Source organism: Shewanella sp. SG44-2, from assembly GCF_014164215.1.
Classification (GTDB): Bacteria; Pseudomonadota; Gammaproteobacteria; order Enterobacterales; family Shewanellaceae; genus Shewanella; species Shewanella frigidimarina.
This window is the reverse complement of record NZ_JACJEU010000008.1, coordinates 115,343-173,013: the sequence shown is the minus strand read 5'-3', so window position 1 is coordinate 173,013 and position 57,671 is coordinate 115,343. Positions and strand designations below refer to the sequence as shown.

Annotated in this window: 45 protein-coding genes and 1 tRNA gene (2 of these 46 running past the window's edge); 15 read left to right on the top strand and 31 right to left on the bottom strand. The window is 40.3% G+C overall.

The features are described from left to right. The 5 genes from proX to H5181_RS08895 all read right to left on the bottom strand — a co-directional run. Positions 1–245, bottom strand: the 5' portion of a protein-coding gene (gene proX, locus H5181_RS08915; protein ID WP_182750828.1) for a glycine betaine/L-proline ABC transporter substrate-binding protein ProX. The gene continues 790 nt to the left of window position 1, outside the view; only the first 245 of its 1,035 coding nucleotides appear in the window; the start codon lies at positions 243–245; the stop codon falls past the left edge of the window. Beyond that, a complete protein-coding gene (locus tag H5181_RS08910) occupies positions 242–1,093 on the bottom strand; it encodes a proline/glycine betaine ABC transporter permease (RefSeq protein WP_102037801.1) in 852 nt (283 codons plus the stop codon). The genes proX and H5181_RS08910 overlap by 4 nt, the downstream gene beginning before the upstream one ends. A gap of 26 nt (positions 1,094–1,119) precedes the next feature. After that, on the bottom strand, positions 1,120–2,346 hold the full coding sequence (proV, locus tag H5181_RS08905; protein WP_182750827.1) for a glycine betaine/L-proline ABC transporter ATP-binding protein ProV: 1,227 nt from the start codon (positions 2,344–2,346) through the stop codon (positions 1,120–1,122). Between the two features lie 451 nt (positions 2,347–2,797). After that, entirely contained in the window at positions 2,798–3,115 is a 318-nt protein-coding gene (locus tag H5181_RS08900; RefSeq protein WP_182750826.1) for a chaperone modulator CbpM, read from the bottom strand. Between the two features lie 2 nt (positions 3,116–3,117). Then, complete coding sequence (locus H5181_RS08895; protein ID WP_102037576.1) at positions 3,118–4,089, bottom strand: DnaJ C-terminal domain-containing protein; 972 nt, start codon at positions 4,087–4,089, stop codon at positions 3,118–3,120. Positions 4,090–4,674: 585 nt separating this feature from the next. Here H5181_RS08895 and H5181_RS08890 point away from each other — a divergent pair. From H5181_RS08890 to H5181_RS08870, 5 genes are all read left to right on the top strand, one after another. After that, entirely contained in the window at positions 4,675–5,973 is a 1,299-nt protein-coding gene (locus H5181_RS08890; RefSeq protein WP_182750825.1) for an efflux RND transporter periplasmic adaptor subunit, read from the top strand. Between the two features lie 5 nt (positions 5,974–5,978). Beyond that, positions 5,979–6,692 (top strand): ABC transporter ATP-binding protein, encoded by a 714-nt coding sequence (locus tag H5181_RS08885; protein ID WP_243638333.1) that lies wholly within the window; start codon positions 5,979–5,981, stop codon positions 6,690–6,692. After that, the gene (locus H5181_RS08880; RefSeq protein WP_182750824.1) at positions 6,692–7,897 is read left to right on the top strand and encodes an ABC transporter permease; all 1,206 of its coding nucleotides are present in this window, start codon (positions 6,692–6,694) and stop codon (positions 7,895–7,897) included. Before H5181_RS08885 ends, H5181_RS08880 begins: the two co-directional genes overlap by 1 nt. A gap of 451 nt (positions 7,898–8,348) precedes the next feature. Beyond that, entirely contained in the window at positions 8,349–10,226 is a 1,878-nt protein-coding gene (locus tag H5181_RS08875; RefSeq protein WP_123778279.1) for a DUF294 nucleotidyltransferase-like domain-containing protein, read from the top strand. Positions 10,227–10,236: 10 nt separating this feature from the next. Next, positions 10,237–10,953 (top strand): 3'-5' exonuclease, encoded by a 717-nt coding sequence (locus H5181_RS08870; RefSeq protein WP_102037455.1) that lies wholly within the window; start codon positions 10,237–10,239, stop codon positions 10,951–10,953. 117 nt (positions 10,954–11,070) lie between these two features. On the opposite strand, the gene H5181_RS08865 is transcribed toward H5181_RS08870, so the two are convergent. The 4 genes from H5181_RS08865 to H5181_RS08850 form a co-directional block, all read right to left on the bottom strand. After that, a complete protein-coding gene (locus H5181_RS08865; protein ID WP_011637275.1) occupies positions 11,071–12,651 on the bottom strand; it encodes a BCCT family transporter in 1,581 nt (526 codons plus the stop codon). A gap of 739 nt (positions 12,652–13,390) precedes the next feature. Then, positions 13,391–14,935, bottom strand: a complete 1,545-nt coding sequence (locus tag H5181_RS08860) for a methyl-accepting chemotaxis protein (protein ID WP_182750823.1) — start codon at positions 14,933–14,935, stop codon at positions 13,391–13,393. A 683-nt stretch (positions 14,936–15,618) separates the two neighbouring features. Beyond that, a complete protein-coding gene (locus H5181_RS08855) occupies positions 15,619–17,301 on the bottom strand; it encodes an AarF/ABC1/UbiB kinase family protein (protein WP_182750822.1) in 1,683 nt (560 codons plus the stop codon). A gap of 7 nt (positions 17,302–17,308) precedes the next feature. Beyond that, positions 17,309–17,986, bottom strand: coding sequence for a DUF6781 family protein (locus tag H5181_RS08850; protein ID WP_182750821.1), 678 nt, complete (start codon positions 17,984–17,986; stop codon positions 17,309–17,311). 817 nt (positions 17,987–18,803) lie between these two features. Between H5181_RS08850 and H5181_RS08845 the strand changes: the two genes are divergently transcribed. Further along, a protein-coding gene (locus H5181_RS08845; protein ID WP_404948499.1) for an IS3 family transposase occupies positions 18,804–19,945 on the top strand; the annotation gives its coding sequence in 2 pieces (ribosomal slippage) (positions 18,804–19,053 and positions 19,053–19,945; 1,143 coding nt in all). A 961-nt stretch (positions 19,946–20,906) separates the two neighbouring features. Here H5181_RS08845 and H5181_RS08840 read toward each other — a convergent pair. The 6 genes from H5181_RS08840 to H5181_RS08815 all read right to left on the bottom strand — a co-directional run bounded on the left by H5181_RS08840 (position 20,907) and on the right by H5181_RS08815 (position 30,260). After that, positions 20,907–21,662, bottom strand: a complete 756-nt coding sequence (locus H5181_RS08840; protein WP_182750819.1) for a hypothetical protein — start codon at positions 21,660–21,662, stop codon at positions 20,907–20,909. A 432-nt stretch (positions 21,663–22,094) separates the two neighbouring features. Continuing rightward, entirely contained in the window at positions 22,095–24,260 is a 2,166-nt protein-coding gene (locus tag H5181_RS08835; RefSeq protein WP_182750818.1) for a peptidase domain-containing ABC transporter, read from the bottom strand. Beyond that, entirely contained in the window at positions 24,260–25,516 is a 1,257-nt protein-coding gene (locus tag H5181_RS08830; protein WP_259397010.1) for an HlyD family secretion protein, read from the bottom strand. The genes H5181_RS08835 and H5181_RS08830 overlap by 1 nt, the downstream gene beginning before the upstream one ends. A gap of 1,162 nt (positions 25,517–26,678) precedes the next feature. Next, entirely contained in the window at positions 26,679–28,406 is a 1,728-nt protein-coding gene (locus tag H5181_RS08825) for a hypothetical protein (protein ID WP_182750817.1), read from the bottom strand. A gap of 4 nt (positions 28,407–28,410) precedes the next feature. Beyond that, positions 28,411–29,562, bottom strand: coding sequence for a site-specific integrase (locus tag H5181_RS08820; protein WP_182750816.1), 1,152 nt, complete (start codon positions 29,560–29,562; stop codon positions 28,411–28,413). A gap of 218 nt (positions 29,563–29,780) precedes the next feature. After that, positions 29,781–30,260, bottom strand: coding sequence for a hypothetical protein (locus H5181_RS08815; RefSeq protein ID WP_182680885.1), 480 nt, complete (start codon positions 30,258–30,260; stop codon positions 29,781–29,783). Between the two features lie 127 nt (positions 30,261–30,387). On the opposite strand from H5181_RS08815, the gene H5181_RS08810 reads away from it, so the two are divergent. Continuing rightward, a complete protein-coding gene (locus H5181_RS08810; protein ID WP_182680886.1) occupies positions 30,388–30,639 on the top strand; it encodes a helix-turn-helix domain-containing protein in 252 nt (83 codons plus the stop codon). A gap of 129 nt (positions 30,640–30,768) precedes the next feature. Here the strand turns inward: H5181_RS08810 and H5181_RS08805 are convergent, their stop codons facing one another. The 6 genes from H5181_RS08805 to H5181_RS08780 all read right to left on the bottom strand — a co-directional run bounded on the left by H5181_RS08805 (position 30,769) and on the right by H5181_RS08780 (position 35,649). After that, entirely contained in the window at positions 30,769–31,179 is a 411-nt protein-coding gene (locus tag H5181_RS08805; RefSeq protein ID WP_182750815.1) for an antitoxin Xre/MbcA/ParS toxin-binding domain-containing protein, read from the bottom strand. A 189-nt stretch (positions 31,180–31,368) separates the two neighbouring features. After that, complete coding sequence (locus H5181_RS08800) at positions 31,369–31,731, bottom strand: transcriptional regulator (protein ID WP_259397009.1); 363 nt, start codon at positions 31,729–31,731, stop codon at positions 31,369–31,371. A gap of 240 nt (positions 31,732–31,971) precedes the next feature. Continuing rightward, on the bottom strand, positions 31,972–32,919 hold the full coding sequence (locus H5181_RS08795; RefSeq protein ID WP_182750814.1) for a retron St85 family RNA-directed DNA polymerase: 948 nt from the start codon (positions 32,917–32,919) through the stop codon (positions 31,972–31,974). Further along, the gene (locus H5181_RS08790; RefSeq protein WP_182750813.1) at positions 32,916–33,887 is read right to left on the bottom strand and encodes a retron St85 family effector protein; all 972 of its coding nucleotides are present in this window, start codon (positions 33,885–33,887) and stop codon (positions 32,916–32,918) included. Before H5181_RS08790 ends, H5181_RS08795 begins: the two co-directional genes overlap by 4 nt. Positions 33,888–34,140: 253 nt before the next feature. Further along, positions 34,141–35,472 (bottom strand): tyrosine-type recombinase/integrase, encoded by a 1,332-nt coding sequence (locus tag H5181_RS08785; RefSeq protein WP_182750812.1) that lies wholly within the window; start codon positions 35,470–35,472, stop codon positions 34,141–34,143. An 87-nt stretch (positions 35,473–35,559) separates the two neighbouring features. After that, positions 35,560–35,649: transfer RNA gene (locus H5181_RS08780), tRNA-Ser, on the bottom strand. 339 nt (positions 35,650–35,988) lie between these two features. Here H5181_RS08780 and punR point away from each other — a divergent pair. From punR to H5181_RS08750, 6 genes are all read left to right on the top strand, one after another. Continuing rightward, the gene (gene punR, locus H5181_RS08775) at positions 35,989–36,891 is read left to right on the top strand and encodes a DNA-binding transcriptional activator PunR (protein WP_182750811.1); all 903 of its coding nucleotides are present in this window, start codon (positions 35,989–35,991) and stop codon (positions 36,889–36,891) included. Positions 36,892–37,108: 217 nt separating this feature from the next. Further along, positions 37,109–37,768 (top strand): Bax inhibitor-1/YccA family protein, encoded by a 660-nt coding sequence (locus H5181_RS08770; protein WP_182750810.1) that lies wholly within the window; start codon positions 37,109–37,111, stop codon positions 37,766–37,768. Between the two features lie 65 nt (positions 37,769–37,833). Next, positions 37,834–38,223, top strand: coding sequence for a sulfurtransferase complex subunit TusD (gene tusD / locus H5181_RS08765; protein ID WP_182750809.1), 390 nt, complete (start codon positions 37,834–37,836; stop codon positions 38,221–38,223). Positions 38,224–38,242: 19 nt separating this feature from the next. Further along, the gene (tusC, locus tag H5181_RS08760; RefSeq protein WP_182750808.1) at positions 38,243–38,599 is read left to right on the top strand and encodes a sulfurtransferase complex subunit TusC; all 357 of its coding nucleotides are present in this window, start codon (positions 38,243–38,245) and stop codon (positions 38,597–38,599) included. Further along, positions 38,596–38,904: a sulfurtransferase complex subunit TusB gene (gene tusB, locus H5181_RS08755; RefSeq protein ID WP_182750807.1), complete on the top strand. Its 309-nt coding sequence runs from the start codon at positions 38,596–38,598 to the stop codon at positions 38,902–38,904. The genes tusC and tusB overlap by 4 nt, the downstream gene beginning before the upstream one ends. Further along, the gene (locus H5181_RS08750) at positions 38,898–39,236 is read left to right on the top strand and encodes a TusE/DsrC/DsvC family sulfur relay protein (protein WP_182750806.1); all 339 of its coding nucleotides are present in this window, start codon (positions 38,898–38,900) and stop codon (positions 39,234–39,236) included. Before tusB ends, H5181_RS08750 begins: the two co-directional genes overlap by 7 nt. Positions 39,237–39,749: 513 nt before the next feature. Here the strand turns inward: H5181_RS08750 and serS are convergent. From serS to lrp, 6 genes are all read right to left on the bottom strand, one after another. Next, positions 39,750–41,036 (bottom strand): serine--tRNA ligase, encoded by a 1,287-nt coding sequence (gene serS / locus H5181_RS08745; RefSeq protein ID WP_182750805.1) that lies wholly within the window; start codon positions 41,034–41,036, stop codon positions 39,750–39,752. An 18-nt stretch (positions 41,037–41,054) separates the two neighbouring features. Further along, positions 41,055–41,429 carry a fluoride efflux transporter CrcB gene (gene crcB, locus H5181_RS08740; RefSeq protein WP_102037154.1) on the bottom strand — a complete coding sequence of 125 codons (375 nt, stop codon included), beginning with the start codon at positions 41,427–41,429 and terminating at the stop codon, positions 41,055–41,057. After that, on the bottom strand, positions 41,422–42,753 hold the full coding sequence (locus tag H5181_RS08735; protein WP_123883485.1) for a replication-associated recombination protein A: 1,332 nt from the start codon (positions 42,751–42,753) through the stop codon (positions 41,422–41,424). The genes crcB and H5181_RS08735 overlap by 8 nt, the downstream gene beginning before the upstream one ends. Before the next feature lie 8 nt (positions 42,754–42,761). After that, on the bottom strand, positions 42,762–43,406 hold the full coding sequence (gene lolA, locus H5181_RS08730) for an outer membrane lipoprotein chaperone LolA (RefSeq protein WP_182750804.1): 645 nt from the start codon (positions 43,404–43,406) through the stop codon (positions 42,762–42,764). A gap of 2 nt (positions 43,407–43,408) precedes the next feature. Further along, entirely contained in the window at positions 43,409–46,051 is a 2,643-nt protein-coding gene (locus H5181_RS08725; protein ID WP_182750803.1) for a DNA translocase FtsK, read from the bottom strand. Between the two features lie 273 nt (positions 46,052–46,324). Further along, entirely contained in the window at positions 46,325–46,822 is a 498-nt protein-coding gene (lrp, locus tag H5181_RS08720; protein ID WP_011637260.1) for a leucine-responsive transcriptional regulator Lrp, read from the bottom strand. A gap of 182 nt (positions 46,823–47,004) precedes the next feature. On the opposite strand from lrp, the gene ald reads away from it, so the two are divergent. Next, the gene (ald, locus tag H5181_RS08715; protein WP_059746705.1) at positions 47,005–48,120 is read left to right on the top strand and encodes an alanine dehydrogenase; all 1,116 of its coding nucleotides are present in this window, start codon (positions 47,005–47,007) and stop codon (positions 48,118–48,120) included. A gap of 123 nt (positions 48,121–48,243) precedes the next feature. Here the strand turns inward: ald and H5181_RS08710 are convergent, their stop codons facing one another. The 4 genes from H5181_RS08710 to H5181_RS08695 all read right to left on the bottom strand — a co-directional run bounded on the left by H5181_RS08710 (position 48,244) and on the right by H5181_RS08695 (position 55,311). Continuing rightward, on the bottom strand, positions 48,244–50,502 hold the full coding sequence (locus H5181_RS08710) for an EAL domain-containing protein (protein WP_182750802.1): 2,259 nt from the start codon (positions 50,500–50,502) through the stop codon (positions 48,244–48,246). Between the two features lie 225 nt (positions 50,503–50,727). After that, entirely contained in the window at positions 50,728–51,942 is a 1,215-nt protein-coding gene (locus H5181_RS08705; RefSeq protein WP_182750801.1) for an RsmB/NOP family class I SAM-dependent RNA methyltransferase, read from the bottom strand. A gap of 302 nt (positions 51,943–52,244) precedes the next feature. Then, the gene (locus H5181_RS08700; protein ID WP_182750800.1) at positions 52,245–53,510 is read right to left on the bottom strand and encodes a sugar MFS transporter; all 1,266 of its coding nucleotides are present in this window, start codon (positions 53,508–53,510) and stop codon (positions 52,245–52,247) included. A 166-nt stretch (positions 53,511–53,676) separates the two neighbouring features. Then, entirely contained in the window at positions 53,677–55,311 is a 1,635-nt protein-coding gene (locus tag H5181_RS08695; RefSeq protein ID WP_182750799.1) for an alpha-glucosidase family protein, read from the bottom strand. Positions 55,312–55,814: 503 nt separating this feature from the next. Between H5181_RS08695 and H5181_RS08690 the strand changes: the two genes are divergently transcribed. Beyond that, positions 55,815–57,671 carry the 5' portion of a TonB-dependent receptor gene (locus H5181_RS08690; protein ID WP_182750798.1) on the top strand. The gene runs 864 nt beyond the window's last position, so 1,857 of the gene's 2,721 nt are visible here — the first part of the coding sequence; the start codon lies at positions 55,815–55,817; the stop codon falls past the right edge of the window.

The window sequence follows — 57,671 nt, the reverse complement described above, 5'->3', positions numbered from 1 at the left end:
TCACCGAGAGTGACAGTTTTGTAAAAAATGGGATTGACCAGAGTTTTGGGCTTTTCAACATCATACCCCAAAGTCTCAAGACCTCGTCGTACAAGCGCTTCCTGAAAAAAACCGGTGTCCCATGTCGCTCGAGCTGGTTTAACGGTTATGCCTTCTCCTGGCTTGAGAGTATCAGCAAGTGCTACTGACCCCGTCATTGTGATTGCAGCTAAAGCTGCTCCCAGTATTACTTTTTTAAGTATCATTTTACGTCCTTATTTTTTGGGGTTGCCATTGATTGGGTGATTCTATCTAAAATGATTGCTAATAAAACAATCGCAAGACCGCCAACCGTGGCCAAACCAATATCAAGTGTATTTAAGCCCAGAACGACAGGTGCCCCGAGGCCTCCTGCGCCAATCATTGCGGCGATAACCACCATGGAGAGCGACATCATGATGGTCTGATTAAGGCCAGCCATGATGGTCGGAAGAGCAAGTGGTATCTGAACTTTAAGTAAAACCTGCGAGCTTGTTGCCCCAAAGGCGAGCGCAGCCTCGACTAACTCTGGGTGTACCTGCCTGATACCGAGACTGGTTAATCTAACCAACGGTGGCAGGGCAAAAATGATGGTTGCAAGAACACCTGCTGTGTTGCCAATTGAAAAAAGCATCACAATAGGTACCAAATAGACAAAGGCTGGCGTTGTCTGCATCGCATCCAAAATGGGTCGGAGAATGTTATTAACACGATCACTGCGTCCAGCCCATATACCAAATGGCACTCCAACAACAGTACAGAACACAACAGATGAAAATACCATGGCGAGGGTTATCATGGTTTCAGACCAGAAACCAAGCAGACCAATGAGAATCAACGATGCAAGCGTAAAACCAGCAAGTTTGAAACCTGACACCCGCCAAGCAATGACGCCAAACAGTGCGATAACAAGTAGAGGTGGAGTTGCCAGAAGTCCATCTGACACACTTGATAAAATGAAGTCTACGGGCCATTTTATCATCTGAAAAAACCATCGATACCCTTCTACCAACCAGTCAACAAGGCTTGTGATCCATGCATCTAAGGGAATAACTCTTTCATCAAAACTTAACATAATATAAAACTCCTGAAGCTAGTATTCTAAGATGCTGACTGCTCAAAATAAGTCCCCTTTTCTGCACGGTTTAAGGTACGAAGAAACAGATTTTTAGAAACAACTCCGCGATATCTATTTTCTGAGTTTACAACTGGAATAGGCCAAGAATGAGATGCTACCAAAGATAAAATGTCCTGAAGGCTATCGGTTTCCTGAACCGATTTGGCTTCTGTAAGGAAAGCATGCTCAAGTTTGCTGGTACCATTCCCCTGGTCAATAGCGTCGCGCAGAGAATCAGAAGAAACAACACCCAAATAACGATGTTCTGAGTCGAGTACATAGGCAAATTCGCGATCTTTCATACTCAACATTTCTAATGTGGCTCGTGGGCTACCTGCTTTAGTATGCCAAACGACCGTTGGCTGGCTATCGCGGGCAATGTCCCCTGCGGAGATAACACCGGTTGGATCCACACCACGGAAAAATGCGCGAACATAATCGTCAGCGGGATTTTGCAGAATCTCTTCTGGCGTCCCCACTTGAATAACTCGGCCGCCCTGCATGATGGCAATTCGGTCGCCAATACGTAATGCTTCGTCTAAATCATGGGAGATAAATATGATGGTGCGCTCATGACGGTCTTGCAGTTTCAACAGTTCATCCTGCATTTCTGTCTTAATAAGAGGATCAAGCGCCGAAAATGCCTCATCCATGAGCAAGATATCAGGATCAACCGCTAAGCCTCGCGCCAATCCCACTCGCTGCTGCATACCACCACTTAACTCATTGGGATATGCATTCTCCAAGCCTTCAAGTCCGACTTGTTTTAAGGCATCTAGAGCTCGCTCTTCACGCTGTTTCTTATCCATGCCATCAAGCTCGAGGCCAAAAGCTGCATTTTCTAACACTGTCTGATGAGGCATAAGAGCGAAAGACTGAAAGACCATACTGGTTTTGCTTCTGCGAAACCTTACCAGCTCATCCTTATTCATTTTGAGGATATTTTGACCATCAACTAACACCTCTCCAGATGTTGGTTCAATGAGCCTGTTTAGCATTCTTACTAGAGTTGATTTTCCCGAGCCAGACAGACCCATCACGACAAAAATTTCACCTTTGTTTACGGTAAAACTTGCACCTTGTACTGCAACTGTAAGCCCTGTCTGTTCGTAAATTTCTTCTTTGCTTTTCCCTTGTTCAAGTAATTTCACTCCCTTGCGAGGCTCAGAACCAAAAACCTTATATAGGTTTTTTATTACTATTTTTTCCATAATATTTTCCATGACGCTCTTTTACGCCGTTCTGCTTTTTTGTACTAACGCTACATAAAAAGCACGTGAATAAATTCTGCGCTGTTAAATATTTACCACACACTTTCGCGATATATTTTATACACTAGTCCCTAAACGCTCATCATGTCAATGTTAGTGTTTTCATAAATACAGATAAATCATTGAATTTAATTGTAAAAATACAACAGATATTACCCTCAACTTTAACAAGGATAATATTACTGGTTTAGTAACCTATTCGGAGTGTTATTAGCGGTAAAGCGCTTTAATAAACCTTTATAAACGGCTTAACTAGCAATTTTTAAAATAGTAGTGGTTAATAAATAGCAGCCCTAGTTAGCGGTGCTTAAATAATTAGGCCAAGCTTTATTCGGCTACTGCCAATGAGAAGTATAGCTACCTCTAACATCCATTTGTCAGCGGCTTATAATTATACTTTAAACCGACTCAACTGCTGCTTTAGCATATGGACTTCATGATCTAACTGGTCTCTTTCATCGAGTAATTGTAAGATTAATGCAATGCCACTCCAATCGAGTGCCAGATCACGTTGAATGCGCGTGGCTTTTTTCACTTGATGTAAATTCTCGACACTAAAGCGCCATTGTTCTATCACCTCACCCTCCAGTGGCATGGCAATACTGTGCTCTACAAGTTCAAGTAGTAATGCTGAGCTGATATCACTGCACTCACACAGTTCATTGCTACTCAACCAACAATCTTGTTCGCTTATATTAATTTGCAGCATCGTTATTTACTCCAACTGGCACGTGGGTCGAATATATTTTTCTCTGCTAATTCAGTCCACAATTGTTTGCTTGCTTCATCTGGCGATGTCGGGACGACTATTTTGAGTACCGCAAATAAGTCCCCATGTACTTTTTTACTGAGTAAGCCTTTTCCTTTTATACGTAAACGCTGTCCTGACTGACTATTAGCAGGGATAGTCAGTTGAATATGACCGGTTAACGTGGGCAGTTTAAGCTTGGTACCCAGCACTGCTTCCCATGGCGCTACGGGTACAACAATACTTAAATCTCGACCATCAACATCAAACATGGGATGAGGTACAAAACGAATTTGTAAGTACAGATCACCGTTATCTGCCTTGGTCGGTCCCGGACCGCCCTGTCCTTTCAAGCGAATACGTTCACCATTAACAACGCCAGCAGGAATTTTAACTTTTAACGATTTAGGTTGCTCAACGATACGACCGCTAGGATCCCGTTGTTGTAAGGTAAACTCGACTGGCTTTAGAGTATCGACCAATGTTTCTTCAAGAAACATCGGAAACTCAATTTCAATGTCTTGGCCTTTTTGAGGCTGAGTTTGGCGCTGTCTATGTTGGCTACCTTGTTCAAAACCTCCGCGGCTGGAGCCAAAAATTGAACTAAAAAAGTCTGAAAACTCTTGATCTGTTTGTGGATCGCTTTGCTGTTGTCCCCAGGTTTGCCCTGCACCATTCGCTGCGCCTTGATTGGCATAACGATTTTGGGTTCTATTAAGGTGATGATGACGTAATTCGTCATATTCAGCACGCTTTTTAGTGTTATGTAACACTTCATAGGCTTCACCTATTTCTTTGAATTTCGCCTCTGCATCTGGATGTTTACTCACGTCAGGATGATACTGCACGGCAAGTTTTTTATAAGCGACTTTAACCGCTTTATCATTCGCTTTAGGATCGATGCCTAATACAGTGTAATAGTCTTTAAAATTCATTTTATCCCCTCACAAAAAGCAAGTTTGCAACGGATCATTAGACAACTTTGAACCCATCTACATTAACGAGTTTAGGCCCACAGACAAACAACACGCTTGATCTTGATCAACTCTATTACAGTATAGCGAGTTTAGTTAATGAGCATTACATGATGAAAAAAACATCTCTATTTTAAAAAACAGCAACAACATAACCCTATGAAATGGATTTATATCCAACACATTATACGTTTAGAGTTGTTCACAAAAAGTGCCCATATTGGTTAGCGATATTTAGCTAACTCAATGACACAAAAACAGTACTATCGTCTACGTTTGGTCACGATGTCACCTTACACAACAGCACGAAAAAACAGTGTCAGCAGCATAAACTCGGGGAATTAAAAATCAGCATTAGTGAAGAGTAAACTCATCATTGTGAGGGATTTACCTTGATATATCTCAACAAGTTGACTCAGATCACATTGCTGTTGCAGCTTAGTATTACACTTAATTTAAATGACACCTCAAGTGTGGCGTGTGCTATCGACTAACTTCACGTTCTCCAGCCTTGTATCGATGCTCAAATAATGAGAGGCCCATAATATGACATCAGATAAACAACAACCGACAACATCACACGATACAGATATTCGTCAAACGTTAGGACTCGATAAGTCTAGTGCAAAGCACAAGTTTGCGGGTAAATGGTTTTGGATTGTTGGGGGAATTGTTATTGTTATCATTGTAGTATGGCAAATATTCACTAACGGCCAATCGCAAACTATTCACTATAAAACGGCCAATGCCAACCGTGGATTATTGAGTATAACGGTTACCGCTACTGGCACGCTCGAACCCGTCAATCAGGTTGAAGTGGGCTCAGAAATTTCTGGCACAATTAAAACAGTATTGGTCGATTTTAATGATTACGTTAAAAAGGACCAAGTACTTGCGCGCATGGATACAGATCAATTGCAGGCCAAGGTAAACCAAGCTAAAGCATCTCTTGACTGGGCAAAAGCGCAGGTTAAACAAGTTGAAGCGACCATTATCGAAACCAAAAACAGCTTAAGTCGTTCCCGAGAACTCGCTAAAACTGGCATGTGTTCAGTACAAGAATGTGAAGCATCACAAGCGACATATGATCGCACTGTAGCCAATCTTGCAAGTGCTAAAGCCCAAGTCGTACAGTCGCAAGCAGCGCTTGATTCAGAGTTAACCACACTAGCAAAAGCCACCATACATTCACCGATTGATGGCATTGTGTTAATTCGTGATGTTGAACCAGGGCAGACCATGGCTGCCTCATTTCAAACACCGGTGATGTTTACCTTGGCGGAAAACCTCACTCAAATGGAATTACACGTAGACGTAGATGAAGCCGATGTTGGCCAGATTAGCGTGGGACAAGAGGCATTGTTTACTGTGGATGCTTATGCCAATCGAAATTTTCCAGCCAAAATTTCAGAGGTTCATTTTGCTTCTCAAACCGTTGATGGTGTGGTGACCTATGAAACCGTACTAATTGTCGATAATTCAGCCTTATTACTGCGTCCTGGGATGACGGCCACCGCGGATATTTTAGTTAAACAAGTATCCGATGCATTGCTGGTTCCCAATGCAGCCTTGCGTTTCAGCCCTCCAGAACAGGAGCAACAAGCCGCTAGCAGTGGCGGCTTAATGAGTAATTTACTGCCACGCCCCCCAAGCAGCTCACAACCTCAAGAACACGTAGTAAACAGCAACAAAAATCAACAACACATATGGACACTACGCGACAGCCAACCCATTTCCATAGAAGTCACCACCGGATCGAGTGATGGAATTAACACTGAAATCACTGCTGGCGACATTGAAACGGGCATGGCATTAATTATCGATACCATCAGTAACAAACAGTGAAGGATATGATGCAAAGCCAGCAACCCTCCCTGATTGAGCTCAGGGACGTCACCAAAGTTTATGGCTCAGGACAAGCAGAGATGCAGGCCTTGGGCGGAATAGATTTAACCATCGAGCGCGGCGAGTTTGTGGCGGTGATGGGGCCTAGTGGATCAGGGAAATCAACCTGCATGAATGTGCTAGGTTGCTTAGATACACCAACTGCAGGCAGTTATAGGTTTGATGGTATTGATGTTGGTTCGTTAACTCGCGATCAATTAGCATTACTAAGACGTAACTATCTCGGTTTTGTGTTTCAGGGATTCAATTTACTCAACAGAACATCAGCACTGGAAAATGTTGAATTACCACTCATCTATCGAGGCATGCCAGCTGCTGAGCGTCGTGAGCATGCATTGAATGCACTCAAAGTAGTAGGCCTTAACGGCTGGGAAGATCACACCCCGGGAGAATTATCTGGTGGCCAACAACAACGAGTAGCGATTGCCCGCGCGATTGTGACTCAGCCCTCGGTGTTATTAGCCGATGAACCCACGGGTAATTTAGATTCATCGCGCAGTCGAGAAATCATGGAACTGTTAAGCTCATTTAATCGCGACCAAGGCATCACCATCGTAATGGTGACTCATGAGCCAGACATGGCAGCATTTGCCAAACGCCAAATACACTTCCTCGATGGCTTAGTCGCTCATGATGCCAACAACCAAGGGCACAGCTGATGTTATGGAATGCTTTATTATTGGCTATGCGAGAAATTCGTCGCAATGTTATGCGGTCATTTCTTACGGTTTTGGGTATTGTCATTGGCGTAGCGGCGGTGATTATTATGGTCACTATTGGTGGCGGTGCAACACAACAGGTGACACAGCAAATTTCGAGCCTGGGCAGTAACCTGTTAATGGTCTCTCCTGGTCAGCGAATGGGAATGGGCCAGCGGTCCTCAGCATCGGCATTTCGTCTCGATGATGCTGAAGCTATCAGCAGAGAAATAAGCAACATCAGCGCAGTTGCTCCCTCCGCATCGCAGAGTGTTACCGTCGTTTTCGGCAATGAGAACTGGAGTACCAGTATTAGCGGTTCAACCAATCAACTTTTTGAAGCCGGAAACAGGGAATTTAAATCGGGGCGTCAGTTTGTCGAAAGTGAATTACGCGCAGGCAAGGCTGTTTGCATAATAGGTGAAACCGTTCGCAAGGAATTGTTTGGGGAACAAAACCCAATTGGACAAAAAATCCGCCTAGAAAAGCTGTCATGTGAAGTCATAGGGCTACTTAATTCCAAGGGGCAGTCAACAATGGGAATGGATCAGGACGATTTGGTGGTGATCCCGTTACGCACTTTTCAACGACGACTAGCGGGTAATCAGGATGTCAGACTGATCCAAATATCAGTTAAAGATGGCGTATCAACCCAGAAAGTAGAACAAGCTGTGACTGAATTGCTGCGTGAACGTCGCCATATATCAGCCAATGAAGATGATGACTTTTCGGTAATGGATCTAAAAGAAATCGCCAATATGCTAAGTGGTACAACACGAGTATTAACTATGCTACTGGGTGCCGTTGCTGCAGTGAGTTTACTGGTTGGCGGCATTGGCATTATGAACATCATGTTGGTGTCGGTCACTGAACGAACACGAGAAATCGGCATTCGCCTAGCCATTGGCGCACTTGAACGAGAAGTCCTATTACAGTTTCTGGTCGAAGCCATTGTGCTGTCTTCACTCGGCGGAATTGTCGGCATTATACTGGCATTGGCAGGCTCAGTTGCGCTAGCAAATTTAATACAAGTTCCGTTTGTATTCAACATGAGTATTGTGGTGGTATCGTTTCTATTCTCTGCAGCTGTAGGCGTCATCTTTGGGTATTTCCCTGCCCGTAAAGCCGCGCAACTAGATCCAATAGAAGCCCTGCGTCATGAATAGCCTTTATCCTCAACGCAAATTCGGTTTATTGTGCTTCTATGGTGCTAATTACGTCCCAATCAGCGCGAGATAAATCAACCGGTTATACTGGAATCTAGTTAATCACTTTAGATAACAACTCTAATGAACTCGAAGAGTGAATGTCACCTTTAATGTCAATAATCCACATTGTCATTTGTTTAAGCAAATTAACTCAATATCTGACCACACAGAAATGCTTTACGGACAATAGCAGAACAGCAGTGCTACTATGGCGAATAACCTAAATAGATTATCGTTTGCCTTGGTTACATCACTATCATTACCGGTTAATAAATGAAGGTAACTAATGGCCTCTGCGACAGCGATATATTCGACCACAATGTCGAACGTCCATATTGTCGTGTTTACTCGTATAATGCTAAATAGATATTAACAATTCTTTAGTCATCACAAACTAGCAGGTCTATTCATGACAGCCGAAGTGCTCGAAATTCAGAGCTTTATTGCTCAGTACGCCCCCTTTGATCAGCTTCCAGAACAAGTCTTAATTGACGTTGCCAAAAGTGTTGAGATTTCTTATTACCGTACAGACAGCATGATTGTTAACTTTAATGACAATATTAAAGAGCTGTATATGATCCGCAGCGGAGTCGTAGAGTTATATCGCCGTAAAGGTGAACTTTATAATCGTTTAGACCAAGGTCAGTTATTTGGGCAAATGGGCTTATTAACCAATAATAAAGTACGTTTCCCCGCTAAAGCAGTAAAAGATACGCTGGTTTACTGTATTCCTGAGTCTGTATTCAATGACTTATGCGAGAATTATGATGATTTTGCTGATTTCGTTGAAGCTGAGGATACCACCCGTTTAAAACAAGCGGTAAAGGGTAAAACCGATGATGCTAATGCACTAACCACCTCAAAAGTGAAAACCTTAGTTACCAGAGAGCCTGTGGTTCTATCTTGCCATAGCTCCATACAAGTGGTGGCCAAAATAATGGCCGAGCAAAACATTTCTGCGGTATTAATAAATGACCCTGATATAGATGATCAACAAGATAGCAGTTTTGTGGGTATTATTACCGAACATGATCTCTGCGCTAAAGTCATCGCTGCCGGAGTTAATGTAGATAATCCTATTTCACAAGTCATGTCGACCAGTTTAATATCGCTGGATCATAACGCATACATTTTTGAAGCGATGTTGCTTATGCTGCGCAATAATATTGATCATCTACCTATCTTAAAAAATAAAAAACCGATTGGTCTTATTGAAGTTGCGGATATCATTCGCTACGAATCACAAAATAGTTTGTTGTTTGTAAGCAGTATCTTCCAACAAAATAGTTGCGAAGATTTAGTGCTACTTTCTGCGCAGTTAAAAAACTGCTTCGTACGCATGGTTAATGAAGATGCCAATTCACACATGGTCGGACGGGCAATGTCTGAAATTGGTCGTAACTTTAAACAACGTTTGTTAGAACTAGCAGAAGAAAAATTCGGCCCACCGCCCGTCCCATACTGCTTTTTAGCACTGGGGTCGATGGCCCGTGATGAACAGCTGATGGTGACCGACCAAGATAATGCCATTATCCTTGATAACAGCTATAACGCTGCGTTACATGGTGAGTATTTTGCGAAGCTAGCAGATTTTGTTTGCGATGGTTTAGCCGCCTGCGGTTATAGTTACTGCACTGGTGATATTATGGCAAGCAACCCTGAATACCGTAAAACTCGTGCTCAATGGGAAGATTGTTTCGGTGATTGGATAGAAAATCCTAACCCGCAAGCTTTATTAAACTGCTCTATTTTCTTCGATCTTACTGGTGTGTATGGCCGAGTAAAATGGGCGGAGCAGCTAAATGCATTTATCTTAAGTAAGGCCAAGAAAAACAACCGTTTTCTAGCCTGTTTAGCTCACAATGCCCTCAACCGAAAACCACCACTTGGATTCTTTAAAGATTTTGTGATGGAAAAAGATGGTCGTCATAACAACTCTATTAATTTAAAACGTCGTGGTACCGCTCCATTAGCGGATTTGATCCGAGTACACGCCTTAGCAATCGGCTCGCAATCGCAAAACTCATTTGAACGTTTAGAAGATATTATCGACGCAGGCATTCTGCCAACATCAAAGGGCGAAGATTTACAACATGCTATGGAGCTTATCTCTCTGGTACGTTTACGTCATCAATCAACGGATATAGAGTCTGGGATTGAGCCTGATAATAATATTGAACCTGAAAGTATGTCAGATTTTGAAAGACGAAATCTTAAAGATGCCTTTTTAGTGTTAAGCAATGCGCAAAACTTTTTAAAATATCGCTACAGTTCGAACAAACTTTAAAGGTTAACTCATGACTAATTTCAGTAACCAGGCGATTTTAAACTGGCAAGCCTTTCTAGAATTAAAAGTGCAAAACAGTAAAGATAGACGCCTGCATGATTTCTATCATGCGGGAACTTATCACAATGAAACACCATTAAGTGATATTGAGTTTGTCGCATTGGATTTTGAAACAACTGGTTTAGATTCACAGAAAAACAGCATCATTAGTATTGGCTTAGTGCCATTTACCTTGCAGCGTATTTTCTGCCGTAAAGCAAAAAAATGGTATCTCAACCCTAAAGATAAATTACAAGAAGACTCTATTATTATTCACGGTATCACCCACTCTGATTTACAAGATGCGCCTGATTTACTATTGATTTTAGAGCAGCTTTTAAATGAATTAGCCGGTAAAGTCGTGGTAGTGCATTATCGTCATATTGAGCGTGATTTTCTTGATCACACTCTACGCATGTTGATTAATGAAGGCATTGTGTTTCCGGTTATCGATACCATGCAGATTGAGGCTAATGTACAACGAGAAAAATCGCAGGGAATATTTAATTTCTTTAAAAGAAAACGCACAGAATCAATTCGCCTTGCAAATAGTCGTGAACGTTATCATTTGCCCGCTTATGCCCCTCATGATGCGTTAACTGATGCCATAGCCACCGCAGAGTTATTGCAGGCTCAAATTAAATATCATTTTAGTCCCGACACTGCGATTAAAAATTTATGGTTATAAAGTTTAGCTGAACAGAAATATTGATGAAAAAAAAGCCGATGAATTAATCATCGGCTTTTTTGTTTGAATTATTAAGTCCTGAAATGTGTTTGCACTTTAAGGACTTAATTTCAACAATTAGCTTTTATTATGCTTTTCGGTACGCATACCCATCAACAAACTGACACACATAACCAATAGAATAATGGTAAAGGGTAATCCAGTTGAAATAGCACCCGCTTGAAGTGCTTCAATCGCCTGAGTACCACCAACCCAAAGTAATACAGCTGCAATAGCACCTTCTATTACAGCCCAAAAGATGCGTTGAGGGATCGGAGCATCAATTTTACCACCAGCAGTAATACTGTCGATAACTAGTGAGCCTGAATCCGAAGAAGTAATAAAGAAAACGAGCACCAATAGCACAGCCAACATTGATAACAGATTACCTAAAGGCAACGAATCAAACATTTGGAACATAGCTAGCGGAACTTCAGTTAATCCCTTACTGCCCAATGTACCCACATTATTGATAACTTGATCAATTGCGATACCACCAAATACAGACATCCATAAAATAGTGACTACGGTTGGCACAATCAATACAGTGGAAAGAAATTCACGTACTGTACGACCGCGTGATATACGAGCAATAAACATACCCACAAATGGTGACCATGAAATCCACCACGCCCAATAAAACACAGTCCAACCGTGCATCCAAGCTTCGTCTTCACGACCGATTGGATTACTCAATGGAATAATATTCTTTATATAACCCATTACCGTTGTTGGAATTGTACCCATTGAAACAGCAAAAGTAACAAGTGCTACAAAAATGAGTAAAGCAACAGCTAGTAACATATTGATATTACTAATGACTTTAACGCCGCCTTCAAGGCCGCGTACTACCGAGATAACAGCTAACAACGTCACTACTACAATAATAGTGATTTGTAGGGTTAAGCCGGCTTCAATGCCAAACACATGATGGAATCCAGCTGCAGCTTGTTGAGCACCTAAACCTAATGAGGTTGCGAGACCAAATAATGTGGCTAATACCGCGAAAATATCAATGATATGTCCAGGCCAGCCCCATGTGCGGTCACCCAATATAGGGTAAAAAGCCGAACGAATAGAAAGCGGCAAACCTTTGTTATAAGCAAAGAAAGCCATAGACAGCGCTACCACGCCATAAATTGACCAAGGATGTAATCCCCAATGGAACATTGTGGCACCAAGTGCAAGTTCTGCAGCTTCAGGTGTATTAGCAACCACATTCAATGGTGTTTCATACCAGCCGGTGTAATATGCTAAAGGTTCTGCAACGCCCCAAAACATCAAACCAATACCCATGCCTGCAGCAAAAAGCATTGCTATCCATGAAAGTCTTGAATAATCAGCTTTTGCATCATCTCCGCCTAAGCGAATTTTACCAAAAGGAGAAACGATTAATGCTAAGCAAAAAATCACAAAAATATTAGCAGACCACATAAAGAGACTGTCAAATGTGCCGATAATTTGCCATTTTAAGCCATCTAAAAACTCTTTTGATGTTGCCGGATCGATAATTAAGATTGCAATTAAAAAAGCAGCGATTAACCCTGCGCTTATCCCAAAAACGGCGTTATGAATATCAAAGCCCCATTTTTGGATGTTATCCTGTCCAACAGTATAATCGGTATTATCTATACTGTATTTGTCCTTATTTATCTTCATAAACCCTCGGTTAGAGCCGCCTTGCCCTATTGATTTGATACTCGATTGCATCTTAGATAAGGATTTTAACAAAATCGGAAGGTGATTTCAGTCTTATTTCATTATCAGGTTAATTTTAAAATATAAAACATATAAATAATCATATATTTAAATAACACAAGCTGCATTTTCACTTAACCGAACATGCACCGTTCATCAAATATCTGCAATATCTTTGCTCTTCCTCAGAAAATAGCCTCTTGCAGTAAAACATTAATGCCGTATAGGTGTCGTGTTTGTGTGATGTTTACATAAGCAATTACCGCTCATTCATCAATCACTCTGATCCACCTAACAGCACATCGTGGACATTCTGAGTTTATACAGCTTCGCCTAGAGGAAATTTCTGAGCCAATCTTGCTACCACTTTCACTACAATTTAGGCCTAAATTTAGACATCCTCAATATGTAGCCAAGCTACCTTTAACTCTTAATGAGTTAATAATAATGTTCTTATGGGTAATGAAAAAACGGTATGGTTAGGGCTGTTTCTCAAAGGTATTAATTTGACCTTATTTGAATTTTTATTTTTAAGCGGGGAATGCTCAATGTTATTGGCGCACAGCAACTAAATATAATTTTGGCTGCTGTGCATTAGGTCTTTAGTCAATGAATTAACAACATAATTCCAATGTGTAGATTTTTATTGGTTGCATGCACATAAAATAATAATCATGCGCCGGATAGCGCTAATTATTTATTACTCTTCTGCCTTGTAACCAATTCTAAACCCACCCCAATGCTTTCCATTAACGTAAATAGGTGCAGACAGATCATGCATCACTTCACCGGTATCACGCTTATAAGTTTGCAGTAAAAAAGTTTCGGTGTTGCTGCCGCATCGCTTGCCTGTTGGGTCATCAAAAATACGCTTGGTGCGATTACCTGCAAGGTCTTGTTCCCGATTTCCGGTTAAAGGCTTAGAAAATTTGAGATTATGGGTAGGGAAATAGCCTCTTACATCCACAGCTCCTGCATAAATAATATCTGCGTTATTTTTTAAAATGACCTCTTGAATGTTAGGTAAATTTGAGTCTGTAAAACGGTCAAAACCGGTGGTGAATTTTTGCGGGTCGGTTTTAGGGATTGGTTGGTAATTTGAGTCAAATAACTGTGCTTGTGTAAGTGAACCTTTTTCCAAAGCGTATTCAAAAATGGTTCCGACATCAGCCGCTGCATTAAGCGCGACATTAGCAATAACTGCGTGTTTATCCGATAAATCGAAACTCTGCAGATGACGAAAAATCTGTTCGGCAAAGCCACTGAGTTCAAGAACACGATCTGAAGCTTCTATTAAGTCGGTATCAACTTTGAGTATAGAGGCACCTATTCCTTCAATATTTGCACCAATACCATTGGTATTATCAACGGTTAACCCTACTGTTTGATCCATTTGCAGCATTTCGCTTGCTGCACCGGCCATACTTTCTTGGCTCGCTTGTGTGAGGATATAGATCTCATTCATGCGTTGAGAGAGCTTCCCCCCCATCTCACTCACTCGTTGCATTGCTTGTACTGATTGAATGCTATTCTCGCCAATTTCTGACAACAATGATTCGATACCTTGCGTTGCTTCAGCCGTTTTATGTGCCAGATTGCGAACTTCATCGGCTACCACGGCAAATCCTCTGCCTTGCTCACCGGCTCTGGCGGCTTCAATTGCAGCATTGAGGGCCAACATATTGGTTTGATCAGATAGTTGATTAATAGTGTCGGTAATACTGCTTATAGCATTAGCTTTATTTTTAAGTTCGATTAATAACACTGCCGTTGATTCAATCTCAGTAGACAGGATGCGTTGCTGTTCATCGACTTGTTTTATTTCTTTGGCGTAGCTGGAAGCTTGGGTATTTGCTTCTTCAACCAGTAAGCGTACTTGGGCGGATTGGCCTAGAAGTTGTTGAGCACCTTGCTCTAAATTACCTGCTCTTTCTGATATTTCTTGAACATGCTTAACTTGTAAACCCATTGCATGTGCTAGTTTTTCGATAAAAAATGACACTTCAGCCCCACCAATGGCAATCCGAGTGGCAGCTTTGCTAATACCACTAGCAACATGCTCATCTTGTTGAGGTGAGTCAAGGATTTCTGGGCTAGTTTCTTTTTTGTGGGTAAGCAGTAACGTGGCCACAGATGCGAGTGCGATCAACAATGCATACAGCCAAGGAGATAGAGTGAAATAACTCAGTAGCACAGTGATAGCAAATACCACTAAACCATTAATAAAAATTGTTCTATTTAGCATGAATACTCCAATCCTTTTTTATTCAGGTTAGCATTGTCTATGTCATTGTAGGCTATCGACTTTGGTCTATGGCTAAACTGTCATCTCAACCTAAGGCTTAAACCGTATTAATGACGCAATAGAGCCACAGCAAGAACTTGATATTGCATTTATTTGTGTACAAACCACGACATTAAGCATCAAGTGATCAACTCGAGCATTTTAGTGTAGTTTACAGATGCAACGATTCGACCAAAAATGCTGCTCTAATAGCAAAAGAAGTGCTAATGAACCGTTTTTTGTTATTAATCGAACACATGAATAACTTCACGGTTGACCGCAAAGAAATCCCTGGGAGTCATTCAGACAAAACCTCTTCACATTTGAGTTAAATAAAGTATTAGTTGCTACATCAATCGATGTAAAAGTGTAGTTGATGGATTTTTAACGTTAGGCGTTAAGCTGCATTGTGTATTTGTAACTTCTCGTCACTTTTTAACACTAAACGGTCTGATTTTTCAGGTTGTATGGGAAGGAATGATTATGTTTTATACTAATAAATAGAACTATTATTAATGTCGAGCAAAACAACCAAGGTAATATGAGTTATTACTATCGAAGTATATTGTTAATGCTTCACGCACTGTAAGTGCTGCATCAACATTTATGCACCCTCATGTGTATTATTGTTATAGGCAAAATTTCTACTTCCAGCGCCCACTTGACCAAATTGAGAATAATAACCAAATTCCACCGACGATAGCACTCAGAAATCCAAGTATGCCAAATAACGGCAAACCAAATAAAGTCGGGCCACCATCAACTGTCATCACGATAGACGACCCAATAATCATAGCCGCTACCACGTTACCTATTGCCACACGGCTAGCAGCACGATCAAGTTGATTACCAAATGCTTTTAGCCTTGTTACATCAACATGCAGTTGAAATCGACCACTACGGGCTGAACGTAAAAGTTGTTGCAAGTCTTGTGGTAATCCACTTAACAGTTCGCCAGTATCGACAATGGCTTGCCAACCTCTTTTGGCCAATGCGTCTGGTGCGTATCGGTCTACCATTAGCTGGTGTAATAATGGTTTGGCTTCAGTGACCATATTAAAGTCTGGGTCTAACTGCAGAGCTACACCTTCAAGTGCAATTAATGCTTTGATCAATATAATAATATCTGGTGGTAAGCTCAGACCATATTCTCTAAGCAGTGAGATCAGTTCAGTTAGCATCATGCTTAACTGGAAATTTTTTAACGAAACACCGTGATACTTATCAACAAATTCTTCTACTTCATATGTGAGATTTTCACAATTTATCGCAGGATTTCCAGCCCAATCCAGTAATACATCCACAACACGAGGAGCATCCAACTCAACCATGCTATGTAAAAGCTGTACCACTTGATGTCGGCGCTCGAAAGACAATCGTCCCACCATACCAAAATCAATAAATGCGATTCGATTATCTGGTAGATAAAAAATATTACCTTGATGTGGGTCTGCATGATAAAAACCGTCAATTAATATCATTTTCAACGCGGCTTGACCGCCATACTTAGCTAACAGTTTTCTATCTAAACCAGCCTTTTCGACTGCTTCAACATTTCGACCAGAAATACCATCAATAAACTGTTGCACATTGACGCGTTCGCTACACCAAGACCAATACACTTTAGGAATAACGATATTAGGGTTACTTTTAAAATTTTTGGCTACCCTTTGGGCATTGCGACACTCGGCCAATAAATCCAATTCTCGGCGTAGAGAATGGGTAAATTGACGTACCACCTCACGAGGCTTAAAACGGCGTAATGTCGGAGACTCTGACTCCATGATCTCTGCAATACGGGCAAGTAAACGTAAATCGGCTTCCATAACGGGCCTAATGCCTGGCCGGCGAACCTTAATAATCACTTCAGTACCATCATGTAGACGAGCTCGATGCACTTGGGCAATGGACGCAGCAGCAAAAGGTTTTGGATTAAATTCAGCAAAAGCTTGTTGCGGACTACATCCTAAGTCTTCGTGTAATTGTTTACAGATTAATTCGGATGATACCGCAGGCGCATGATTTTGTAATTTTTCAAATTCAGTCGTCCACTCTGGTGAAAATAGGTCTGAACGGGTAGCAAGAATTTGTCCTAATTTTATAAAGGTTGGCCCCATTTCAGCTAATGCATGACAAAACCTGACTGGTGACTCCAAACTGGTTATTTCCGCAGCATGCTTCCAATGCAATGCCTTACCTGCGACATTCAACATGTTAGCGAGGCCAAGCCTGCGCATTACATCGCCGAAGCCATAACGGATTAAGACCGAAGCAAGCTCATTCAGTCGACCAATATCTCGCGCTGTGCCTAACGTCTCCCAAAGCATGGTGCACCTATTTACTTTTATTTGGGGCTGGATTAGATGTTGATTTCTGATTCAATTTTTGTCCAAGCGCATCAAGAAAACCAGCTGCAGCATAAGCTAGGTTACTTGTTACTTTCGCAGCTGAATCGACTCCGGCGCTTACAGTGTCGCTTAACCTTTCACTGAATTGTTGGTTTAACAATGTTGCGATCTCAGTTGTTTTTTGACCAACTGCAGTGCCGCTTACCCGCCCATGACGAACCAAATCATTTAAGGTATCGGATACCGTCTCATTAGCCTTTTTTGCTACCTCTTTCAAAGTATCTAAAAACATAGCTTCAAGCTCACTAAGGTCATTAATGGCGCGATCTAAATCCTGCTTACTAAAGGTGTTAACATGCGAACTAGCTTCTTCAACGGCTAATTTGCATGCTTCGGCGGCAGAACATAAGGCATCGTCAAGTCCCGCAACAGCCTTCACTAACTTGTCTTGGCTATTGCGACCATGAGCACCTAAACCCGCGCCTTTAACCACGCGGCCTGCAATCTGAGTGATCTCATTGAGATCCAGTTTGCCTTCACTCAATGCTTTAAGAGTAATGCAACGAACGGTTTCCCGAATATCCTTATCTGCCTCAACCGCCTCTTTAATGGATCCTTCGAGATTGTCACAATGATGACTTGTATCACTTTTAACTGTACTCATATTGATCCACCTATAAAACGTCAGGTTGCTAGAATAATCCATTACTATCAGAGTGTTAATAATGCTATTTAACATTTTTTGCTAACCAGCTTTGGCTAAGAAAAGCTGAACGATTCTGATACATAACAGCAAATAAAAATAACACTTACCTAATAAATCTAAGTCAAATGTACTAATGAAACCTTGATGCATCTCAAAAATGTAGCGAATAGCGGACAATATTCACACAACGCTGGAAACTCACTTTTTCTACTGTTCAAATTTGAGTGAATGTTAAACTACATGTGTATATCGAAAGTGCTTCAATTGTATATAAGTCTGGAGTCAGCTTACAACTTGGTAGGCTTAGACTTTATATTCTCCGCTTTATTAAATCAGTAGCTAAAATGTATGCGCTTCAAAACCTAAACTTTGACATACTTTTGGCGGGATGGAAGGATAGCTTGCTTGTGATATAGAGAAACCTAGGGCTTAACGCCCTAGCTTTTGCTCAAACACAAAGGTCTGTAATGGTCTGATAAAGCTTGGTCATTAAATCTTGAGGAGGGATAGCTTGCTTGTATTAAAGAGAGGCCGAAGACTCAACTCCCTACATTTTGCTCAAACACAAAGGTCTGTAATGGTCTGATAAAGCTTGGTCATTAAATCTTGAGGAGGGATCGCTTGCTTGTAATAAAGAGAGGCCGAAGACTCAACTCCCTACTTTTTGCTCAAACACAAAGGTCTGTAATGGTCTGATAAAGCTTTATTGTGGCTTAATGAAACTGTACACCGATATGAGGTAAACTTACCTTAAGATAAAACGGTGTAAAAAGTAATGAAGACTCAACCAACTTACTCAACAGAATTTAAAATAGATACTGCTAACCTTGTGATTAAACAAGGCTACACAATCCGAGAAGCTTGTGATGCAACCGGCGTAGGCCCGACAGCGATTAGACGTTGGGTAACCCAGCTAAGACAAGAATTTGAAGGTATTACTCCATCAGCTAATGCCATCACTCCCGAACAAAAACGAATTCAAGAGCTTGAAGCTCAAATTAAGAAAATTGAATGGGAGAAAGATATCTTAAAAAAGGCTACCGCTCTCTTAATACAAGACAACATCAAACGATAGCATTAATTGAATCGTTATCGAGAGAGCAGAACATCGTCAAACAGCTTTGTCATTTGTTTGGAATACCGCGTAGTAGCTACCATTATCATCTCAAACATCGTGGACTAGTGAAGCCTGAACGAGAGAAATTGCGCCAGCAAGCAATTGCAATCCACCGTGATAGCCGAGGCTCAGCAGGCGCGAGAACGATAGCAGGCCAGCTCAATCAATTAGGTGAAAATGTTGGCCGTTATAAGGCAGCCAGTTTAATGAGAGATACAGGACTTATCAGTAGCCAACCCAGAAAACATCGCTACAAGATAGTGAATGATGAGCCTACAATCGCGCCTAACTTGTTAAAGCGACAGTTTAACGTTGACGTCATAAACCAGGTTTGGTGTGGTGATGTGACGTATGTTTGGTCAGGAACCGAATGGCTCTATTTAGCCGTGGTAATGGATTTATATGCGAGAAAAGTGGTGGGTTGGGCTTGCTCTGACAGCCCGAATACCGATTTAACTTGTGCAGCATTAAGAATGGCATTTGAAAGTCGTGGACGGCCCCAAAACCTGATGTTTCATTCTGACCAAGGTTGCCATTACAGTAGTCTTCAATATCGACAAATGCTGTGGAAGTATCAAATAACGCAGAGTATGAGTCGACGAGGAAACTGCTGGGATAACGCGGTAATGGAACGTTTTTTTAGAAGTTTTAAAACAGAATGGATGCCGAAGTATGGTTACAACAATTTTGATGAAGCGAAGCAGGATGCGTTGAATTACATACTAAAGCACTACAATACAAAACGTGGTCATAGTTATAACAATTATATGACGCCAGCGGCTGCCGAAATGGCAGCATAAAAACGCCCCCTGTTTGTGTACAGTTTTACTTGACCACATCACTTGGTCATTAAATCTTGAGGAGGGATAGCTTGCTTGTATTAAAGAGAGGCCGAAGACTCAACGCCATACCTTTTGCTCAAACACAAAGGTCTGTAATGGTCTGATAAAGCTTGGTCATTAAATCTTGAGGAGGGATAGCTTGCTTGTAATAAAGAGGAACCCGTGGGTTCAAAGTCCTATCTTTCGCCCAAATAAAAAGGCCTTATCTTTCGATAAGGCCTTTTTATTTGAATGTGGCGGAGGGATAGGGATTTGAACCCAGGCTCTCGAATTAAATAGTTAAAGTAGTCGTTTAAATTCATTGGGTTGCAGAAACTCTCACCTTCAAACCCTGCAATTGCTAACTAAGATTGACTTTATTCCTGAAGTTGAAAAAAGTCAATAATTATGAACTGATTTCATTTGGGGCGCAGCTTGGCTGTTAAGCCCGCTTCTTTATAAAGATCAGGGCAGCACACCAACCCAAAGGAAGCGAAGCGCCACATCACCAACCGCCAAAAGAAAACCAGATCCCAATCGCTTTCGTTTGCTTGGCTTTGGTTGCTCGCAAGGAAGCCATGCCTTAAGCACCACTCGAGAGCAGCAGTGATAGTAAGGTGTATCTTCCAGGCTAACGATTGTCTGTCTTGGTCTGGCCATCTTAGATTACCTGTCTGAGTTAAAGGTAACTAAGCCTAGTTGAGTGCTTGCTATTTAACCAGTTGGGTTGGGTGGCCATGTTTTGATATTAGCCATGTTTTGATATTATATTTAGCCATAAATCTTGGGTGGCCATGTAAATTTTCAGCAAAAATTTCTATATTTTTTATTCATAGTTTCTACTTATCCATGAGCCTTTTTAGGTTACTGTTTGATAAGCAGTTACAAAAAATAGTTATAGCCTTTTTCAATTTAACATAGTCGATACATTCAATTTTCATCAATTCACAAAGTCAGATAATAAACGATTATTCCGAGCTTGCCCTATGCCTTCTTTAACTTCATTTAATTCAAAATATTTAATATTTTTTTGTTGGATCATTCTAACAGGCTCCCAGTTCCCACCTTTTACAACTATTCCATTTATCCCTAAAAAAGACATAGCATCTAGGCTATAGCTCCAAAAATCGACATTGTCTGTATAAAACCTATCTTCTTTGATTTGACCATACATAGTAATTAGAGGGTTAATGTTCAGGGATTTATAGAAGGCACATTCAGATTTAATTTTCGATTCAAAAATCAGCAATTCATTTTTAGGTAATCTGCTGAAGTCACAATTTTTAGAAAATGATAATACTGTTCTAATATTACTCGCATCTATAGGTGTTTTTTTGAACTGAAAAGCCCCCCCATGCCACCCGACCACTGATTTTTTATTAAGATATTTAACCTTGCCCGCGGGGAAAATATAGTTAGCACATGAAGATAAACAGTATCTATCAACTTCGACGTCTAAATCATGGTTCATAATCCACTTAGCGAATTTAATAGCAATGCCGGACTCGCCACCAGAACTATTAAAAATTAATTTACTAACCTCCGGCGTGTAAAGCTTCCTAACCGTATTGAAACCATCATTATCAATATGATAATTATAATAAATAATTTGGTCTTCTTTATAGATTGGAAGTTGTTTAGCACCAACTGTGTCACAAAAAAAACAAACAATTAAAACTATGAAAATTCTAGTCATACACAGTCCTTTGTCAAAAAGTATTCACAAATGAGTTTATAAAAACCAAGCTCTCACTAATGAGAGCTTGGTTTACCGAACTTAAAGATGCGTAGTGTTATGATCATTTCTGCAAATGATCTGAGGCTGTTTCCAAACATACTGAACTTGGCAAGTACCACCTTGAACTGATTCAATTTCTTCTAATGTTAACTCTACAATTTCATTTTTGTTTTCCAAGATATTATCCTTAATAACTCTTTAACTTTATGTTTGCTTAAACGCACAAATTTACCTTTTAGGTTCATTTAGCCTTAAGCTCCTGACCAAGGGCGCAGTTTCCGGCTAAAGTTGCCGCCCCCTTGTTTTTAACTGATGAAATGCTTTGTTATTTTGAACATCACACCCCATCGGCTAAAATTTTTTCCATCTATTTTCTGTTTCTTTGCCGCCTTACAGCACCTTACCCATCAAAAGCTGCATTTCATCTTGCGCGTATACTTTCCCTTGATGCATAATAACCACTCTGTCCGCCTGCTTTATCGTTTCAGGCCTGTGGGCTATAATGATTCGAGTCATCTCTAGATGTTTTATCTGCTCACTGATTTTTGCTTCATTTTCAATATCTAAATGACTCGTCGCTTCATCCATAAATAGAAGGCTTGGTTGTTGATAGAGAGCCCTTGCTAGCAATAATCGTTGTACTTGACCGCCTGAGAACTGACTGCCCATATCGCCGACTAAGGTGTTGTAGCCCATGGTCATCTTACTAATGTCTTTATCTATGGCGGCATGTTGAGCACACTGCTGCATGCGAAGATAGTTAGGTTCAGGATCAAAAAATGTCAAGTTATCAGCAATGGATCCAGACAGCAGAGTATCGTCTTGCATTACAGCAGCGAGTTGCTGACGATATTGAATTAATCCTATTTGGCTTATGTCTTGACCATCAAGTAAGATCCGGCCTTGTGATGGTGTAAGTAGTCCCAACATTAATTTCACTATGGTTGTTTTACCGCAACCAGACTCACCAACAATAGCTATAGACTCATTGGCATTAATAGTTAATGACACGTTATCAATAACATTAGGATCACTATCACTATAGCGAAAGCTCAGATTTTCAAGTTGCAGCTGACCACTAACCAAATTTAAAGGGCTAATACTGTCTCGATTCGCCTCTTGCTCACTTAGAGCTATATCAGAAATACGGTCTAAATGCAGCCTTAGCATTCGAAACATTATTAATTGCTCAATTAAACTCGCAAAACGTTCAGTTAGCTGATTTTTATAGGCAATAAAGGCAAGCACCATGCCGATAGTTAACCCGCCGCTCATAACTATGGACGCAGCCAGGTATACCACTATGATATTTTCTAGCCCAAACAATAACTTGTTCATCGCATCAAAACTTATCTTCAGCTTACCTAAGCGAATATCTGTATTAATCACTTCGCTGTAACGGTTTTGCCATAAATTCTGTCGTTGCGGTTCACAGGTAAACAGTTTAATTGTTTGTATTGCACGAATGTTCTCTAAGAAATTCGTCTGCTCTTTCGCTGATGCTTGAATTGATTCTTCTGTTGCACGGTGCAACGGCCTATATAAGGCTAGTCTTAACAAGGCATAGATAAAAATTGCAGCTACTACGACCAAGGTTAATTTAACGCTGTAAATGAGCATCATAATCAATACCGCTATCGACATCACACCATCAACCACGGTTTCAACCAAACCAGTTGTAAGCCTTTCGCGTACCTGTGCTAATGAACCAAAGCGTGAGACTAAATCACCGATGTGGCGCTTCTCAAAATAACTCATTGGCAGGCGGAGCAAATGCCTAAGTAAATTAACCCCCATCTGCATATTTAATAAGCTGGAAACTCTTAGTACTAACCAACTACGAATGCCAGTAGTCAGAACATTGATAATAGCGAGTAGTCCGAAGCCCAATGCCAGCACTGTTAATAAAGGCTTATCTTGACTTATTAGTACCTCATCAACCACCCATTGCATATAGTAGGGCGTTACTAAGGCGAATACCTGCAGCAAAATAGACAGAACAAAAAGTGCCGTTAACGTTTTGCTTAGGCCTGTCATCTTACTCCACAGTTGAGACAGCCCCATCTGTTGACGCTCGTCCTGTTTTTCAAAACCTTTAGTCGGAGTTAACTCTAACGCAATGCCTGTAAAGTGATTTGAAAACTCTTTAAACGTGAGCTTTCTTTTACTTATAGCAGGATCATTAATGCTTACTCCAGACTTAGTCACACCAGTGAGCACAACGAAATGATTCATATCCCAATGCAACACACAAGGTAAAGCTAATTTCCCCACATCTTCTATCGGGCATTTAAGTGCTCGACTTGCTAACCCCATGTTATCGCTTAGGGTTATCATGTGCTGTAAACTCATCCCCTTGAGGTCAGCACTAAAACGTTTCCTTAACCCTGCCATATCAAGTTTGTGACCATGAAAACTGGCAATCATAGCAAGACAAGCAAGACCACATTCTGCCATTTCAGCCTGTAGAATAAGCGGCACTCGTTTTTTACCTGAAAACTCAAGCAGCTCAATAGGGTTATTGACTTCACCATCTATTTTAATAGTTGTATTCATTAACCAACTCTTCCTTGCAAGCTATAAATTGGGTCTAATAGCCAGTCGAGTAAACTTCGGCTATCTAGCACTATATCAGCCTCCAACAGCATGCCGCTTTTCAGTGGGAAAGCTTCACCATAAGCCATCATATCTTGAGTCGTTAATTGAGTTCGTACTCTATAAACTGGTTCTGATAATGCCACCGGCACGATCGCTTCACCGTCTAGCAACAAGGCTTTATCAACACTAAAAATACGACTCTTTAGAAAACCAAATCGCTGGTAAGGAAATGCGTCAAATCTTAATCTCGCCTCATCACCTGACTTTACAAATCCTGCGCTCCTAGTAGGCAGCAACAATTCAGCAACGAGCTTAGCACCTTGTGGAATTAAGCTGATGAGCGGACGGTTGGTAACGATAAACTCTCCCTCCACAACCTGAATAGAAGCAACAGTCCCCGCTTCAGCAGCGCGAATAACATAGCGATAATTATTTTCTGTTTCATCTATTTGACGCAAAAGCTCTGAGCGTCGTCTAGATCTATCGCCATCTTTAAGTGCATATTGGCTTGGTAAAACATCTAGCTCAGCAATAGCCGCATTGAGCAAACTCTGTGTTTGTACTCGGTTTGATTGTAAATTTTCTATTTCTTGCCTAACTGCAATGAGCCTTTCTTGTTGAGATTGATAATCTAAGGTTGATAGAAAACCGTCTTTATAGAGGGTTTCATGCTGTGCTTGCTGCTTCAATTGCAATGCTAATTTATCCGCCAGTAGCGTTTCAAGGTTGGTAAGCACAGCAAGAGAGGCGTGATGATCTGAAATGACTGTTTTTAACCGCGCAGTTTCTTTAATTAGCATGGTTTGATTAATAGTGTGTTCTGTTTGAAGTAATACTGTTTGTAGCTTTAATTCATCAATTAATGACTCACTTAATTCTTCACCTGAAAGCATGCTACGTCTCAGCACTATGGTCACTAAAGGGGAGCCTTTCTTTACAAAGTCTCCTTCTGAGACATGTAGAACATCAATATTTCCATTGCGATTGGCATAAGTTTTAATTAAGCCCTTATCAGGCACTAAATAACCACGAACGGTTTCTTTACGAGCATAATGAGAAAAAGAAAGGAATAAAACTATAGCGAGAATAATGCATAGCAAAATAGAAGTGACGGCATAAATCGACATCGGCTGTGCTAATGACACATCACCATGTAATTTTTGCTTTTGGGCTTCCACAGCTTGTTGACGAAACAATGAAGACATAATATCCATATTCTCAAATGCATACCAATATCCATTGGTAATGAGTGTTATTTATGAGCTAAACTTTTGTTTAATATTGTTACATACATAAAAATCGCAAGCATTAAATAATAAAAAAATAACTTATGCAACTTTATTTTTCATTTAAATTAACAATCATTGAGTAACTTGAATTTAGTTTATTCAAACTAAATTTTGGGAATACGACCGTTTATATCACTGATTAACACCATCTTCATCTTGCTGTTTTAGTTCATAAAATAAACAGCTTGAATTTGAAAAATAAAAACTGAGCTTGCATGTAAAGTAGGATTTGCCTTCACTGTACGAAAAATTAATGATAACGATATCAGATTATTACGCTTTCTCTATTTCCCACGCGATACAACTAAAGAACGATTTTAAATTGATTTTTATCGTAAATCGATAATGTGATAAATGACAGTGATCATGCTGATTTTATCTTCAACTCTTTTGATTTTTTTACATGCGCAGCATGTGTCTTTGGGGTTCAAAGGGGGCTCCCCTTGCCCGAGTTTATCTCCCATCTTTTTGGAACAAAAAGTGGGAGATAAACGTACCGGGTTACGTACTAGTCCCACATAATTGTGGGCTGCTTTTTGCTTCGCAGTCGATGACTGCGAAGCTGTACTTTTTCGCACTCGTTGAGTGCGGTATTTGAGGTTTGTTTAGGCCAAACCTAAACATTATCATGTTGTAAAAAACAAATGGCCATGCGGGTTTTACACCATCTCAGACAAGCTAATTTCAACGCTAATAAGCTTTAAACGTGAATGTTGTTCAAACCTTAATTAATCAAATCTATATGTTTACTATTTCGCTTCATCCATTTGCTTTCTAAAACGACCACTGACATGTTTAATGCCGCCACTGGCAACATGAATGTCATCTGTGGCAGCAGTGCTGCCAATTTGGGCTATATAGCACTATTGACACTCACTACACAGCATCACTCGATACAAGCATAACCTCATGCCTGGACGTTAATTAAACATCTTACATTCGCAGCGATTAATAAAAAATCGGTCATCACTTTATAAAAGTAATGACCGATTTCCTGTTTACTTAGTGAGCAATTTATATTGTATTCAATCTAATCTGAGGGAGTACGGTTAACGCATCATTTAGCAAATATTGAACGCGTGTTTTATCATGTATCCAATGAATTGTTAATCTGACTGTCCTTGCTTGTTAACGCGTCTTTTAGCTCTATATCACCAGTGTTGCGGGTGACGCTTATCAATCTATTCCTAAGCTCCTGCGGTAAGTCTTCAGTAAAAGCTTTCATGATGGATTGCATGAGCTCTTTAGCGCCTGCTCTGCCATTTAATATCAATCGTTTATGCATTCGCTCTAACATTTGATTAATAGGCTGTAATGCCTCGGCAGTCATTACGCTCAGTTTATCTAGCATTGATTGCTTTTCTGTTATTGACGTATCTAGTGCTACGTTTGCTCTGTTTTTTATGCCAATAGATATATCTAATGTCGTTTCTGTTTTTGCTTTCTCATTCAAACGTTCATCTAATTCATATTCAAACAGCATTTTCTTGCTGAGTGTCTTTTGCTTGTTTAGCAGTGCAAGATAAATATCTTGGTATTTTTTAGCTTTTATCTGACATTGTTGCTCTAACAATTTTTCCCGCTCTGTGAACGTGTCACAGCTTTCACTCACAATTGCTAATTGACGTGTTAATTCGTCGAACAATTGCTGACTATCACTTATGTTCCAGCCCAATACATCTAATTCTTTTTCTAAACCGCTGATATGCTCAATCAAACGAGTTAAAAAATTGTATGGCCTATCGCGCTTAGCAAGCTTCGCCTCTCTGCGCATTTGCTTTCGTTTTTCAGATTTACGAACCGATTCCGGATGAAATGCAGCATTGATGTTCTTCGGATGAAAGAGATGTTCATTGACAAACTCATAGAACATCTCTTGCATGTGATGCGCAACGTCACCAGCCTGTTCATAATTCAAACGCCCAGTTTCAGAAAATAAATTAGCTGACATACCATCACGTTTGAATAGAAACTCATTCACTTTTTTAATTTGTGCGATACGCAAATCGTACTTGCCTGTTAAAGCATTTTTTCCCGAAATAAACGCGTGAACATGCGCACCTATATTTTCATGCGCTAAGCGCTCATCATCATGCAACAGCATTAATTTTATAGGATAATCTGGATAAAAATGTACGATGAATCCCTTCATTGTTTGCATCATTTCTTTACCGCTCACAATGTCAGCACCAATTCCATTCACAATTGGGATTTTGAATAATATTTCTTGGAAATTAGTAAAGTTTAACGTTTTTGGCTTATCGATAAGTGCATTATGGGCGTTGATATAATTGGTTAGTTGCTCAATTTTCTGTGATTTACGCTTCATATCAAACAGATTAAATCGATATTTCGAGTGATGAACATTCACAACATTTTCAGACGCTAATATCTCGTTGATAAATTCAATCCCCTCATCACAAAAACCGTCTTTTTTAATCCATTGATTTAGTTTGTATTTTGCACTAGATTTGAGCTTTCCCCATTTATCGGCATTTTTGGTGTTAAGTTCAGGTGGCTCAACAACGTCAAGCAACAATTGCTGTCTTTGAGCTTGAGTAAACGCGTCAAGTCGAACGATACCGTCCTCTGTGTCAATTAAATTTGCATGTGACAATAAGCTGTCCCATTCGATTTTTATTTCATTTTTAGTGCGCATAAGCTCATGAGATTTATTTAAATATTTTTGTTTAAGCTCAAGTTGCTCCATAAGTCGTAACGAATGAATTAATGAAGCTTTTCCATTTCTGCGCCCCTTTTTATTCAAGCCATAATTTGCAAAAGAATAGAATAAAGTACAACTTCTCATAGTCATTGTTCTACCCTCCAACATTATGACTTAAAAGCATTTTTAGATGCTCTGTTATCAAATGAGGGTGACTAATGAGCAATCGCGATATCTGTTGCTCTGAGAGCTGAATATCAGTGTTCGCGACTGTGTTTGAAGTTGCTTTAACATCAGATGTGTTTCCATCGGCAGCTATAGATTCATAAAGCTGTTTGGGTGTAAATATGCCGCTAAACTGTTGTTCGACTTTGTTCACAAAGTCGGGTGCATCTGCACACATCCAGCGTGCATAGTGGATGTCAATCATTGCAGTGCTTTCGTGCCCTAGTTGTCGGGCTATCCACTCTTTTGAGACACCAGATGTCAGAGCTTGACTTGCAAAAGTGTGTCTAAGTTGTCCTGCGCCGCGGTGCTTCACCTCGGCCGATATTAAGAATGGTGTGAAAAACGTTTTATTAAATTGTTTCGCACTTAAAAACGGCTGATTAGTTTGAGTGTTGTAAAAAACGAGTGATAAATTTTCGATTTTTTTCGTTTTATTGTCGCGCTGAAGCACTGATATCTTTCTAGCTTTTCGATGACCTGTAATCAATTTTTGTTGTGTTAATATACTAATAGCAGAAGCACATAACTCTACTGTACGTTGAGAACCTGGGGTTTTTGGAGTTTTATATTGCTTATCAACTAACGCAATTTTGACTTTGAGTTTTGCATTAATAAAGTCAATATCTTCCCAGCTTATTGCCAACAACTCACTTATACGAAGCCCCGTGAGTGCACATAACTGAAAAGCATTTTTCCCTGATAAACATCGAACATCTGTTTGCGCTAACGCTGTTAATTCAGCTCGAGTGAAAGGATTTGGCTCAGCGTGACAAACACTTAAATTTTGAATACCTTCCATTGGATTACGGGCTATCACACCATCGCGAAACGCATTATTAAATATCGCACGCAGAATGATATAAAACTCATTAATTGACTTGTTTGCATAGCTTTTATGCAATTTTTGACGCAGCTGAATGATGTCACTATGAGTGACAGAATCAATATAGCGCTGTCCAATCAATTTAATGATTTTTGATGCTTTACAGCGTTCAGAACGTAATGTTGATGGAGCTACCTCATGTGTTCTTGATGATAAATATTGCTTCACATAAAACTTGATACTTAGGTCTTGCATAACTAACCCTATGCAGCTCTGACGGCTGCTTTCTCTTAGGGTTAGATTAACATATCCTTGAACATACACAATACAAAATATGAAATAACTTGTTATATTTCAATAATTTATATATTTTTAATGTTTTAAAAAATCAATATTCTGTTAATTGTAACGTCTGTAAAAAACCTCCTTCATCTCAATTTTTAATGTAAAAATAACAGTTTAATGAGCCTATTTCACTGTGCATTTGAGCATAGAATATACTCAATCGCTTCTAACTTGCCCATCAAGTCTCGTCGAATAAAATCGCTAAAATATTTTGTGCTTCTTAAGAATTCTGGATTATTTTTGTTCGACACAAACCTGTCAACCTCAAGATAAACAGCTCGAGCATACATATATTCTTCATTAAGTTTATCACCTTCCTTTTCTAGTTCTGCAACTTCTGAAGATGTTAACTTTAGTGCTATCGGATCAGCGACTTTATCGAACAGAGTGTAAGTGGTTAAACCGGTCTTTTCATCGATTCCCGTTGTTAGCCACCCCTTAAACACCAGGTCCTTTAAAAAATCATCTACCATCTGTTTAATTTCAGCGTGCTTAAATCGCTCTTTGTTAAGCATATTGACGGCATCGTCAACAATTTCAGATGCAAAAAAACCATCGCGTCTCTGTCGAGTAAAAACGTTTTGAAACGTAAAAACTAATCCCTTCATATACACCTTTATCATAATTAAGTCATTCAATATGCATTAAGATACATATTTTATGTATTGTTGTAAATACTGATAAGTGGATCGATATGGGATTATTAACATATTCTGGAAGTTATTGAGATTTTGCATGCAATCAGCGCAAGCCTTAATTGGTATGAACATAAAAGTAGCGAGAATTAGAAAGTCTTGGACACAAGCAGACCTTGCCAGCAAGTTAGAGGTTGAGCAAAGCTATATCAGCCGTATTGAGAAAGGGGTTATTGCTGTGTCGTGCGATAGGATTTACGAAATTATTCATATTTTAGGCTGCGAACACACCGATATTTTCCCTGATGCAGCGGAGGTTGAACGTAAGTTGGCAAAAGGCATTATTGACTAAACTATGCTATTCGCACCACTCGGTAAATTGACATTAGATTAACGGCATTTTGGCAGTTGGAATATGTTGAATGGAATAGAGTTTGGTAATTAAAATTGTCGTCAACGCGCTGTAAAGTCACCGGCGTTGTTACGCAGTCATACCATGCGATAACTTAGTTATCGTCGCATTAATCATGTCCATACCTATGGTGGTATCTAATAGTGTTATCGGTTGTTGATTAGCAAACGCCAGGTTGGGTGTCTTTAGCCATAAAAGCATTTTATCTTGCGTACCAAAGTACTCTGTTCCTGCTTGAATAGTACTGATGAGCATCAACACACGCTCGGTCGCGATGGCTGGCAACAGCTTATCGTGAAGTCTTAATTTTACCCCTAATACTGTTTCTAATTCACGCCTAGATAAGCCCGTAAACGTCATCGCATTAGCTAGCATGTCAGCGGTTACCCCCTGCCGAATAAGCTCTATATCGCTATATGAGTCACGATTAAGGTGCTCGATGCTTGTACCAACCAATACTGAAAACGCTTCATTTAACATATAGAGCAACTCCAACAGAAAATGGTATTTGATAGCAGTATAAGTGAAATTCAAAAGCCTGAAGACCTAATTTATTAATGCATCAATAGGGGCTCAACATCTTTCGCTTCATACACACTTGTGAACATTTCTGCGTTACAAAGAGCGAACAAAGTTAGGTTTTCAGATAACTTCTAGTCTCCCAATTACCTACAACTCGTCTAATAACTGAGCACCAAAATCAATTTCTACACTTTCAACTAAACTTTCAGCACTTCTACGCATACTTGCTGTGAGCGGCACCAATTTGTCGGGGTGTTGTTGCATGTCATTTTCAAGAATAGATAAAAAACTTTCCAATTCAGCGGTATTAGGTATTGCATCAAACAATCCTTCGATTGTCTTTAAAGCGGCACGATATTCATCATCAGAACTCAGAGATATCTCATCGTGACCAGTAATAATTTCATTTCCGACAGAAGGAGAATCAAGCCATGCAGTTAAATCATCAGGAACTGGTGCCGTTGCGTCACATTTTAAAAGCAATATATTGAGTTTAGTATTCTTTATCATCAATTCTTCTCTTTGAATCGTACTATTAGAGTAGCAACTCCCGACTCTGTGGTATTACTAAAATTTGATCGACTGATTTGTGCTTAGTTTCTTATTGCTAAGCTATCCTGTCACACTTTTGGACATAAACGTTTTAGAAAAGCCAGAGTTTCAATTTATTTTTTAGAAAAGTTTACCCAGCCGCCTCTAAATCGATAGAGGAAAAAACATAACAAATTGATTTAAAAAGTATATTTAAATCTATTTTTTCAAGTCATTCGGCTGGTAAGACATGAGCCGCTCAATTATTTCGATACCATACTTTTCTACCATCTGATTTTTTAACTTAGGTTCAATAAAAGTTGAATGCGCGAATAGGCCTTTTAGTTGAATTATATTATTTGGCTGCAATATACCTAAAGAAAAATGATGAATACTTGCGGATATTTTTCTTTTACTTTCTCGACCTACCGTAACGCATCCGTCATTACTTAACGTTACACCTGTAACGTGTCGGTTATGAGCTTTAGAAGCAAACACGGTTTTGTCCTGATTTATCTTAATACTATTCCCATATAACGTTTTAAGTATCTTTTTAATCATAAGAGGAAATGTAAATAAAACGCCCTTAATATCTGTTGAAAATGTCATATCATCAGCATACCGGCTATAACGAACGCCTATAGTTTTGCAAAAATTAATTATGTTCTCGTCGAATTGATTAAGGATAAAATTTGAAACTAATGGTGAGCTAGGAGCTCCAATACTTAAAATTAGTTTTTTAGACCGTCTAGGGCGCCAAAAAAGAAATCCCCTTAGCAAATCTATATCTAATTGTTCAAATTCTACTCCAGCCCTTAGACATTCATTAAAAAAAATTTCAGGCGTAATGCTTGGGAAAAAATTTTTAAGATCCATTTTCAACAAGTATCTAGTATTTGAATGTACAAGTGCATTATCTCGTATAGATATTCCTTTCATATAGGCTGTAGCAGCTTCACTTACAGGCAATAACTGTCCAAGTTCCCTTACGATGAGACGCTGTACAAACTTAAGCTCTTTCGAAGGATGAGCAATTGTTCTTAACTCTTTAGAATTTCTTTTAGGTATCTTATAAACTTTATATCTGTAAGGAGAACTTAATGAAAAAGAACGAAGTTCAAGCTCATCCATGAACAAGTTTTTTGAAAGTAGTTTAGAGATACTCATTTGACTTGCTCCGTTAATATTTTCTGGATCTCAGCGCCGGCAGCAATACGTTTTCGAGAAGCTCCATTTTTATCGTCGGTAACATATGACATTTTTAACTTCATAATAAACTTATTTTCATCGAAAGGAGCAGATTTGTCATCGACACCAAACTTGACTCGCGGGTGCTTTCTATCTAGCGGATAATAATATTTATAACCACTGTACTCATAAGCTTTTAAGTAATTCAGTTTATTCAATAAATAAAGAGAACGAGTAATCTGCGATTGAGGGATATTTAAACCTAAAGATTCGATCGCTAGCTCTATTTCAGTTAACAAAATCGGATATGAAAGCCTAATGATTTCTTGAACTAAAAGAGCTACATGCCCAGAATTATCTTTTGAAAAAGAAGGATTTTTAGGTAAATTATTTCTTTTATCTAATAGCGTATCGCAAAGGTCTTGAAGGTGAATATCAGGATACTCAATAGACTTATTAGTCGGCCATGGATAAATGGCTATTGAAGAAGGCTCTTTTCGACGAATATGGTTTAAGGGACCAAGATAAATAAAGGAATCTTCTGACTCGGTCTGCTCTCTAGGAGCGACTATTAATAATCTTTTATAAAAATTGGGTTTTGTGCAAAACATTCCCAACTCAACCAAAGAACCAGGACTTTCAAGAAAAATAACTACTATAGAAGCGAGCTTGGCTATGTCATCTTCAAAAATTAGTAGATCATTGTATGCATGTTCTTTGAAATAATCTTTAAATGTTTCAGCAAGTACAATTTCTTTTTCAATCTTAGGATGTGAAGAAGCTAGCTTATTGATAAGCCTATGCCTGAAACTACTAGGGATGACGCTTCCTATGTTAACTTCACCACCACAAATAAAAATCCTATGATCAGGATAATTAATTTTGAAGTTTTCATATTTAAGTACTTCAAAAACCTCAATTATAGTGTCTTCAAAATTTATACTCATTTAGCACCTAAAAAAAGACGAGCAGTTTATGCTCGTCATTTATTAACTCTTTACTAGTGGCCAGCGTTAGAACTTTTCTGGCGCTCCTGAGGAACGAAGGATCGTTAGAAAACGTTCTAACGCAACCCTAAATATGCTCAATAAATTAGTGTCTGGCGAAACGCCCGACAAGATTAAGTTATAACTTAATCCAATACGCTAAAGAGTCACATGAGTATACAAAAACATCTACATGAAAACAAGAATATAGCAATTAACTCGAAGTGATCAACATATACTCAAGTTTTTCAATGCTTATTAGTAATAGCTTCATCCGAACGTCTTTGCCGTAACGACTGTAAGTGATGTTTGGATTGGCGTGTCCGACGATTTGCGCCACGATGTGCTCGCTGATATCCAGTTGCTTCATTTCATCTATAAAAGTGTGTCTGAAGCCATATGACGTGGGGCGCAGGTTCGCTTGCATGCCTATCTCGGTTTGAAGCTTTGCGAGCTGTTTGCAGTAAGTTTTTGACCAATCTTCAATGATGCCGACAGGTTTATAATCAAACAGCTGGGTATGTGTTGATTTTCTTTGCTCAACAAACGCAATAAAGCCAAGCTCAAGCAAGCGCTGATGTATGGGCACATAACGTTTGGCATTGAGGTTTTTTAATCGTTGTACAGCGCCACTATCATCAACGCTAATGCAGTGTATGCCCTCAATTAACTTGATATCTCCAGGTTTGAGCTGGCAGGCTTCTGAAGGTCTTAAACCACCATAAAGCATTAATCGGGTGACCCATTTGAAATCGGTTGTTGAAGCCTTGAATGATGAGCTGCAAAGTAGTCGTTTAAGCTCAGGATGCGACCAGCGGTCTCTAGCTTGATTCGGTTTAGCTTTTGGTTTTTGACCAACTGTGACACTTTCAAATGGATTACTGGTGCAGTAATTCATTAATTGGCACCATTTAAAAAACTGGAATGTAGCGGCTAAGTACTCTTTATTGCTTTTGTAGCTTCGACCTTGAGTCAGTAAAGCATCTCGGTAGGTCATTGCATCTGCGCTGGTTATATCGTGCACGCACTTGATCTCAGCTTTGGAAGTAGATTTTGATGATACGGTATCAATAAAATGGCGTATGCGTTGTTCAAGCTGCTTTATAGAGAGCGGTCTGATGGCTGATTTTTGTTTTGAGATAATAAATGCGCTTAATGCTTCGTTTAACCCAATAACAGGCTTTGCTTGCGCGATAGCAGTGGTTTCACGGTGTTCTGACAGCTTAGTGTCTCTAATAGGGATAACATGAGATTTAGGCGTGATATTGAACGTAATATCAGAATCATCAGCATCAAACTGAGCTCTAAGATTGTTAATGACCTCATCAACGTAACGAATAAAGTCATTAATGCGTGTTTGATGGTCAATAGACTTGATGATTTTTTTGAGTGCTCCGGCAACATCAATATTACGGATGACCGCTTCTGCTCTGTCACGAGTCAGTAAGGAGACTTTTACGTCAAAGGGGAAGCCCTTGTCGCGTAAAATTTTGGATAAACAGATACGTGTAAAGTATACGTTGTTGGGTGCTCGATAAAGATACATTGTCTGAGTCAATCCTTATGGAGAGCCCCTCAAACGCCAGAAACAAAAAAAGCCGTTGATAATCAACGGCTTTTCTCGTATTTAATGTGGCGGAGGGATAGGGATTTGAACCCTAGAACGGGATAAACCGTTGCCGGTTTTCAAGACCGGTGCATTCGACCACTCTGCCATCCCTCCGAGCGGGCGAATAATATGACAATGACAGTTTTGTGTAAAGGGTAAATTGCAAATAATTTGTTAAGTGGTGATTAAATGTTCAAGTTAACTGTAATTGCAGTATCGCGATTGATTATTCACTGATAGCTAAGCCTCTATACTGATGATGAACAGAATATGTGGCTTGCTGTGTTCTTAAACGGGCTCAACGGCAGTCGAATTGTGCTAATCAACTTAAGCTGACCATTTTTGTCATTTAAAATGTGATTAAACAGCTGATAGCGGCGACTTTGCTTGATTTGATTAGGCTTAATGTTTACCTTTACTGCAAGTAATTTTGCCAATGCCAAGGATAGCGAGATGCTTTCAGAACAAGCATTCGAGATGATAGATATTGTTGCCCGTGTGGGCAGTTTTACCGCCGCAGCCAATAAATTGAATAAAGTCCCCTCTGCGGTGAGTTATGCCATTAAACAGATTGAAGATGACTTAGGGGTTATATTGTTTGAGCGTCACCATCGCAGTGTTAGTTTGACGCCAGCGGGTGAGCATTTTGTGGCGCAGTCGCGCGAGATAATGACCAAGCTTAATAATATTAAACGTGATACTCAGAAAGTGGCTAATGGCTGGCGCCCTTCTTTATCTATTGCGATTGACAACATGGTTCGCGCAGACAAAATCAGTGGCTTGATTGCTGATTTTTATCGCCACTTTACCGATATTGAATTGATTATTCGCTTAGAAGTTTATAATGGCGTGTGGGAAGCATTGTCGACGGGTAAAAGCGATATCGCCATAGGAGCAACCTCAAGTATTCCTGTTGGTGGCACTTTCAAGTCGCGCGATATGGGAATGATTCAGTGGTCTTTTTTAGTCGGTAAAAATCACCCGTTAGCTAAAGCAGAGCATGCGTTAACCGATGACGAGTTATTACAGTATCCGTCAATTTGCTTGCAAGACACGGCTCATAATATTGCCCACAGGCCGAATTGGTTATTAAATAACCAACGCAGGATTGTGGTACCTGATTGGATCAGAGCAATAAATTGTTTTAGAGAAGGCTTAGGTGTGGGTTACATGCCCTATCATTTGGCTGATATTTTTATTAAAGCCGGCGCGCTAATAGAAAAACAACTCGCCACCCCAAAGCAAGACACAGCCTGCTGTTTAGCCTGGAATAATGCCAATATGACGCCTGCTATGCATTGGGTGTTAGATCACCTCGGCGACACCGAGAAACTAAAAAAAGAGTGGCTTAGCTAAGCCACTTTTGCAAAATAAGTTTTTGTTAATAACATTACTTATACAAACGTTTATGTTAAATTAGCGACTATTAAGATGATGTTTGTTATGAATTAATTTTTGTTTAATGTACATTGCTTACGCTATACAAAAGGATTTAGCTTCAGAGTGAAATATTTTTTTGTGAAAGATATTTTTCTCGTTGAGCAAATCATTGAGTTAACACCTGGAGACGATAATGAATCAACAATCAGTTATATCACCTAGTCTATCGACTACTGATGTCAACAAAATGCTAAAAAACACTTATATGTTACTGGCAATGACATTGGCATTTTCTGCAGTAACTGCAGGTTTAGCCATGGCAATCAACATTGGCCCAATGATGTCTTTAGGCTTATCACTTGGTAGCTTAGTGTTATTATTTGTAACCCTTAAAAAAGCCGAAAGTGCTGCTGCTATATTTTGGGTGTTTGCCTTTACCGGTATGCAAGGCGCGTCGCTCGGTTACATTCTTAACCATTATGCTGGTATGGCAAATGGCCCTGGCTTAATTATGCAGGCATTAGGGTTAACCTCTATCATTTTCGTGTCGCTTTCAGCGTATGCGTTAACCACTAAGAAAGACTTCTCATTTATGGGCGGCTTCTTATTTGCGGGTTTATTAGTAATGATCGGTGCTATGGTCATTAACATATTCGTTGGTAGCTCAATATTATTTATGGCAATGAATGCAGGTATTGCGTTGCTAATGACTGGTTTCATTCTATATGACACTAGTCGTATCGTGAATGGCGGCGAAACAAACTACGTTCGTGCGACTATTTCATTGTACTTAGATTTTTTGAACTTGTTCATAAGCCTACTACATTTAATGGGTATTGGCAGCGACGACTAATCGTCGATAGAGTTCATCAGCAAATTACGTTAAAATGACCCTACATTAGGGTCATTTTTTTTATAATGAGCAAATTCATCATTCAAGTAAACGGCAGCGTTTATGGCTCTACAGCCAGTTTTCGCGCGTTATCATTTTGCCAAAGCGCATTAGCTAATGGCCATCAAATTATCAACGTCTTTTTCTATCAAGATGGCGTAACCAATAGTAATGCTCTCACCTGTCCTGCATCTGACGAAATTGATATGCATTCCAATTGGCAATCATTGTCATCAGAACATTCAATACCGCTAACCAATTGTGTGTCTGCAGCGCTGCGTCGTGGTGTGTTATCTCCACAAGATGCTACAGAGAATGGTAAACCACAATGGAATAGCAGTGACGCATTTACCATGGGCGGTTTGGGTGAATTAGTGGTCGGTATTGAACAAGCTGACAGGTTGATTACCTTTTAACGTATTAGTGGAAAAGACAATGAAATCACTGGCAATTATGTTTAGGCATGCACCATTGGGTACTACCAGTACCCGCGAAGGGCTGGATTTTGCCATGCTCAGTGCCAGCTTTGAACAACAAGTGAGTATTATATTTACCAATGAAGCGGTATTACATTTGCTGGCAGGCCAAACACCTGAGCAAGCAGGATCTAAAGATTATGTGTCGGCATTTAAAGCGCTTTCTCTTTACGATATTGATACCGTACTGGTGTGTGCAGAGTCAATGCACACTTTAGGATTACAGCCTAATGACCTTAGTATTACAGCAACGGTGGCGACCCCAGAAGTCATTACTCAAACCCTGCAAGCTGCTGATGAGGTGTTAGTATTTTGATATTACATCATATCCAAACATCAGTAATGACTGACGACGCCTTAAGTACATGCTTACGCTATATTCACCCTACAGACAGTATTTTATTGTCTAGCGATGCAGTGAATTGTTTATTACAAACCCAGTGGCAACAAGCTTTAGCAGACGTAAAGCTGTTTGTGCTACAAGATGATGTTGTCGCTAGGAGTTTATTTGATCGCTTGATGCTTATTTTAGCCAGTGAAGCTGCGGGCTCTTTTGATATTATTGATTATTCACAATTTGTTGAACAATCTTTGTTACACGAGAAGGTGATAACTTGGTAAACTTTTTTGAATTTAATAGCCAACAAATTGAAACCGATCATCAAGGCTATTTAAAAAATGTTAATGATTGGCAAGAACCTATGGCAATTGCGATTGCTGCTACTGAGAACATTGAGTTAACTGAGCAACACTGGGAAGTTATCCGTTTTGTACGTGATTTTTATCTTGAGTACAAAACCAGCCCAGCCATTCGAGTATTAGTAAAAGCTATTGGTCAACGTTTAGGTGCGGATAAAGGTAACTCTAAATACTTATATACCTTGTTTCCGATTGGCCCTGCAAAACAAGCAACTAAAATTGCAGGGTTACCCAAACCGGCAAAATGTTTATAGTTGATTAGTACTGACAAAAAAGCCCGCTTAAGATAACTTAAGCGGGCTTTTTAAATGGCTAACCTTGACTGAGGTTATTTTGGAAATATATTTTCTATCACTATAAATGCTGCTTGAGCTAGTTGAACAATTACCAACAAAATAAAAAAGAAGATAACTGATAAATAGATAAGCCTACGATTATCACGCCGACTTGAACCCATTGCTGGTTGTACCAACCCTTATAAATATGTGATCAACTCAAACTGAGTGACACAATTTCCAATACAACGTAGAAATAAATATGTGCTTGCTGCGATACGGTAACGCCGTTAACACGATTTACGAATTATGGAGTTACTCAACGCGCTACAACATACAGGTCTTTTAGAACGACGAAGGAATAAAGCTCTATCCTGTACAAGACTGACAATTAACACCCTAGCCACACTCAAAATGGACCGCGGCTAGGACTCGATCAATTGGCCAATCATATTAGCTATATAATTAGCCAACTATAATTAGCGCTTAACATTAACCAATCAGACTTAAACCGCCCATGTATGGACGTAATACTTCAGGTACTGTGATTGTGCCATCTTGATTTTGATAATTTTCAATTACGGCTACTAACGTACGGCCAACCGCTAAACCTGAACCATTTAAGGTGTGCAATAAAGCAGGTTTGTTATCTGCTTTGCTACGGTATCTAGCTTGCATTCTACGCGCCTGGAAATCTTTCATGTTTGAACAAGATGAAATTTCTCGGTAAGTATTTTGCGCAGGTAACCACACTTCTATATCAAAGGTTTTACTTGATCCAAAGCCCATATCACCGGTACATAGCACCATAGTGCGGTACGGTAAGTTAAGTAACTGTAATACTTTTTCAGCGTGCGAGGTAATGTCTTCCAATGCTTGCATTGAATGATCTGGATGAGCAATTTGCACTAATTCTACTTTGTCGAATTGATGTAGACGGATCACACCACGAGTATCACGACCATAAGAGCCCGCTTCACTGCGGAAACATGGCGTTAACGCCGTCATTTTCATCGGAAGTTCAGTTTCATCCACAATCATATCGCGCACATAGTTAGTTAATGGCACTTCTGCAGTTGGAATAAGTGATAAACCTTGGCCTTCTTCGGTGGCCGGTTTAGTGTGGAATAAATCTTCACCAAACTTAGGCAATTGACCTGTGCCTAATAAGCTTTCTTCGTTAACCAATAACGGTACGTATGTTTCTGTATAGCCATGTTCAGTGGTATGTAAGTCTAACATAAACTGACCTAACGCACGGTTTAAGCGAGCAATTTGACCACGCATGATAATAAAACGTGAGCCGGAAATTTTAACCGCGTTTTTAAAATCTAGTCCTTCTAATGCTTCACCTAAGTCAATATGATCTTTCACTTCAAAGTCGAATACTTTTGGGGTGCCCCAACGACGTACTTCAACATTGTCGTTTTCATCAGCACCTACGGGAGCCGATTCGTCTGGCAAATTTGGCACGCTCATGGCGATGCTATTGATCTGTTGCAACAACTCAGCAAGCTCTGCTTTCTTTGAATCTAGCTGTGCACCTAAATCACCCACTTGCGCCATAATGGAACTGGTATCTTCGCCGCGTGCTTTAGCTTGACCAATCGACTTAGAGATCGCGTTACGCGATGCTTGCAAGTCTTCTGTGGCAACTTGTAGCGATTTACGCTTTTCTTCAAGTTTGGTCAAATTATCAACATCAAGAATAAAGCCACGAGTGGCTAAACGCTCGGCAGTAATTTCCAGTTCATTACGCAAAAATTTTGGATCTAGCATGTTGTGAGTTCTTTTTAGTTAAACACGTGAAAATATAAGCTGTTGACCTAAATACACCATAAAGAGGCATAAGGTGACATTCAACAACACATTTAAAATAGCTTTATGCCATAAACCTTCTTGCAATAGCAGTAAGGTTTCATTCGAAAAAGTCGAAAACGTAGTTAATGCACCTAATAGACCAATGCCAATAAGCGCTTTAATTTCAGGGCTAATATGACTCAATTGCCCTAGCGCATAAACGGCGCCCATTAAAAACGATCCCAATAAATTGACTAACAGTGTACCAAAAGGAAAACTGGTTCCAAATACCTGGATCATAAAAATTGAAAGAAGATAGCGTAAAACTGCACCAATTGACCCACCTAATGCCACCAACAACACATTAGTCATAGCGTTTGTCCTCGCTTTGTTGATCAAGTTGGTTTAATTGGGCCAATTTATCTTGAATGCGTTTTTCAAAACCTCTGTTCGTGGGTTGATAAAATTGACTGTGTTGCAGTGATTCTGGAAAGTAATTTTCGCCCGCAGCATAAGCACCAGGTTCATTATGTGCATAACGATATTCTTTGCCAAAGCCGATGTCTTTCATCAGTTTGGTTGGCGCATTACGCAGATGGTTAGGCACAGGCTCGTGTCCGGTTTGTTTTGCTAACTCGCGAGCAGCACCAAATGCACTATAAACCGCATTACTTTTAGGAGCACTGGCTAAATACAATACAGCTTGTGCTATCGCTCGCTCACCTTCAGCAGGCCCAATGCGGTGATAACAATCCCAGGCATTAAGCGCTACAGTCATCGCTACTGGGTCGGCATTACCAATGTCTTCTGAGGCAATCGCTAATAAACGGCGGGCAACATATAAGGCATCGCCGCCACCTTCTAAAATACGGCAATACCAATACAAAGCGGCATCGGGCGCTGAGCCCCGTACAGACTTATGTACTGCTGAAATTAAATCGTAAAATTGATCGCCATTTTTATCGTAACCCGCTGCTTGGTGCCCGGCAACTTGCGTCAGCATCTCGGTGGTAAACGCGCCAGCATCTGCCACTAAATCGCTCATTAACTCAAGCAAATTAAGCGCTTTACGTGCGTCACCATCACTTATGTCGGCCAATTGCTTGGCTACATCGGCAGGTAATATTAATTGGCGTTTACCCAAACCACGTTCAACGTCGGCTAAAGCTTGGGTGACAATTAAGTTAATTTCGTCAGAGCTCAGCCGATTAATAAGGTAAACACGCGCACGAGATAATAATGCGTTATTGATTTCGAATGAGGGGTTTTCGGTGGTGGCACCGATGAAAATAACTGTGCCATCTTCAATAAAAGGTAAAAAGGCATCTTGTTGGCTTTTATTAAAACGATGAACTTCGTCGACAAATAACAAGGTACGTTGTCCGCGACTTTGGGCAATGGCTTTAGCTTGTTCTATAGCGGCACGAATGTCCTTTACGCCAGATGTTACCGCAGAAATACGTTCAACATGGGCGTTGGCATAATGGGCAATTAACTCAGCTAATGTGGTTTTTCCCGTACCGGGTGGGCCCCACAGCAACATCGAGTGTGCACGGTTTGCCTCTAGTGCCTTACGCAGAGGTTTACCTTCACCTAATAAATGTGCCTGACCAATGTATTCGCTAATCTCCCTTGGACGCATTCGTGCAGCCAAGGGGCGAAAGTCTGGGGCAAAATCAAAACCTAAATTAGCCATAAAACGTCTTAGTTAGCTTGCTTTAAACGTTGATCGTCTATATCAACGTTATCAGGCACGGCAAACTTAAATATGTTTGCTTCGTTGTCTTTCACTTTACGTTGTTGAGTTAACGCAAATTGACTTAGGTTGCCTTGCTCGTCAGTTAAGTTAAATTTGACTAACTGGCTAGCTTCAAAACACACACTCACGGCAACGACATTGCTGTTAAGTTTTTTAGGTTGAATATCAAAACAGGTTGATTTTTCGCTTACGGCACGCTTAGTGACCGAATACTTAGCCCATGTAGCTTCGTCTCGATGCACTAACAAAGCCATAGGTGATGCATCAACTGCTTGAGCAACATCCATCACAGTCACTTCTTCCGCAAAAGGATTATAAATCCATAAATTAGCGCCATCAGCCACAATTAATGATTCGTCTGGCTGAGTTAAATGCCAGTAAAATTGATTCGGATACGCAAGTGCAAATACCCCGCTTCCAGTTTGAATAGGCTTACTGTTAATGTCAGTCACTTGCTGGGAAAATGTCGCATGCAAGCTATCAATATTAGATAGCTTAGCGCGTAATTCGGTTGCGTCATCGGCCATTGCGGCAACGCTGCTTAAACTTGTGGTTAATAATAGGCTTAACATTGTAATACGTTTATTCATCATTAATTCCTCGGTGGTGGCGGAGCCAACACTTCACGATTACCGTTGTGGCCTTGGGCTGTCACAATACCTTGGCTTTCCATCATTTCAATAATGCGGGCGGCGCGATTGTAACCAATTTTAAATTTACGTTGTACGCTAGAAATGGAGCCGCGGCGAGTTTCAGTAACAAATGCAACCGCGTCATCATATAACGCATCTAACTCTTCTTCACTATCGGAGGTTTCACCGGGTAACAATACTTGTTCACCATCGGTAGCACCATTAAGAATTTCTTCAATATATTGTGGCTTACCACGAGCACACCAATCGGCTACGACTTTATGCACTTCATGATCATCAATAAACGCACCATGAACACGATTTGGCAAACCAGTTCCAGGAGGTAAATACAACATATCGCCCATGCCTAACAGGGTTTCTGCGCCTTGCTGATCAAGAATGGTACGTGAGTCAATTCGTGACGACACTTGGAACGCAATACGGGTTGGAATGTTAGCTTTAATTAAGCCAGTGATCACATCAACCGATGGACGCTGAGTCGCTAATATTAAGTGAATACCTGCCGCACGTGCTTTTTGCGCGATACGGGCAATAAGTTCTTCAACTTTCTTACCGACAATCATGATCATGTCAGCAAATTCATCGACGACCACCACAATAGAAGGCAGTTTTTCTAATGGTGGCGCATCGTCTAGCATGCTTTCAGAAGACTTCCATAATGGGTCTGGAATATACTCCCCTTTAGCAGCAGCTTCTTTAATTTTAAAGTTGTAGCCTTTAAGGTTACGCACACCTAATGCCGACATTAATTTATATCGACGTTCCATTTCACCCACACACCAGCGCAGTGCATTGGCCGCTTCTTTCATGTCGGTAACCACTTCACACAATAAATGTGGAATACCTTCATACACCGACAATTCAAGCATCTTAGGGTCAATCATAATAAAGCGGACATCATCAGGGCCCGATTTATACAACAAACTGGTGATCATGGCGTTCACACCGACCGATTTACCTGAACCCGTTGTACCGGCAACTAATAAATGCGGCATTTTGCCTAAATCAACGACCACTGGCTCACCGGCAATATCTTGTCCTAACACCATAGACAATGTCGATTTGCTGTCTTTAAACGCAGCAGAATCGAGTACATCGCGCATAAACACCGTTTCACGGAACTTGTTCGGTAATTCTAAGCCAACATAAGCTTTACCAGGAATGACTTCAACCACACGCACGTTTTCAGATAATAGTGAACGGGCTAAATCTTTCGATAAATTGGTGATTTTAGACGCTTTAACCCCTGGTGCTAATTCAAGCTCAAAACGAGTAATCACAGGTCCAGGATACACCCCTACTACATTGGCGATAATGTTAAAATCGGCCAGCTTTGTTTCAACCAATCGAGCGACTTGCTGCAATTCAGCTTCACTGATGGGATTTTTCTTACGATCAGGAACATCAAGTAAGGTAATACTCGGTAGCGGATCCATTTTTTGACGAGCTTGTTGAGGGTTTTGGCCATCAATTACCACAACACCATCAACAATTCGGACATCTTTTTTCGGCTTTTGCTGTGCAACTAATGCCCCTGTTGAATGAGGCTTATTAAATGCTTCCTCAAAAGGCCCATCTGCGATATCGAGATTATTGATTGCAGGGCTATCATTAACGCCATCAATGTCAAAATCGACATCATCTTTTGTCGCAACCCAAGGAGCAAAGGATGTGTCGTCATTATCGAGTTGCATCGACGGCTCTTGGCGATCATCTATATCAAGTTCATCGTCATCGATGTCTGAGACGATAATATCTTCAACAGGTTTAGCCTTGCGACTAAAGAAACTGCGTTTTTTCTCAACAATAGGCGGCGTCTCTATGGTTGGCTTGGTATGAATTGGTATTTCGACTGCCGCTTTGCTCTGCTTATCCAGCGAGGGCTCATTTTGAAGATCGATTTCATTACGGCGTTGGGTAAACTTATCCACTAATGACATAAAACCTTTGGTATCTTCGGTTTCACGTTCACGTTTAAATACTTGAGGTAATGTCCATATTTTTTTGACTAACCAGATAGAACCTAAACCCGTTAACTCAATAATGGTTAACCAACTCACACCTGTCGCTAAGGTGAAGCCTGCACCAATGAAACACATTAATAGTAATGTGGTGCCGAGCTTATTAAAATACGGCAGCATGGCCTGACCAATAACGTCACCAGCAACGCCACCAGCTGAAAACACAAACATATTGTCGGCATTCATACTGACCAGTGCAGCTAACGCCAGCAACATAAGAATAAAGCCGATAATTCTTAGGCCAACAGAAAAATAATCGATTTCGAACACTCGATGCGCGCGATTAAAAATAAACCAGCCGGTTGTAGCTATCATCATGGGAATTAAAAAAGCGATAAAACCAAAGAAATAAAACAACACATCTGCTGTCCAAGCGCCTACAGCACCAGTCCAGTTATGAATTTCACCTTGGAAATGCGACTGACTCCAGCCAGGATCACTTGGATTAAAACTGGACAATGCCAATAGAATATACGTTGCAACCATGCAACATAATATAAGGCCACCTTCAAGCAGCCGTTGTAGGCCACTGAGTGTTTTAAGACTATTTTCCTGAGTCAAACGAAAGCATCCATAAAAAAGTGAAAAATAAGGGTTAAGATAACAGAATATCACTGTATTTGCAGTGATTATGCACCTTGAATTAACCAAGCTCAATCGATTGTTATGTCGAATTAATCAAGAAACATAAAAGCATGGATGAAGCTAATCAAGATGATGATTTTATATACAAAAAATGTTTGATTAACGAAAAAGATGAACATAGGCAACGACAGTCATCTATAATCCATCATTCTGGCTGCAAAAACTGGATAAGAGATAAATTTCGCGGGGTTAGCCTAGGTTATATAACGCAACCTTGTTGGTTTGTTTAACCTCTTCCATTACTACATAAGTACGAGTGTCTGAAATAGAGGGTAGTTTCAGCAAGGTTTCACCTAATAATCGTCGATATGCAGACATATCTGACACTCTGGTCTTTAATAGGTAGTCAAAATCACCAGAGACTAAATGGCATTCTTGGATATCATCAAGCAATTGAACTGCACGGTTAAAGCGGTCAAAAATGTCTGGCGTGTCGCGATTAAGAGTGATCTCAACAAAGACTAATAAAGAAGCACCAAGAAAATGCGGATTAACCAACGCAGTGTAACCACTAATAAAACCTTGTTTTTCAAGTCTTTTAACTCTTTCCAAGCAAGGTGTAGGGCTCAATCCGACTCGTTTAGATAGTTCAACATTTGAAATGCGACCATCCTGTTGTAGTTCATTTAAGATATTACGATCAATACGGTCTAAATCTTTCACTGAAAAACTTTTACTATTCACCATATATTCAACCTTGCTTTGTCCATAAAACAATACTTTTATCTATTAATTATCAAATTTCAGCAACATAATCTGCTAAAGCAGCACTATACTAGAGTCACCTGAAATAAGCACGTTCAGGTCACAATTAATAACAACTATACCCACTTGAAGTGGGGTTTTTTATGTCAATCGAGGCTCAAATAATGATTATTGGTGTTCCAACAGAAATTAAAAACCACGAATACCGTGTAGGCATGGTCCCTTCAAGCGTACGTGAATTAACCATAAAAGGTCACGATGTTTATGTTCAATCAGATGCGGGTGTGGGTATTGGTTTTACCGATCAAGACTATATTGATGCGGGCGCCTCGATTTTAGCTACAGCAGCTGAAGTGTTTGCTAAATCAGACATGATTGTAAAAGTGAAAGAGCCACAAGCAGTTGAACGTGCAATGTTACGTCACGACCAGATTTTATTCACTTATTTGCACCTTGCACCAGACTTGCCACAAACTGAAGAATTAATCACCAGTGGCGCTGTTTGTATTGCTTACGAAACAGTCACTGATGATCGCGGCGGATTACCATTACTTGCCCCAATGTCAGAAGTTGCTGGCCGCATGTCAATCCAAGCAGGCGCACGCGCACTTGAAAAATCATTAGGCGGCCGTGGTATGTTGCTTGGTGGTGTTCCAGGTGTTGAGCCAGCTAAAGTGGTCATCATTGGTGGCGGTATGGTTGGTACAAACGCAGCACAAATGGCTGTTGGTATGGGGGCTGATGTTGTTGTTTTGGATCGCAGTATCGATGCATTACGTCGTCTAAATGTTCAATTTGGTTCAGCGGTTAAAGCTATTTACTCAACAGCTGATGCTATTGAGCGCCACGTATTAGAAGCTGACCTTGTTATTGGCGGTGTATTAGTTCCAGGTGCTGCAGCACCAAAGTTAATCACTCGTGACATGGTTAAGCGCATGAAACCTGGCAGTGCAATTGTTGACGTTGCAATTGACCAAGGTGGTTGTGTTGAAACTTCGCACGCTACCACTCACCAAGACCCAACTTACATTGTTGATGACGTAGTGCATTACTGTGTGGCTAACATGCCAGGTGCAGTAGCGCGTACTTCTACGTTTGCATTAAACAATGCAACACTACCTTACATTATCAAGTTAGCGAACCAAGGCTACAAACAAGCATTATTAAATGACAAACATTTATTAAATGGCTTAAACGTAATGCACGGTAAAGTCGTCTGTAAAGAAGTGGCTGAAGCGTTGAACCTTGAGTTCACTGAACCAAAAAGCCTACTTGCTTAAATGAGTAAGTAATTAATTTATTTTATTCAATCAAAATGCCGCATTAATATATGCGGCATTTTTTATGTTTATTAAGCGCGAATATCAAACACTATTATCAAAAACTAATATCCAAAACTAATATTAAAATATACGAGATTGTTTCGCCAATAAATCAAAGAAGTCATTTTTCGGCATTGGTTTATAAAAATAATACCCTTGCACCGCTTCTATATTCTGTTTTTTAATAAAGTCTAATTCAACTTCAGTTTCAACACCTTCAGCAACAATTGACAGATCTAATGCCCGGCTCATACTGACAATAGCTTCAATCAACGCTTCATGTCGCGCACCCAATGAAATTTTCTGGATAAAGGATTTATCAATTTTAACTTGATCCACTGGGAAGTTTGCCAAATACGATAAAGATGAATAACCAGTACCAAAATCATCTACTGAAATTTGCATTCCACGATGCCGAAGTTCTGTTAATAATTGGCTAATCGATGATTGTTGTTTCATCATTAATGATTCGGTGATCTCTAAAGTGATCAACTGATACGGGATCTCGCCGCCACCTAGCGCTTCTGAAATGTTATCAAAATAGTTTAAAAAGCGTTGTTGTAGATCGCTCGTCCAAAATTCAATCGTCGATACATTAATGGCAAAAGGAATGGCGTAACCGCTTTTTTGCAATGCGATGATACTGGTTAACGCTTGCGTTCTCACCCACTCACCTATTTGAACTATTAAACCCGACTCTTCTGCAATAGGAATAAACTCATCTGGCGAAATAAATTGACCATCATGTATCCAGCGCAATAACACTTCTGCTTTAATGATTTGGCCACTAAACGGATTCACAATGGGTTGATAATACAGTTCAAATTCATTATGGCTCAATGCAGATTTAAGGTGTAAGTACAATTCAGCATGTCTTTCAGCATCTTTTTGGATTTGCTGATTAAAAAACTGCAGACAATTACGACCTCGAGATTTTGCGTTGTACATAGCTTGAGTGGCGCAATTTAATATTTGTTCCACATTATCAGCATCGTGTGGATAACGAGCTAGGCCAGTACTCATGGATAACATGACATCTTGACCGCCAACAATAAAAAGCTTTTTCAACTCATTAGTTAGATCATCAAAAAGACTAATTAATGACTCGGAACACATTTTACCCGGTAACACTAATGCAAATTCATCAGCTGCAATACGTGCAATAAGAACATTATCAGGAATGGCACTCAGTAAACGCTGCGCGACAAATTTCAATACAAGGTCACCATTATCATGCCCGAGGGTGTCGTTAATTTGTTTAAAATGGTCAATATCCATCAACATCAAGCTAAAGTCTTGCTTACAACCGTTCACGCTGTCTTCTGAATCGATCATTGCTTGTAGACTTTCAAACAAGTATTTACGGTTCGACAATCCGGTAAGTTGATCATAGTTGGATTGAAAGTTAATCATTTTTTCAGCGTTTTTACGTGCGGAAATATCGGTAATTAACCATGCAAAACAATTCTGTTGCGTAAAACTATCCCTAATAACGGTCACATTAAGCGAGATATCAATAATATCATTGTCGGTTTTAAGACCTTTTAACTCCCCTTGCCAAGGGTGTCCGCGCTTTAAATGTTCAAATAAGTCTGCTACTACATCTTGTTGGGAGTGACTCAAAAAGCGATTAACATCAAATAATTTAAGATTGGCGTAATAGGTAGACGTTAAGGATTTAAAAATTGGATTGGCTGATAATACCGAGTTGTCTTCACTGGTAATAACTAACGCAATGGGCAAGCTGTTAAATATTTTGCTACTTAACCGTTGAATATGCATTCCACGGCTTCGTTCAATGGCTAAACTGGCCAAACGTGCCGCTTCTTGTATTAGGTGTAAATCTTGCTCCGACGGCGATTTAATCGTGTCATAGTACATGGCAAAAGTACCGAGTACATTTTGATTACTGTCTTTTATTGGTTCAGACCAACACGCTTTTAATCCGGCTTTTAAAGGTATCTCTTTAAAATTTTTCCAATTTGGATGATGCTCAATGTCTTCAACAATGACTCTTTCGCAAGTGTATGCTGCGGCGCCACAAGAACCCACATCAACGCCAATCTCGATGCCGTTAACCGCATTGTTATATTCTTCAGGAAGATTGGGAGCTGCCCCCGAGAGTAACCTTTTACCGTCATCACTCAATAAAAGCACTGATGCGCGAGTGCCAATTTTTTGTGCTTCAATCAATAAAACTAAGGCATGAAGCATTTCGCCTAATGGCAGCCCCTGCAATACCATATCGAGTATTGTACTGTATCGCTCGACACTCGATTCACGAAAATCATACTGGTTGGTATCTTCAACTAATTTATTGGTTTGTAGTCCTTTATCCATAACGCTCCATCATCACGGCAAATGCTTAGAAAAACATATTCCTAATATAGAAATAAGATTATGCATTTATGAGAACTTTATCAACGTTTTAACATATATTTACAATAAAAACCTGCTAAGTGGGCAAAAATAATCCATAAAAAAAAACAGTGCAAAATAAATGCACTGTTTTTATGTTAATCACAATCAATTTTTTGAATATAATAATTGATGTTAATTGAATAGTTATTCAGCCATTCGTTCCATCTTGGCAAGATAGAAACCATCAAATCCACGCTCTGAAACCAAGATGTTTTCATCTTCGATTAGCGTGAACTGTGGATTGTCTGCCAGAAACGTATCAATTTGATCGCGATTTTCTTCAGGCATGATTGAACAAGTCGCATAAATTAATATCCCACCGACTTTGACCATACGGCTGTAACTTTGCAAAATATGCTTCTGCAATTCAACCAACACAGGCAAACGCTCAGGAGTATCACGCCACTTTGAATCTGGATTGCGTTTTAGCACACCAAGTCCAGAACAAGGTACATCTAATAGCACACGGTCAGCGGTTAATTTTAAGCGTTTAATGGTTTTTGAACTGGCAATAATCCGCGTTTCAACGTTATAGGCACCTGCACGTTTAGCGCGAGTTTTAAGATTATCCAGTTTCCATTGCTCAATATCCATCGCGAGCAAACGGCCCTTACCTTGCATTTGTGCCGCAATATGCAAGGTTTTACCGCCCGCACCTGCACAAGCATCAACAACACGCATACCTGGTTTTGCATCAACAGCATTAGCAACTAATTGTGAACCCGCGTCTTGCTGTTCAAACCAACCGTCTTTAAATGCATCGGTACGAAATAATGCTGAGTCTGAAGTGACCTCAATAGCAGAAGCCACATCGCTTACTTCTATTGCCGTTACGCCTTCTTTTTTAAGTCTTTCAATAAGGGCGTCGCGATTACATTTCAGTTCATTAACGCGTAAATAGCGTTTTGGTTGCTCTGCCAGTGCCGCACGTTCAGCAGGCCACTTGTCACCCAATTGTGCTTGACCAAGCTCATTTAGCCACTCAGGACAACCATCCCATAATACAGGGTCTGTTTTGGCTTGTTCTAGATTAGCCTCAAATGCTGCTTGCTCTAGTTGCAATGAATACTGCATTTTAGGTAAATCTAAGCCATGAAATACATGCCAGCCGTTAAGTAATTTTGACCCTAAACGATCAAATTCTTCTGGTTTAATATCAACAAGAAAACAATATAAGTTTAAACGACGTAAAATATCGCCGGTGACTTGCGTGATCCGCGCTTGCTCTGATGGGTTAAGCGTTAAACCAGAAAAATGCTCTGAATAAGCTCTATCTAATGGTTTTCCTCGGGTTAACACCATGGTTAGCACATTTAAGACTAACTCTGATGAACTGCCTGACAACGGATAAGTCAACATGGGGGCTCTCTATCTAATATAACGATCAATTTAAAAACGTGCTGATCATAGGGATTAAAGCTGTTGATAGCAAGGCCATATCAGGCTTTACTCCTCACTTTGGCAGCATAAAAGAGTCAATCATTCTATGTTTATAGATTTTCTGTGAATGACCTTTTGTAACATCACCCGACCTTAATACGTTGAAGCCAACCCTTGCCCTTTCACAACTGTGTGATGTTATGTTCACTAATGCAAAACATAAAAAAGCGGCCCGAAAGCCGCTGATGATTTAGTGCAATATATCTGTAATCAAAACCAGATTACATTCTTGAGCCTTTAGCGCCATAGAATAAAATAAACGCATAACACACAACTGGTAAAATAAACGCCACTTGTAGGCCCATGTTATCGGCCATCACACCCTGTAATAACGGTACAATTGCGCCACCAACAATGGCTAAACATAATATGCCACTACCTTGTGAGGTGTGTGGGCCTAAATCTCGGAGTGCCAAGCTAAAGATAGTTGGGAACATAATCGAATTAAACAATCCAACTGCCAAAATTGACCACATGGCCACTGCGCCAGTACTGTTCATTGCCACTAACACCAGTGCAGCGGCAACAAAGGCATTAAAGGCTAGCAAAGTACCTGCAGGAATTTTTTGCATAATAACCGAACCGACAAAACGGCCTATCATCGCCCCGCCCCAATAGTAGGTGATATATTTAGCGGCTTCTGCTTCTTGTAAACCGGCAACTTGTTCTTCGCCTAAAAAGTTAACTAAAAAGCTGCCAATAGACACTTCAGCGCCAACATAGACAAAAATACCAACAGCACCTAACACCAAATGGATGCTTTGTAAGGCACTGGTTTTACCATTATGCGTTATCACGCCAGTAGCAGAATCATCACTGTGTTCAGCAATGGTAGGTAAATTGAGTTTGGCAAAAATTAACGCGAGTAAGCCTAACATCGCAGCCAGAATAAGGTATGGAAGCTTTACCACTTCAGCTTCTGATTGCGCTTGGCTTAAGCCTTCTACCGCGCCAGATGCAACAGACAATATCAATACAGCACCAAAGAAAGGAGCCACTGTCGTCCCTAATGCATTAAATGCTTGGGTTAGGTTTAAACGACTTGATGCGGTTTCAACTGAGCCCAACGCATTGACATATGGGTTTGCCGCCACTTGTAAAATGGTGATCCCAGACGCCAATACAAACAGTGCACCTAGGAATAATCCATAGGTAGCAAACGCTGCAGCCGGGTAAAATAACAAACACCCGATACAAGCAATGACGAGCCCAGTGACGATACCTTTTTGATAACCTAATTTTTTGACTAACTTACCGGCTGGTAATGAGACTAAAAAGTACGCCCCAAAAAAACAAAATTGGATCAACATTGCTTCGGTGTAATTGAGTGAGAACACCGCTTTTAAATGTGGGATGAGAATATCATTTAAACAGGTAATGAATCCCCACATGAAAAACAGTGAAGTCAATGACACTAGAGCAAAGCGATAACTACCGCTGTCACCTGTCACTGTCGTTTGTTGAGTACTTTGCATTGATGAAGCCATAGAGTGGTCTCTTCTTGTTAATTATTGTTATATTGATTTTTTGTCTATCTATAATGACGGTCATATAGGATATGACCGTTAGATGCATTAGCTTTTATATTGTTTGTATAGTGAAAACTACTGAATCAAAAAAGCCGAAATACATGAGCATTTCGGCTTAGTCACACTACTTTCCAAGCAAACCATAAAAACTGGCAAAACTTGGTAACACAATGGTCGCGGGATGCTGCTTATCTTGCGCGCCACTGAGTAAACCATGGCCCTCTAAGATCGAAGATACATGTAACTCTTTTAGGTCAAAGGTTTGTTGCGCTGCAGATAAGTTAAACAGGACTAACATTCGTTGTTGGTCTTGACTGCGGATGAACGCTAATACATCAGCATGGCTATCAATAAACTGAATATCACCATCAATCAGGATATTTTGCTGTTTGCGCCACTGTAAAAAATGGCGATAACTGTTCAGTATTGAATCTTGATCTGCTTCTTGCACATCTACGGCACTATTATTGTGTAACGGATCTATTGGTAGCCAAGGTGTTGCCTCACTAAAACCTGCATTAGGCGCTTCTTTTACCCAAGGCATTGGCGTGCGACATCCATCACGGCCTTTAAACATTGGCCAAAACGCTATTCCGAATGGATCTTGTAATTGATTAAATTCAATCGGTGCTTCAGTTAAGCCTAATTCTTCACCCTGATAACTACACACACTGCCACGTAATGAAAACAACATCGCATTGAGCATTTTCACCATTGTTGGGTTAACACTGTCTTTACCCCAACGAGATGCAACACGCTTCACATCATGATTGCCGATAGCCCAACATGGCCAACCATCACCTATGCTGGCTTCCAGTTCTTCAACAGTTTGGCGAATATAAGCCGCACTAAAGTCATCCGTTAACAACTCAAAACTGTAGGCCATGTGTAAACGGTCATCACCCTGGGTGTATTCAGCCATCGTGGCAAGTGAGTCTTCAGATGACACTTCACCTAAAGTAACCGCGCCAGGGTAACGACTAATTAATGCACGTAACTCTTCAATAAAACCAACTGTTTGTGGGCGAGTATTATTGTAGTAATGATATTGGTAAGCATAAGGGTTATCTTCACTGAAGCCACGGCCTTGACGCTTGTCTTTTGGTTTAGCAGGGTTATCTCGTAATTGTTCATCGTGATAACAGAATGTAATCGCATCTAGTCGGAAACCATCAACGCCTTTTTTAAGCCAAAATTCAACATTATCGAGCACAGCTTGACGAACCTGCGGACAATGAAAATTAACATCAGGCTGACTTTTAAGAAAATTATGTAAGTAGTATTGCTGACGGCGTGGTTCCCATTCCCAAGCACAGCCACCAAAAATAGCGAGCCAATTGTTAGGCGCACTGCCATCATCTTTTGGATCGGCCCATACATACCAATCTGCTTTATCATTATCACGACTTTGACGACTTTGCTCGAACCAATGATGTTGATCTGAGGTATGACTGAGTACTTGGTCAATCACCACTTTTATATTTAGTTGATGGGCTTTCTCAATAAGTTGGTCAAAGTCGGCCATGGTGCCAAACAGTGGGTCTATTTCAAGATAATCACTAATGTCATAACCAAAGTCTTTCATCGGTGATTTGAAAAAAGGCGAAATCCAAATTGCATCAACATTTAAACTGGCAATATAATCAAGTTTAGCAATGATGCCTTGCAAGTCGCCGACACCGTCACCATTAGAATCCATTAAACTGCGTGGATAGATTTGATATATCACTCCACCGCGCCACCAGGTTACCTGATCCATTGCTTCCCCTTAGAATTAAGCTAACCCCAAAACGCCTATGAGTTACCTTGATGTTGCGGCTGGGTAACAGCTCGCTGTTGTTTTTCATTACCCCGAGGATACGTGAATAAGGAAATCAGGTTCAATACACCTGCATACGTATGCAAAGAATTAATTGTTCTATCGTACATATTGCATTCTATAAAAGGTGCATAAATACAACAGATTAACTAGTATAAATAGCACCACCAAGATGTTTCATAATTGTAAAATTTAGCCACTAATTCGTCACTAATAACGTTGAATACGTATGCATAATATTGTCGGCAAAACTGTACTGGGAGTAGTATCGTCACTGTTGTGCAACAATTTGGTCATAACTTCGGCACTTATGCAGTCACTTATAAAGTTAATTAAGCATGCTGAAGAAAAAACACAATAAAGACTGTAACCAAAATTCAAAAGGACACTAACACTCGACCTGGACTTCAAGTTGTTAAGTATCCACTAAAGGGGAAAGATGAATGTTGCTATTTAAACCGAGCCTACTTACGCTAGCGTTAGTTGCAGCAGGTGCAAGCATGAGTGCTTACGCTGCGGATGACGTTAATACTACGGAAACTGCCGAAGAAAATATTGAAGTGATTCAAGTCACTGGTATTCGTCGCAGTTTACAAGAATCACAATCACTAAAAATGTCTTCATCATCCATTGTTGAAGCCATTTCTGCCGAAGACATTGGTAAATTACCTGATGTCAGTATTGCAGAGTCACTTGCCCGCTTACCTGGTGTATCAGCACAACGTTTAGATGGACGTGCAAACGTTATCTCTATCCGAGGTTTAGGGCCTGATTTCACTACTGCGACATTAAACGGCCGTGAACAAGCTTCGGTTAACGACAACCGTGGTGTTGAGTTTGACCAATACCCTTCTGAATTATTAAATCGTGTTGTTGTGTACAAAACACCAGATGCTTCTGTAATGGCACAAGCCATTGGCGGCACGGTAGATATGCAAACTATTAGCCCATTAACCCATGGCGAGCAAACTATTGCGATGTCGCTTCGTGGCGAGATGAACGACTTAGGTTCACTTAACAGTGGCTCAAGTGACACTGGTTATCGTGGCAGCGTTTCATACATCGACCAGTTTGCAGATGATACTATCGGTATTGCGTTAGGCTATGCCCGCATGATGTCACCAAACCAAGAAGAACGCTGGCAAGCCTGGGGTTACCCAGAAAATGATGCCGGAGACAGTGTTTTAGGTGGCGCAAAACCATTTGTGCGTTCAAGTGAATTAGAACGTGATGGTATATTAGCTGTATTTGAATACGCACCTAACGAAAAATTCACTTCAGTTGTTGACATTTACTATACAAAGTTCACTGATGACCAGCGTTTACGTGGTATCGAAATTCCTGCTGCTTGGGGTACTAACGGTGGAGTGACTGCGACAACTACTGATGATGGTTTAGTCACCCAAGGGACCATTAATGGTGCCGAAGTGGTCATCCGTAACGATGTTAACAAACGTGATGCTGAATCACTGTCAATTGGCTGGAATAACAAGTTCACCATCAATGACAATTGGAGCGTTGAAGCAGATATCGCTTTATCAAAAGCTGAACGTACCGATATTGGTATGGAAAGTTATACCGGTACAGGCCGTGGCACCGGTGTTGGCGCAGTTGATGACCTAGGTTTCAACTACAATGGTAATGGCGGTTATAACTTTACCCATGACCTTAATTATGCAGATCCTAATGTCATCAAATTAGGCGACCCACTGGGTTGGGGTAGCCCACTTGGTGCCAATACTCAAGATGGTTTTATCAACAAGCCAGAAATTGATGATGAGCTTAAATCATTCCGTTTAAGCGCAGAATATGTGTTTGATGACGGTGCAGTACGCAGCGTTGAGTTTGGTGTTAACCGCACTAATCGCGATAAAAGCAAGCTTGATAAAGGTTATTATCTAACGTTGGCCGGTTATGACGGTTCTGATGACTACTTAGAAACTGTACCAGAGCAATATTTATTATCGCCAACCTCGCTCGATTTCTTCGGCATGGGTGATGTACTGAGTTATGACTCGCTAGCGTTTTATAACGATGGTGGTTATACCGAAACAGACGTTGCTGATGTAGATTTATCACGTGCGACAAACTCTTGGGCAGTATCAGAAGAAGTCTCGACTTTTTATGTTAAAACCAACCTAGAGTCTGAATTATTCGGTTTTCCATTAACCGGTAACGTCGGCATTCAAGCTGTACACACAGACCAAAGCTCAGACGGTACTGTGGCGACAGTTGAAAACGGTGTAGTGACATTAACGCCTCGTACTGCTGGTGATTCATACCTTGAATGGTTACCTAGC

Excerpts from the sequence above, each read along its gene's own strand:
- H5181_RS08860 (WP_182750823.1), bottom strand. The coding sequence starts at position 14,935 with ATGCTAAATAGAACAATTTTTATTAATGGTTTAGTGGTATTTGCTATC.
- H5181_RS08710 (WP_182750802.1), bottom strand. The coding sequence starts at position 50,502 with ATGGATAAAGGACTACAAACCAATAAATTAGTTGAAGATACCAACCAG.
- tusC (WP_182750808.1), top strand. The coding sequence starts at position 38,243 with ATGAAATCACTGGCAATTATGTTTAGGCATGCACCATTGGGTACTACC.
- H5181_RS08770 (WP_182750810.1), top strand. The coding sequence starts at position 37,109 with ATGAATCAACAATCAGTTATATCACCTAGTCTATCGACTACTGATGTC.
- H5181_RS08880 (WP_182750824.1), top strand. The coding sequence starts at position 6,692 with ATGTTATGGAATGCTTTATTATTGGCTATGCGAGAAATTCGTCGCAAT.
- H5181_RS08830 (WP_259397010.1), bottom strand. The coding sequence starts at position 25,516 with ATGGATATTATGTCTTCATTGTTTCGTCAACAAGCTGTGGAAGCCCAA.
- H5181_RS08865 (WP_011637275.1), bottom strand. The coding sequence starts at position 12,651 with ATGAAGATAAATAAGGACAAATACAGTATAGATAATACCGATTATACT.
- H5181_RS08790 (WP_182750813.1), bottom strand. The coding sequence starts at position 33,887 with ATGAGTATAAATTTTGAAGACACTATAATTGAGGTTTTTGAAGTACTT.
- lrp (WP_011637260.1), bottom strand. The coding sequence starts at position 46,822 with ATGGTGAATAGTAAAAGTTTTTCAGTGAAAGATTTAGACCGTATTGAT.
- punR (WP_182750811.1), top strand. The coding sequence starts at position 35,989 with ATGCTTTCAGAACAAGCATTCGAGATGATAGATATTGTTGCCCGTGTG.
- H5181_RS08820 (WP_182750816.1), bottom strand. The coding sequence starts at position 29,562 with ATGCAAGACCTAAGTATCAAGTTTTATGTGAAGCAATATTTATCATCA.
- lolA (WP_182750804.1), bottom strand. The coding sequence starts at position 43,406 with ATGAATAAACGTATTACAATGTTAAGCCTATTATTAACCACAAGTTTA.
- H5181_RS08705 (WP_182750801.1), bottom strand. The coding sequence starts at position 51,942 with ATGTTGACTTATCCGTTGTCAGGCAGTTCATCAGAGTTAGTCTTAAAT.
- ald (WP_059746705.1), top strand. The coding sequence starts at position 47,005 with ATGATTATTGGTGTTCCAACAGAAATTAAAAACCACGAATACCGTGTA.
- H5181_RS08910 (WP_102037801.1), bottom strand. The coding sequence starts at position 1,093 with ATGTTAAGTTTTGATGAAAGAGTTATTCCCTTAGATGCATGGATCACA.
- H5181_RS08835 (WP_182750818.1), bottom strand. The coding sequence starts at position 24,260 with ATGAATACAACTATTAAAATAGATGGTGAAGTCAATAACCCTATTGAG.
- H5181_RS08895 (WP_102037576.1), bottom strand. The coding sequence starts at position 4,089 with ATGAATTTTAAAGACTATTACACTGTATTAGGCATCGATCCTAAAGCG.
- crcB (WP_102037154.1), bottom strand. The coding sequence starts at position 41,429 with ATGACTAATGTGTTGTTGGTGGCATTAGGTGGGTCAATTGGTGCAGTT.
- H5181_RS08800 (WP_259397009.1), bottom strand. The coding sequence starts at position 31,731 with ATGATAAAGAATACTAAACTCAATATATTGCTTTTAAAATGTGACGCA.
- H5181_RS08875 (WP_123778279.1), top strand. The coding sequence starts at position 8,349 with ATGACAGCCGAAGTGCTCGAAATTCAGAGCTTTATTGCTCAGTACGCC.
- H5181_RS08855 (WP_182750822.1), bottom strand. The coding sequence starts at position 17,301 with ATGCTTTGGGAGACGTTAGGCACAGCGCGAGATATTGGTCGACTGAAT.
- H5181_RS08695 (WP_182750799.1), bottom strand. The coding sequence starts at position 55,311 with ATGGATCAGGTAACCTGGTGGCGCGGTGGAGTGATATATCAAATCTAT.
- proV (WP_182750827.1), bottom strand. The coding sequence starts at position 2,346 with ATGGAAAAAATAGTAATAAAAAACCTATATAAGGTTTTTGGTTCTGAG.
- H5181_RS08805 (WP_182750815.1), bottom strand. The coding sequence starts at position 31,179 with ATGTTAAATGAAGCGTTTTCAGTATTGGTTGGTACAAGCATCGAGCAC.
- H5181_RS08825 (WP_182750817.1), bottom strand. The coding sequence starts at position 28,406 with ATGACTATGAGAAGTTGTACTTTATTCTATTCTTTTGCAAATTATGGC.
- H5181_RS08785 (WP_182750812.1), bottom strand. The coding sequence starts at position 35,472 with ATGTATCTTTATCGAGCACCCAACAACGTATACTTTACACGTATCTGT.
- tusD (WP_182750809.1), top strand. The coding sequence starts at position 37,834 with ATGAGCAAATTCATCATTCAAGTAAACGGCAGCGTTTATGGCTCTACA.
- H5181_RS08850 (WP_182750821.1), bottom strand. The coding sequence starts at position 17,986 with ATGAGTACAGTTAAAAGTGATACAAGTCATCATTGTGACAATCTCGAA.
- H5181_RS08840 (WP_182750819.1), bottom strand. The coding sequence starts at position 21,662 with ATGACTAGAATTTTCATAGTTTTAATTGTTTGTTTTTTTTGTGACACA.
- H5181_RS08870 (WP_102037455.1), top strand. The coding sequence starts at position 10,237 with ATGACTAATTTCAGTAACCAGGCGATTTTAAACTGGCAAGCCTTTCTA.
- H5181_RS08885 (WP_243638333.1), top strand. The coding sequence starts at position 5,979 with ATGATGCAAAGCCAGCAACCCTCCCTGATTGAGCTCAGGGACGTCACC.
- H5181_RS08815 (WP_182680885.1), bottom strand. The coding sequence starts at position 30,260 with ATGAAGGGATTAGTTTTTACGTTTCAAAACGTTTTTACTCGACAGAGA.
- H5181_RS08890 (WP_182750825.1), top strand. The coding sequence starts at position 4,675 with ATGACATCAGATAAACAACAACCGACAACATCACACGATACAGATATT.
- serS (WP_182750805.1), bottom strand. The coding sequence starts at position 41,036 with ATGCTAGATCCAAAATTTTTGCGTAATGAACTGGAAATTACTGCCGAG.
- H5181_RS08810 (WP_182680886.1), top strand. The coding sequence starts at position 30,388 with ATGCAATCAGCGCAAGCCTTAATTGGTATGAACATAAAAGTAGCGAGA.
- H5181_RS08795 (WP_182750814.1), bottom strand. The coding sequence starts at position 32,919 with ATGAGTATCTCTAAACTACTTTCAAAAAACTTGTTCATGGATGAGCTT.
- H5181_RS08735 (WP_123883485.1), bottom strand. The coding sequence starts at position 42,753 with ATGGCTAATTTAGGTTTTGATTTTGCCCCAGACTTTCGCCCCTTGGCT.
- H5181_RS08900 (WP_182750826.1), bottom strand. The coding sequence starts at position 3,115 with ATGCTGCAAATTAATATAAGCGAACAAGATTGTTGGTTGAGTAGCAAT.
- H5181_RS08700 (WP_182750800.1), bottom strand. The coding sequence starts at position 53,510 with ATGGCTTCATCAATGCAAAGTACTCAACAAACGACAGTGACAGGTGAC.